We start from the raw sequence: 57,671 nt of genomic DNA on the forward strand, positions 1-57,671 counted from the left end.
TATCACTTACTACCGTTTTTGTTTTAAGTTCCCGCTAATCCGCGATGAACCAAAAGAAAGCCCCTGATATCCAATATCAGGGGCTTCATCTATTTAGAGTATGTATTACTCTGAATTCGCTAGCTTAAAGCTAACAATCTTGTTTATTTACACACGACCTTGCAAAGGAATGATCGTCACCGTTTCACCGGCTTTTACAGTGTCTACCGCTGGTGAAATTTCGATTAGACAGTTTGCTTCGCTCATTGAACGTAGAATACCTGAACCTTGCTTACCGGTTGTTTTTACTTCAAGCACGCCTGATTCGTTCATTGAGAACACGCCACGGCTGAACTCAGTACGACCTTGACGAGAACGTAATTGCTCAGTCGCTATCGCGTTCGCTTTCACTGGTGTCCAGTTAGTTTGACCTTGTAGCTTGCGGATTGCAGGTTCTACAAAGTTAATGAACGACACCATCACGGCTACTGGGTTGCCAGGTAAACCGAAGAAAGGTTTGTCTTCAATTTTGCCGTAAGCAAGAGGGCGACCTGGACGCATGTTGATACGCCAGAAGTTAATCTCACCCAACTTATCTAACGCGAGTTTGATGTAGTCAGCATCGCCAACAGACACGCCACCAGAAGTCAGAACCATATCGGTCTCTAACGACGCAGCATGAAGTACATCCATCATCTTTTGTTCGTCATCTTCGATAATGCCGTAATCAACGATGTCGCAACCTAGCTTTTGAAGCATGCCGATGATAGTGAAACGGTTCGAGTCGTAGATAGAGTTTGGCTTTTGCTCAACGCCTGGTGCCTGAACTTCATCACCCGTTGAGAACACACCCACCTTCACTTTACGCAGAACAGGGCAGGTACCGAAACCTAACGACGCCATCATACCCATTTCTGGTGCTTCGATGCGTGTGCCACGTGTAAAGACAGGTTGGCCAATTTCTAAATCTTCACCGGCCATACGGACATTTTGTCCAACTGAGATTTTCGCATCTGGGAAGCTAACTTTATCGCCATCTTGCACGGCTTGCTCACGCATCACAACAACATCAACGCCATCTGGCATTGGTGCACCCGTCATGATCTTAACAGCTTCACCTTGTTGAACGGTTTTGTCGTAGCTGTGACCAGCCATAACTTCAGCAACAATGTTGTAGCTATCCAATTCAAGATCTTCACTACGAATCGCGTAGCCATCCATTGCAGAATTAGTATTCTGTGGGACGTTGATTGGCGAGATCACATCTTCAGCCAACACACGACCGTAGCCTTGCAGTAATTCAACACTCTCTGTGAGATCAAGCGCGTCAATGCTATCAACAATCTTTTGTTGGCCCTGAGTTACGGTTAAACCTGCTGGAGAGAACGAATCACAACACACCGCGGGCGCTGCGTCTTTTGAAGATGAGCATGACGCTGCTTTGCCTTTTGTAAAGGAAAGGTCAAAGGACTGCGCGTAATCGATGATGAAATCACGAATCGCTTCTAAGTCGTTGATCTCCATTTGAGGTAAGTCAGATTCAACTTGGCTATCAGCAGCAATAGCAATGATGTTGTCATCGTTTTGGTACAACCAAGGTTTACCCACTTCATCACGGTGAAGCTCGATTTTAGGGAAAGCAATGTTCTTACAGCCTTCAACCAAAATCAGATCAAGTGTGTTGGTATCAAAGCGAGTCAACAGGTAATCAAAATCGGCTTCCGCTTCTGGAGTCTCAGTCATCATCACGTGACGGTTTCGAGAAGCTATCAGCATTTGATTTGCGCCCGCTTTGCGTAAACGGTAGCTGTCTTTACCCGGCTTATCGACATCGAAATCGTGGTGGGCGTGCTTAAGAACACCGACTTTTAAACCCGCATTAGTCAGCAGAGGCAGCAACGCTTCAAGTACGGTTGTTTTGCCTGTGCCACTGTAAGCAGCAAAGCCCAATAGAGGAAGGTTAGGGCGTTGTTTCGAATCTTTCATTATTGAAGCGTTCCAAATTGGGTGAGTTCTTCTGGCGTGTTGAGATTAACAAAGCAGTTAGGAGAATCGCTAAAATCGACATATTCCGTGACACACTCTTTGTACAGCAAGATAATTTTACGATCACCACGTTCCAAAAACGCTTCTAGCTTTGGCAGAACACGTTTGTGGAATAGGGTGAATACTGGTTGCTTAAATTCGCCATCATGCGCGACAAGAATGTCGCTGTCTTCTTTTACCGCAGAACAAAAACGTTCAACAAGGTCGTCACTGATCTGTGGGCTGTCGCAAGGGACAAAGCCGACCCAATCTGTGCTCGCGTTTTTAAGGCCAGCATGAATGCCGCCCAATGGACCTGGATAGTCAGGGAAAGAATCGGAAACAACCGGTGCAAATGCTTGGTAACTGTCTAAGTTACGGTTGGCATTGATGGTAATGCTGACATCTTGTTGTGACAGCTTGTTAATAACGTATTGAATAAGCGGAGAACCGTTGAGCTTAACGAGTCCTTTATCTTTTCCGCCCATGCGGCTGGCTTGTCCGCCAGCCAAAATAACCCAACTAGTTTGCGTTGGAAGCAGCATAAATATTCTCTTGTGCTTTGTTCTTTTGAATAACTTGCAGAAGCGGTGATTCAGTCAAAGTGTTGTCCTTGATCCACCACTGCTTCTTACATAAATCGGTTAACGCGTTAGTTTGGTGGCTAGTGATGACCAAACTCGCGCCTCTCTGAAGAAGATCTTCGGCCATAATCACCAATCTTTCAATAGATTCTTTGTCTAAAGAAGCACTTGGTTCATCCATAAGCAAGATTGAAGGCTTAAGAATCCAAGCACGGGCCATTGCTACGCGTTGGCGCTCACCACCAGACAACACAGAAATGTGCTCATCTGCCAAGGTTTCTAAACCTACCATTCTTAATGCATTAATTATTTGAGCTCGCTTATCTTTTTGACTCTCTTTATTAAAGCGAATGCCATAAGCGACATTTTGGTACACCGAGCCATCAAAAAGGTAAGGGGTTTGGTGGAGATAGATGATGTCTTTAAATTTTAACCGAGGAAACAGGCTGTGTTGCCAGCTTTGTGTCGGAGACTGAATACGGCCAGAGCTCGGCTTGATCAATCCTGATAAGATTTTAAGTAGGGTCGTTTTGCCAACACCGTTATCGCCTTTGAGATAAATAGCATCGTTAGGGCCGATCGACAATTCGGGGATGTGGAACAAAACACGCTCTTTGTAGCGCATTGAAATTTGCTGCGTTGTTATTTTTATACTCATGACAGCGTTCCTAAGTTCTCAAGTAGCCTTTTCCTCTCACACTGGAAAGGAAAAAGTTAAGGGCTAGTGCCAATGCTAATAAAACCATACCAAGTGCCACACCTTGAGCAAATGCGCCTTTGTGACTTTCCATAGCAATAGCCGTAGGGATATTTCGTGTCATTCCCATAATGTTGCCACCCACCATCATCGAACAACCGACTTCAGTCACGATACGTGAGAATGCAGCAATGGTGGCTGCCAACAGAGGGAATCGTGTTTCCCAAATTAAAGTACACGCTACTCGAGTGGTTGAGACTCCAAGGGTACGCGCTGTTTCTACTGCTCGGCGATCGCTGGCTTGCAGCGCGCCATGCATCATAGCGACCAGAATTGGGAAACAGATCAGCATCTGACCGAGAATCATCGCCTTTTGCGTGAACAGCAATTGCCAGTCACCCAAAGGGCCAGAACGAGAGAGCATCATGTACATCAACAAGCCAATTACCACGGTCGGTATCGCTTGTAAGGTGTTGATCACCGAAAGCAGCGCCCATTTACCGGGGAATTCGGTGTAAGCCAATAAGAAAGCCATGATGATTGCAGGAATAATCACCAATGAAATGGCGGACAATGAAACGCTGAAAGATACCGCGACGATTTTCCACAGTTCGTGGTCAAAACTCACCAGTAGATTCATTGCATCAAGCGTTGTTTGCCATAGGGTCATGAAGTATCTCGTTTGAATCGATAATAGGCTTTTATCGGTAGTGTCTGATGTTAATCATAGCTGACACAAACTATTTGAGCCTGTATTGGTCAGCTATTGTTTCTAAGCGTGAATGCCTTTAAAGCAAGACGGTTTTTAAACGTGATTATTTAGGTGGTCTCGTTGACTGTTTAGTTAAGCGTAGCGCTAGTTGGTTAGGGTTAAACCTTCAACGCTACGCTTTACTCACAACCCACGACTCATTTCTTACAACAAGCTATTCTGCGCTTGCAACCAACTATTCTGCGCTTGCAACAAATAGCTGTTTGCCGTGCAGTTTAAAGTCGTTGATCAGTTTCTGGCCTTTAGGGTTAACCAACCAATCACTGAATACTTTCGCTGCTTGGTAATTGATGCTTGGGTAGCGTTCTGGGTTAACAAGAATCACTTGGTAAGGGTTAAATAGGTTCTTGTCGCCTTGGAACAACACTTTAAGGTCAAGTTTGTTTTGGTAAGCTAACCAAGTACCACGGTCTGTCATGGTGTAGCCTTGCATTTCAGACGCCATGTTCAGAGTTGGGCCCATTCCTTGACCAACGCTACGATAGCCGCCAAAGTTTGGCTCCATCTTAGTTTGCGCCCAAATACCCATCTCTTTCTTATGAGTACCAGAGTCGTCGCCGCGAGAAACAAACGTCACGTTGTTGTTCGCGATTGCTTTGAACACATCAGCTACTGCTTTTTGAGATTTAATCTTCGCAGGGTCGCTTTGTGGGCCAACGATAACAAAATCGTTGTACATCAGCTTACGAGGTAAAACGCCGTAACCTTTTTCAACGAAGTTCGCTTCAGCTTTTGGTGCGTGAGTCATTACCAAATCAACATCACCGTTTTCACCCATGCGAAGTGATTTACCCGTACCCGCAGCGAGAACATCAACCTTAATACCAGAATCCTTTTCGAACTCAGGCAATAAGTAGTCCAGTAAGCCTGAGTGGTAGGTACTTGTGGTTGTCGCCAATTTGATATGAGTGGTGTCTTCCGCGCTGCTAGCCGTGTAACTGACGATAGATAGAGCTGCAATAGTTAGGGGAATTGCTTTCATTATTATTATGTCCATTCTGTTATAAATGAATGACATGCCTCTATTTTTAAAGGGCTCAAAGAAGGGCATGTGCATAAGACGCTAATTGTTGTAATTAGGAATCTACACCTAATAAGCAATCTTAATGCCAATAAATAGTGCATCAAATTTCATTAAATTGCTGTTATATCGAACAAAACTGCGTCATTTAGGCTAACAAAATGCATTAAAATATGAGCTAGGACAAAATGTCGCACATTGTCCCTGTCGCACAAAAGGTTAATTGGTACACTCTGTCCCAACTTTCCCCATCGGCTAATCATTATGTCTTTACCTAGTTCACCTGCATCGAACCTAAACCCAAACACATTGACTCAATATCAAGCGTTTTCCGTCTTGGTCGTGGACGATGAAGTCGGGATGCAGGCTATTCTAAAGAAGGCCCTGGGTAAGTTCTTTGGCAAGGTATCGAGTGCAGGGTCTGTTGAAGAAGCTGAAATACTGCGTTCGAGCGAACATTTTGATCTCATTGTTCTTGATATCAACCTGCCAGGACGCTCTGGCATTGAGTGGGAAGAAGCGTTTAACGACAACGACAAACGTGCCGATGTTATTTTCATGACTGGCTATGCTGATCTAGAGATGACCATATCCGCGCTTAAGCTTGGCGCTTCAGACTTCATTCTTAAACCTTTCAATTTGGAACAAATGATACAAGCTGTACTACGTTGTATGGATAAGCGCCTTGATCAAAGAATGCAATACGCATTGAAGCGCGATGTAAGCCGTCATATCAAGACCGAGTTAATCGGTAACTCAGATAAAACCAAACAGCTTAAATTGCTGATCAGTCAATTTGCACCCTCTCGAGCATCCGTTCTTATTGAAGGTGAGTCAGGTACTGGTAAAGAGCTAGTTGCACGTGGTGTACATGAAGCCAGTAAACGCACAGGCCCATTTGTGCCAATCAACTGTGGCGCAATTGCGCCTGAGCTTTTAGAAAGCGAACTGTTTGGCCACACCTCTGGCGCATTTACCGGCGCGAAGAAAAACCGTGAAGGTCTATTCAGAGTCGCAAGTGGCGGCACCTTGTTCCTTGATGAAATTGGTGAAATGCCACTACCAATGCAAGCAGCGCTGTTGCGTGTGTTAGAGCAGCGTACTATCCGTCCAGTCGGTAGCGAGAAAGAAATTGCCGTTGACGTACGAGTAGTGGCGGCGACTAACCGAAACCTTCAACAAGAGGTCGAAAAAGGGCACTTCCGTCGCGATCTATTCTACCGACTCAATGTCCTTAAAATTGATGTTGTGCCATTGAGAGAACGTCCATCCGATCTAATAGAGCTTGTTCCGTATTTCACTCGTCTTTTAGCAAGTGAACTTAGTGTACCGGTCCCAAACTGGGCGCATGAAGATATTTTGGCGATGAATGAATACGAATGGCCGGGAAATATTCGCGAACTCAAGAACCTAGTCGAAAGATGCATTCTTTTAGACAAGCCACCAGCGCACTATTGGCGCGAAATTAATGGCGATCCTGCGCCCACCAGCATTTCAGTGACGGTGTCACATGGAGCGGAAATACCAAACTTGAATAACGTAGACGCTGCAGAAGGTTACCCCAACACTTGGACACTCAAAGAAGTAGAAAAATCTCATATCGAGCAACTGGTGAGTTTTCATGATGGTAATAAATCCGCAGCTGCAAGAGACCTCGGCGTTGCACGGAAAACGCTAGAGCGTAAATATAAAGATTGGAACACAGAAGGCTCTGAATATGCCGATTAGACGTCATTGGTGGTCAAAGTGGACGTTCCGGTTCAAAACCATGGTGCGTTATCGTCTGTTATTTTTGACGTCAGCGCCGATCATCTTAACTTTATGTGCTCTTGTCGCGATCACTTTGTATTGGTCTGTTCATTATACGTGGCAGGGGGCTTTGATCGATGTTGACGAGCGTTTGGACGTTGCCGACAACAGTATCCATCTAATTCAAAATCAACAGGCCTATAACGTTCAAGCATTCGCTGAGTCTTATAATTTTCGAATTCAACTTACGAGTGATATTTCAAAGGAAGAGCTCACTCGTTGGGTTTCTGAAAACAAATCTCGCTATGAGCTCGACTTTTTGCGTTGGAGGAGTGTTGAGAGCATGGGGAAAAAGCGTGAATACCTCGACCTGACACGCAAAGAATCGTTCTTTAGTGTATTGAGCCAAAATGAACTCAACGATTTAGACCAAAACCTTGCAAGGCAAGCCGAAGTCCCAATGCTCAATAATCAAAACGTTGAAACTCGGGGTTTAGTTAGCCGCACCATTGTGTCAATTCGAGACAAGAATAATCACGTTATTGGTTTTCTTGATGGTGGGATCCTCCTTAATAACAGCACACAGTTAGTTGATCAGATCAGCAATTTGATCTATCCACAACGTGATGGTTTTAATCGCCGCATTGGCACGGTTACCGTATTCCTTGATGATCTGCGTGTCAGCACTAATGTGCCATTAAGCAGTGAAGACAGTGCAGGGCGCGCAATTGGTACTCGCGTTTCTCATGAGGTTCATTCAAAAGTATTGAATCAAGGGCAAAAGTGGTTAGACCGAGCATATGTTTACGACGCTTGGTACATCACCGCTTACCAACCAATCCACGACCAGTTTGATAACGTTATTGGCATGCTTTATACCGGCTATCTAATCTGGCCACTCGTAGAGACGTATCTGACTAACCTTGGTGAAATCAGCATCACCATCATATTACTGCTGTTAGCTTCAGGTTTGATCGTACACCGTGGTGCTCGCGATCTTTTCAACCCAATTGAACGCATCCATAAAGTTGTAAAGCTAGTCCAAATGGGCCAAGACAAGCGAATCGGTACGTTGGGTTTGGATGATCAACACGAACTTACGTTGCTTGCGAAACAGTTCGACAAAATGTTAGATCTGCTCCACGAGCGTAATCAAGAGATTCAACAAGCTGCGTCTGAACTCGAATGTAAGGTTCATTCTCGTACCGCCAGTTTGAAAGAGAAAACGGAAGAACTCGAACTGCACATCCAGCTTCTCAACCAAGCTAGAGATAAGCTGGTGGTCAACGAGAAATTAGCCGCATTAGGTGAGTTAACCGCAGGTATTGCCCATGAGATTAATAACCCAACGGCGGTGATTCTTGGCAATGTTGAACTAATGAAGTTTGAACTCGGCGATGAAGTGGGCCGTGTAGACGAAGAAGTCCACGCGATCATGGAGCAGATCGACCGAATCCGAAACATCACACGAAGCTTACTTCAATACAGCCGACACGGTGGTGTACAAGACGAAATTACTTGGCAACATATCAATCCAATTGTCGATGAAAGTATTACACTCGTAAAAACAGGCGCAAAAAAGAAAGGCATTGTGTATGTCTCGCAATTGAATGCTAAAACCTCAGTCGAAGTGAACCGAAACCAATTGCTGCAAATTCTAGTTAACCTGCAAATGAACGCGATTCACGCGATGGACGGACAGGGCACATTGACTATCTCGAGTGAAGATTGGGTTGAAAATGGAGTATCTCATGGGGCTATTGTTCATGTTGAAGATGAGGGCTGTGGTATTAAGGAAGAACAACTGAAACGTATTTTCTCTCCTTTCTATACCACCAAAAGAGACGGTACAGGCTTAGGTTTGTCCGTTTCTCAAAGTATTTTGAGCCAAACGGGCGGCGAAATACGAGTTGAATCCGAAGTAGGTAAAGGAAGTCGCTTTAGTATCTATCTTCAGCAAAAAGCCACACCGCAGTTATTAGTGTCTAACCTTTAGTCGTTCATAACGCGAATAGAAAAACACCTCCGCACTTAAGATAAGTTCGGAGGTGTTTTTATTTATGGCCCGTTATTTCAAACAATTACAAGCCATGTCGAACAATTACAAGCGTCTAAAATATGAAAAGCCTAATGCGCTGCCACTGAAATCTTCGGTGGGTTGATGTTGTGCTTCTTAAACTCTTTCATCACACGCAGGGTAATGTCGGTTTCAAACAATTTCTCATACGCGGTGTCCACCACATAAGCCTTACATGTCAACTGTATCGCAAGGTAGTTGTCGGTAATCGTCTGTTTAACCAGAACCGTTACAGGCTTTGGCAAGTGTATGTAACGACTTGAAGACGCGGCTTCTTGAATCAGGTCGCGGGCTAGGGTGATGTCTTCATTCATACCGACGTAAAATGGAATCACCACTTGCATGTCCAATGCGCCATAGTTACCACTGGTGGTCACTTCATTTAAGAACTTGTTGTTCGGAATGGTAATGATGTCATCGTTCAGGGTTCTCATTCGTACCGAACGTAAACCAATGGTGATGATGTCGCCGTAGTTGCCTTCGAACGTGACGCGGTCACCAACCTGAAAGGGTCTGTCAATCATCACAGTGATGCCGGCGATAAACGATGCTGCCAAGTCTTTAAGCGCAAAGCCGACCGACACGGCGAGCGTACCACCAATCAAAGCTAAGATTTGGTCGTTGATTCTAAAGCTCATCATGAACACGATAAGACCGGTGCTCACGTAGATAAAGAACTGAGTAAACGATTGCAGTTTTTGTAGCAGCATTCGATATTGCACGAACTGACTACCAAAGCTGGTCACCAACGAATTGATGAACTTGAGCAACAACCACATTGCGGCAATAACGATCATGGAGAAGAACACGCCGCTCCATCGCACCAAGCTCGCTATCTTAGAGATGTTTTCTACGTTAGCTAACTCTTCCGTCGCAAAGGTCGGGAAACTGACAGCACTTGCCAAGCCAACAAATAGTAGGATAAATAACTTCTTCATTTTACTTCACCAGTAGATGTTGACGATCAAGAACGTTAGTAATGTGGCGGAACCAGTGCTCGGAAATTCGAGCCTTTTCTTCATGCCAACCAATATAACCACGGCTTTCAAAGTAACGCAGAATCCCCGTTATCTCTGCCGTGCTCAGCTGTGTACATTCAGACAACACTTCTGGAGAAGCGATTTCCAGTTGTACAATAGAACGAAGTACAGCCAACATAGGTTTAGGCATATTCTCTAGTTCTTGCGCTTCAGGGACATGGAATAAACGTACTACCGCTTGATCTGTCTCTTTATTTCGGTTCAAAGAGAGTCGGAAGAAACGCAGCGCAACGGTAGGGTTGCCATCAGAGTAGTGCCACAAAATTCGATAGAAACCTTGGCGTGCACGTTCTTCTTCACTCATGTCATCTTGGTCCCATTGCTTAGGGACCACTAAGCCATCAAAAGACAACGGCTTCTCAAGAGCCGTATTGATACGGCTATTTAGAAGTTCACCCACTTGTTTCTCTGTCCAACGCGGAAGGAAGCACACCAAATCAAACAGCAGACGCTCACCACGCGCTCTATCCACAAATCGCCAACTTGATTTGGCGATCGATATCACGACACGGTGGTTCTTTTTAGAACGACGCAGAAGGTTGGTCAAACGAATCAAATCAGACAGGCCACCGACCATTGGTTTCACCAGTCGTTGAGCGTTATCAATCGCGATAAGGTAAGTGGTATTGCTCTTACGAAGGTGCGCTAATATTTGAATTTCAGTTGCTTCTTCTTCCAAGCCAATGCTCACGGCTAAGTGCGCTAAGAGCTCTTGGTAACCCGCGTAAGGGCAGCTTACATATACGGGCTCAGCGTTAGATACTTTGTGCAGCAAAGTATAAAGCAGCGTTGTCGCGCCCACACCACGCTCGCCTGAAACAATACAGATAGCCGGGCTGTCTGACATCAAGTAGCGAGACAGTTGCTTAACCTCGTCACCGGCATAGTCAATTAACGTGCTGTCTATATTACCCGGCAGAATGTATTCATACGTTTGATCGCCTTTGATTCGAACCAAGTTTTGCTGATTCTTATCAAGATCTGACTGCTTAGCCACTTCGATTCTAAACAGATACGCCAAAGCTTGGCTAAACAGCGTGTAATTAGATAGCAAGGCCATTATGCGGTGTTGGAAGTTGTAAACGCTCAGCCACACGATACCAATGGCTGTCGCCAATATATTAAGTAACAACGTATCCTTACGGTTTACCGCCGAATTAACCCATACCGGACGATCAGAGATGTGTTGAAGTGTATCGAAGACCTTCGCTCTCCATAACCTGAGCACTGAAACCGTAACCAATACAAACCAGAAAAACAGGGCGCTATATATCCAACTATAAATCGTGCCTTTGCCTAGCGTAATACTTGATGTTTGCAGAATCACCCCCGCCACAATGAAGCTCCACACGTAACGACGGATAGTCGATAGTCGCAGCGCGATCACTTCTTGATTGGATGTACGACCCAAACGGTAGGCAAATTCCAAAATAAAACTGATGGCAATCGAACCACCTAGAATCCACCACGTGAAGATCTCAAGGAAAATCAAATGTTGCAGACTAGGGATACTAGAAAGCACTCTCAATGACAATGTGATGGCAATTAGCCAAGCAATCGCACTTTCAGCGCGGCTGATGTACCAAATGACACGAACCAAGAAAGGAGGATTCGTCTTCGCTTCAAGAAAGTTAATTCGAAACAACTCAATTAAGCGAGTGCTGTTAGCAAGCCACCACACTAAACCGAAATAGATGAACAACACTTTTAACGACGCACCAATCACAGGCACGGGCGAAATAAAGATATCGTTAACTAACGCCTTGAAGCTTCGGATTTGGAAGTATGCAAGATACTCAATATTGAGCTTAGTTAATTCCCATTCTTGCTTAAACTGGGTAACACCATAAGGGCCAAAACCGGTTAAGCGCTCTTTGTTCGCAGAGTTCGTCTGTTCTAGAAGATGTTGTTTACTGACGTTTAAGCTATTCAAAGTGACGTAACTGGTTTGAACCTCAAACCATTGATCGACGTCGTTGTTATCTCTATAAGCTTTTATCTGTTGCTCGAAGATTTTGATTTCCTGCTTTTGAACTCGCAGAACTTCAGCTAACAAGATATTGACTTGGCGTCGGTCCGACGGCTCCATAAAGAGGGGATCGGGTAACGAATCAATTCGAGCATCGAGCTCAACAGCAGAATCGGATACCTGCGGCTGAGATTGTAAGTCATATTCCAAGTTGGCATGACTAGGCCATGAGAGAATGGCTAAAGTGAGGAGTAAGAAGCGCGATAGTGAACGCATAAAAGTCTCTTAGAATTATGAGGTTAGGATTACTATAGTTAGATAATCTTACTTTGTGAAATCCAACCCCGTATCGGGGGCGAGTACTTTATTCCTGTTTCGATCGATTTTGTCATGAAATTGTCAGGGATTAGGCTAGTCTTGGCTATGTCTGTGCCTGCTTTGATCGGGTTGGTTTTACTGTAACTGATCAGCATACGATATATTCAATGGTCGGCATGATTTGGGACGTTATATCTCTCCCATTTTAGGGCGCCGTTTGATATTTTGTTTTCCCTGAAAATCAGCGGCTTTTCGTCGATAAATAGAAAATCAAAAGTGTGAGTCAGCTCAAACTATGATTTGGTTGGGTTATCACTCACTTAATAGCGGGTAATTGCAATCAAGACTTGCAGTTAAAGCCCCGAACAAGTAACGTTGCGGCGTTTTTCACATTAAAAAGGTAACGGCATTGATCTCCACAGCAAATATCACCCAACAATTCGGCGCTAAGCCACTTTTCGAAAATATTTCAGTTAAGTTCGGCGAAGGCAACCGCTACGGTTTAATCGGCGCGAATGGCTGTGGTAAATCGACGTTCATGAAGATCCTATCTGGTGAACTTGAGCCAAGTGCTGGTAACGTAAGCTACGATCCAAACGAGCGCGTAGCTAAACTAAACCAAGACCAATTTGCTTACGAAGAATTCACGGTAATCGACACGGTTATCATGGGTCACAAAGAGCTTTGGGCTATTAAGCAAGAGCGTGACCGCATTTACTCTTTGCCTGAAATGAGCGAAGAAGACGGCATGAAGGTAGCTGATCTTGAAGTTCAGTTCGCTGAAATGGACGGTTACATGGCAGAAGCGAAAGCGGGTGAGCTTCTTCTTGCGGTAGGTATTGAAGAATCTATGCACTTCGGTCTAATGAGCGAAGTAGCACCAGGTTGGAAACTTCGTGTTCTATTGTCTCAAGTACTGTTTGCAGACCCGCATATCATGCTTCTTGACGAACCAACGAACAACCTGGACATGGACACCATCAAGTGGTTGGAAGATACGCTAAACCAACGTAACTGCACAATGATCATCATTTCGCACGACCGTCACTTCCTAAACTCTGTTTGTACACACATGGCTGACCTTGATTACGGCGAACTTCGTCTATTCCCAGGTAACTATGATGAGTACATGACAGCTGCGACTCAAGCTCGTGAGCGTCTACTGTCTGACAACGCGAAGAAGAAAGCACAAATTGCTGAACTTCAAACGTTCGTATCTCGTTTCTCTGCTAACGCATCTAAAGCGAAGCAAGCAACGTCTCGTGCTAAGCAGATCGATAAGATTCAACTAGACGAAGTTAAAGCGTCTAGCCGTCAAAACCCATTCATCCGTTTTGAACAGTCTAAAGAGCTATTCCGTAACGCACTTGTGGTTGAAAACCTATCTCAAGGTTTTGAAGAAGACCTATACAACAAGTTCGACGGTATTTTCGAAGTAGGTGAGCGTGTTGCTATCATCGGTGAGAACGGTGTGGGTAAAACAACGCTACTGAACACACTAGCTGGCGCTCTTGAGCCACGTACTGGTGAGTACAAGTGGTCTGAAAACTCAAACATCGGTTACTACGCTCAAGATCACGCACACGATTTCGAGACAGACATGAACTTGTTTGATTGGATGAGCCAATGGCGCCAAGAAGGCGAAGACGAGCAGGTTGTTCGTGGTTTCCTAGGTCGTATGTTGTTTGGTCAAGATGACATTAAGAAATCTGTAAAGGTTATCTCTGGTGGTGAACAAGGTCGTATGCTTCTTGGTAAGATCATGATGCACAAGCCAAACATCCTGCTTATGGATGAACCAACGAACCACATGGATATGGAATCTATCGAAGCGCTTAACTTGGCTCTTGAGAACTATAAAGGCACATTGTTCTTCGTATCTCACGACCGTGTATTCGTAGACTCGCTTGCAACTCGTATCCTTGAAATCAAAGATGGCAAGATCAACGATTTCCGCGGTACTTACGCTGAGTTCTTGAAAGCACGCGGCTAAGCTTTAAGTTAGCCTTAGTTTTCAACTCAATGCGTTGGAAATTCAGGCATAAGCTATAAACCGAAAATTAAAAATTAAAAATTAAAAACGCCGTCATACTGAAAAGCATGACGGCGTTTTTGTATCTTATATCTAGCTAAGTATCTATATATCTATCCTTGAAGGGTCACTAACTCTTTACATCAGAACTTTACAATTAGAAGCGGTTAGTGAATCTCCAATCGAACCTACGCTTTTTTCCGACTGCTGATTATTCACCTTTCACATCAAATTCAATCTTCTCTGCGCCAGTGAACACTTGGAAACGCAGGCCTTTAGCACGAGCGATGGTCGTGATACCAAATTGCTGAGCCAAATCTAAACCCATTTGCGTTACGCCTGAACGTGATAACAGAACAGGAATACCCATCTGCGCCACTTTGATGACCATTTCAGAAGTCAGGCGGCCAGTAGTGTAAAAAATCTTATCTTCACCAGACTCTTTGTTAAGCCACATCTCACCAGCCAACGTATCTACCGCATTGTGACGGCCAACATCTTCAACAAACGATAGAACCTTGTCGTCTTTGCAAACTGCACAACCATGTACTGCGCCAGCTTTCTTGTAGGTGTCGTTGTAATGAGTCAGCGCTTCTAGAGCGGTATAGATTTCAGATTGCTTAATCTTGGTTTGAGGCACTTGGTAATCTTCCAACTGCTTCATCACGTTACCAAACATAGTGCCCTGACCACAGCCAGAGGTCACCGTCTTCTTCTTAAGCGCTTGCTCAAGCTGGCTCGTATCTTCATTGGTAATGACCGCTGCAGAGCTGGTTTCCCAATCGATGATGATAGATTCAACCGCTTCAGGGTCAGAAAGGAAGCTTTGGTTCTTCAAATAACCCAAGACTAAAGATTCAGGGCGTGAGCCGAGCGTCATCAGGGTTACGATCTCTTTCCAGTTCAACATGACGGTAAGAGGGCGTTCGCAAGCGATCTGTTTGGTTAGCTTCTCACCATATTCATCAAACACTTCAACTTCGATTGTTTGAAGTGGGTTTTCACTAGTTTTTATTATGTTTGGTTTTACCACAGTCACGTCCTACTTAATGAGATAGCGATTTTAAGAGATAAGAAGTTAACAAGAGGGTCTAACGCCGATCTTGTTCATCGATTCTTTAACTCATACTTAAAGCAAATCTTATTCCAAAATAACGGGGATTGATGGAAACATGAAGCATTAGATTAAAATAGCGCAAAATATGAGAGTTCACCGAGTGGAGTTGTCTGAATTTACGTGTATCGACTACCGTTAAGTGACAACTTGATGACGAACATTGTAGATGCGCTATTGAAGTTAACGTGTATTGGCGTGTTTATTGCTTTATAGCGCTTATAGGATTGAGCTAAGTACAAAATGTCCTAAGCACATTCAGGCCAAAGAAAATCAATTGGGTGAAGTATGTCTGAGATAAAAGAATTCAAAGAACAATATGAAAAAACAGAAGCAGCTTGGCCAATAGGTGTCCAAAGAATAGAGAAAGAGATCAAAACAGGTATCTGGGTAACCACTCAATGGGAATTGACGGGGTTTGAACTATCACCAGAAGATGACGCCCCAGACGTTTGTTTACTTCAATTACATAAAGATGAACGTACAGACTATCGATTCAACCTAAGCTCTCAGCAACCTAAGCTTTTCTTAGTAATGGATAATGTCGATTCTGATGTTAAGCCCGTCATTCAGTTACTTACTGCCTCACAAACCGTTGCAGGGCAATACATGGACGGTGACAACCAAGTACTTTCCTACGACATTCCATTACCAGCACAAGCTTGGATGGAAGCGTTCATCGGTCGTCATGGCGAGTTATTAGAAACAAGACGTAAGAAACGCAAAGGCGCGGGAAGATCAAATGGCAACTAACTTCTTTAGCCGTTGGTCTCAACGAAAGCTTGATGAATCCACTGACGAACCTTTGGAAGTAGAGCAAACACTGGAAGCACCAGAACTTACTTCTTCTGATTCTTCACCTTCTGAGATTTCGCCTGAAATGGAAGCAGCAGCGCCTCAGTCTTTAGAGAGTGACGCTTTAGAAACCAATGAAAACGTTCATGTTGCTGACGTTCAAGATCCCGCACCAGAAGCCACTGAAGACTTGTCTGTTGCTCAATTATTGGTATCAGAAGCTTCAGAAAGCGTAAAAAAAGCCGCATTGCGTAAATTATTTCTATCCGAAGAGTTTAACGTTCGTGATGGTTTAGATGATTACGACGACGATTACAGCAATTTGAAGTCTCTTTCTGAAGGGGTTGCGGAAACCTTGCGAGATTGGGTTAAAGACAAAACTGAAGAAGAAACCACACCAGAAGAAGAGCAAGTCATTGATAATAAGACTGAAGGTGAAGTTTTAGAACATTCTGAAAGCGATCTTGAGGTATCTGATAATGAATTTGAAACGTCAAAAAGTGCCGAAATAACCGAACACGGAAAAGAACTGTATAAAAACACAGTATCAGATGATAACGCTACAATGTCAGACGAAGCTGACCTGAAAGAGATGGGACAAAATATACCACACAAAGAATAGGTACATTTTGACTAAATACTCAATGAACCGCTTGCGACAAAATGTCCCAAGCGGTTTTTTTATACGCACAATAAACGCTATAAAGAATTAAATTATTGATATATAAGGCTTATTAAATTGGCATAGCATTTGCTAAATAACGTTTATTATCAACTTTTTTGTAGATAGACGAGTTCATGGTCTAACGAATTGCACACTAGCTAAAGAGTTAGTTGTTAACGGATTACTCAGCAAGTTCTCTATCGCTTACTACAATGAAGGTTGAACAGATTATCCATGTCCATAGATGGAACTGAGCAATGCTTAAACAATTATTAGAACAAGCAACTTCAAATAACGCTAAAGCAAGACTGTATGCATTTGAAAATACAGTAGAGTTAACAAATCTGATTCCACCTACTGTTAGCTACGAAAGCGGCGGTAATACACTTGTTATTGGTCCAACTGCGATCATTGAAAGTGCTGCGGCGCAATTACCTCAATTAACGAGCTTAACCTTATTGTCAACAGACGGCGAAAAGGGCACAAACCCAGAACTGTACTTCGCGAATTCGGTTCAAGTATCGGGTTTCCTCGGCACGTTTGAAGTCGTGATTGAGAGTAAAGGCACATCAAGCAACCTAGCGAAAATCGCGATTAATCACGATTGTTTCGATGTTGTTCTAGACCTATGTCTGAACAGCTGCATGACAGAAGAAGTACCTGTTCCTGGTTATTACCCAGTAGGGCGAGGCTATCCAAAACTGGCTGAAGCGTTAGAAGAGATTCCAACGCTAATGGGCACGTTCGATAAGCCTAAGTTCTTCCGTTTAGACACCGACCTTTGTGCGCACAGTTCACGTGGCGTTAAAGGCTGTGAGCGTTGTGTTGATGCTTGTCCTGCTGGCGCACTATCAAGTGAAGGCTCAGAGAAGACAGGTCACAAGATCGAGATTAACCCTTACCTATGTCAGGGCGTTGGGACTTGTGCAACAAGCTGTCCTACAGAAGCGATTACCTATGCGCTTCCAAATCCTGACGATACGCAAAAGTTCATTGAACGTACGCTAGCTAACTATGAACATGCGGGCGGTCTGGATCCAATCGTACTTATCTGTAGCTCTCGTCATGAGACTTACAATGTAATGGCGCTAAAAGCACTACCAGATAACGTTATTCCAATCGTGGTTGAAGAACTGCCTTCTATTGGTATTGATACTTGGTTTGCAGCGCTAGTGAATGGCGCAACTCAGGTTCTGTTTGCTGCTTCTCGTTTTATGCCAGAGACGATCATTCGTGTTCTGAATAACGAAGTAGGGATTGCTCAAGAGCTACTAGACCAAATCGGTGTTCCAAAAGAAACCATCGATATCCTGTATTTAGAGTCTCTACGTGAAGGGCCTCCAACACTGTGCGTTGATTCTTTCGACCTTGCACTTGGCGATCTTCAAGGCAACAAACGTCAACGTCTATTCACTGCACTCGATGCTATGTCTTCATCTCGCATTCCTGTAGAGAATATCGTTGAACTTCCTTCGAATGCACCATACGGCACGGTTTCGTGTGAAAGCAAAGATTGTACGTTATGCATGAGTTGTGTTGCGGTTTGTCCTACACGTGCTCTTCATACCGACGGTGCTTCTCCATCACTTAAGTTTGTAGAACAAGACTGTATTCAATGTGGTCTGTGTGAAAAGGCATGCCCTGAGAATGTTCTCACTCTGACACCTCGTATGAATTGGGTGAAAGAAGAACGTCAACACGCAGTTGTGATTCATGAAGAGAAAGCAGCGGAATGTTTACGTTGCCATAAGCCATTCGCTCCACAGTCTATGATTGACATGTTACAGAACAAGTTACGCGGTCACTCTCATTTTTCAGATGAAACTGCGATTAATCGTATTGCGATGTGTGAAGACTGTCGTGTGGTGGACATGTTCGATTCAATGGCTCAAGACCCATTGAAACAATTGAAATACTAGGAGTTGGCCTTGGATACTAATTTGGATCAGGCACAAGAGCCTGAGCTCGTAAAAGAATTAAAGCAAGAACAGACACTAAGAACTGAAATCTATCTGGTTCTTTCTGCATTGTTTCGTAGCGCACCTTCTGAAGAGGTGATCAACTTTCTCAAGACGCTAGACATTGAAGCGTCTGAGAGTGCGATGCAAAAGGCTTGGATTGCGATTCAACAAGCCGCAACCGAATCAAACCGCGAAGCACTAGAAGATGAGTATCAGAATCTTTTCATTGGCATTGGCCGCGGAGAGATTGTTCCATTTGGCTCTTGGCATAGAACTGGCGCCATGATGGAAAAACCATTAGCAGAGATTCGTCATGACCTAGAACTTTTAGGCATTGAACGTGATGATCAAGTGAAAGAACCAGAAGATCATATCGCGGCTCTTTGTGAAGTAATGGCGATGCTAACCGATGAAGAAGACGCGCTACAACAAGCCGTTTTCAATAAACATATCGGGCCTTGGTTTAACTCTTTTACACGTCAGCTTGAAAGTGCAGAAAGTGCGAACTTCTACAAATCAGCAGCACAGCTATGTGAAGCATTCTTAACGTTGGAGCAGGTTCGTTTCAGCGTGAATACAAAAAGCAGTAAACACAAATTAAAGATTGATGTGAAAAACGTCACTGATTACGAGTAATCGAGCAGTACGCGATTATATCGATAGAGGGGCATGAAGCCTCCAAAAAGATCTACCGCAAGGTAAGGAAGCAATGATGAAAGATAACAAAGAAATAGATACAAGCCGTAGAGACTTACTCAAAGGTTTAACGACTGCAGCCGTTGCTGGTGCCGTTGTCGCTGGTACAACGAAAGTGGCAACTGCTTCAGAAACGGTTGAAATGCCGAAAGAAGACGTGAAGAAGACGGGCTATCGTGAAACGCAACATATTCGCGATTACTACGACACACTTTAGGAGATAACGGATGAAACTTGTCAAACGCTCCGATAGTGTGAGCAAAGAAACCAATCAACTGGGTGTGTCTCGACGTGCCTTCATGAAAAACACCTCATTAGCAGCTGGTGGCGCGGTAGTAGGCGCAAGTCTATTCGCTCCAGGCATGATGAAAAAGGCGCAAGCTAAGTCAGTCGATCCTGAAGCAAAAACAGAAGTGAAACGCACTATCTGTTCTCACTGTTCTGTGGGTTGTGGTATTTACGCTGAAGTTCAAAACGGTGTTTGGACGGGTCAAGAGCCTGCATTCGATCACCCATTCAACGCTGGTGGACACTGTGCTAAAGGTGCAGCTCTGCGTGAACACGGCCACGGTGAGCGTCGTCTTAAGTACCCAATGAAATTGGAAGGCGGTAAGTGGAAGAAGCTTTCTTGGGAACAAGCGATTGAAGAGATCGGTAACAAGGCACTAGAACTTCGTAAAGAGTCTGGCCCTGATTCGGTTTACTTCCTAGGTAGTGCAAAACACAGTAACGAGCAAGCTTACGCATTCCGTAAGATGGCGTCTTTGTGGGGAACAAACAACGTTGACCACCAAGCGCGTATTTGTCACTCAACCACAGTAGCCGGTGTTGCAAACACTTGGGGTTACGGTGCGATGACAAACTCGTTCAATGACATGCACAACTGTAAATCGATGCTGTTCATTGGTTCAAACCCTGCAGAAGCTCACCCAGTAGCAATGCAGCACATCCTAATCGCGAAAGAGAAGAACAACTGTAAGATCGTTGTGGCAGATCCTCGTCGTACGCGTACGGCTGCGAAATCTGATCACTATGTTTCTCTACGCCCGGGGTCAGACGTTGCGTTTATCTGGGGTGTGCTATGGCATGTCTTTGCTAATAAGTGGGAAGACAAAGAATTCATCCGCCAACGTGTATTTGGCATGGACGAGATCCGTGAAGAAGTCGCGAAGTGGAGCCCAGCAGAAGTTGAACGCGTAACAGGCGTAAGCGAAGAAGACGTTTACCACACAGCAAAACTGCTTTCTGAGAACCGTCCAGGTTGTATCGTTTGGTGTATGGGTGGTACTCAACACACGACGGGTAACAACAACACACGAGCTTACTGTGTACTTGAGCTTGCGCTAGGTAACATCGGTAAATCAGGCGGCGGTGCAAACATCTTCCGTGGTCACGATAATGTACAAGGCGCAACTGACCTTGGCGTACTGTCTGACACACTTCCAGGTTACTACGGCTTGTCTGAAGGTTCTTGGCGCCACTGGTCTAAAGTTTGGGACATCGATTTTGACTGGGTGAAAGGACGTTTCGACGACAACGCATACGGCGGTCAAAAACCAATGAACAGTGCAGGTATTCCTGTATCTCGTTGGGTTGATGGCGTACTTGAAGACAAAGACAAGATCCGTCAGCGCGAAAACATCCGTGCCATGTTCTACTGGGGTCACGCGGTGAACTCTCAGACTCGTGGTCCAGAGATGAAGAAGGCGATGCAGAAGCTGGATATGATGGTTATCGTTGACCCATATCCAACAGTTGCAGCAGTGATGAACGATCGCACAGATGGCGTTTACTTGCTTCCAGCAACCACTCAATTTGAAACCTACGGCAGCGTAACGGCATCAAACCGTTCTCTACAGTGGCGCGACAAGGTTGTTGATCCTCTGTTCGAATCTAAGCCTGATCACGAAATCATGTACCTTCTTTCTAAGAAGCTTGGTTTCTCTGATCAACTGTTCAAAAACATCCGTGTTGAGAACAACCAACCGTTGATTGAAGACATCACTCGTGAATTCAACAAAGGTATGTGGACGATCGGCTATACAGGTCAAAGCCCAGAACGTTTGAAAGAACACCAGCAAAACTGGCACACGTTCCACAAAACAACGCTTGCTGCAGAAGGCGGCCCAGCGAATGGCGAGACTTACGGTCTTCCTTGGCCATGCTGGGGCAACCCAGAGATGAAACACCCAGGTACGCATATCCTTTACGATACGTCTAAACCGGTTGCTGAGGGCGGCGGTAACTTCCGTACTCGTTTCGGTGTCGAATTTGAAGGTCAAAGTCTATTAGCTGAAGACAGCTACTCAAAAGGCAGCGAAATCAAAGACGGTTACCCAGAATTCAGTGACAAACTGCTGAAACAACTGGGTTGGTGGGACGATCTAACCGCAGAAGAGAAAGCTTCAGCGGAAGGTAAGAACTGGAAGACTGACGTTTCTGGTGGTATCCAGCGTGTGGCTATCAAACACGGTTGTATCCCGTTTGGTAATGCGAAAGCGCGTGCGATTGTTTGGACATTCCCAGACCGCGTACCACTGCACCGTGAACCACTTTACACGCCACGTCGTGATCTTGTTGCAGACTACCCAACATGGGATGACAAGGAAGCAATCTTCCGTGTTCCTACGTTGTACAAATCAATTCAAGACCAAGACAAGTCTGCTGAATACCCAATCATTCTGACTTCTGGTCGTCTGGTTGAGTACGAAGGTGGTGGTGAAGAAACACGTTCAAACCCATGGCTAGCGGAACTACAACAAGAGATGTTTGTTGAAGTGAACCCGAAAGACGCAAACGACATTGGCTTCAAAGATGGCGATGATGTTTGGGTTGAAGGTGCTGAGAAAGGCCGCATCAAGGTGAAAGCGATGGTTACTCGTCGTGTTAAACCGGGTTTAGCGTTCTTGCCGTTCCACTTCGGTGGTAAGTTTGAAGGTGAAGACTTACGTTCTAAATACCCAGAAGGCTCTGATCCTTACGTTATTGGCGAAGCTGCCAATACAGCAACCACATATGGTTACGACCCTGTCACGTTGATGCAGGAAACGAAAGTAACCCTTTGTAATATTCGTAAAGCGTAAGGAGTCTTAAAATGGCTAGAATGAAATTTCTTTGTGACACCAAACGTTGTATCGAATGTAACGGTTGTGTCACTGCATGTAAGAACGAAAATGATGATGCTCTGGAGTGGGGTATTCAACGCCGCCGCGTTGTGACACTGAACGATGGTGAACCGGGTGAAAACTCTATCTCAGTCGCATGTATGCACTGTACTGATGCCCCTTGTATGGCAGTTTGCCCAGCAGACTGTTTTGAACATACAGAAGACGGCATCGTACTTCACAATAAAGATCTATGTATCGGTTGTGGTTACTGCTTGTTTGCTTGTCCGTTTGGCGCACCTCAATTCCCTAAACAGGAAGCCTTTGGTGAGCGCGGTAAAATGGACAAATGTACCTTCTGTGCTGGCGGCCCTGAAACAGAACCTGGTTCTGTGGAAGAGCGTCAGAAGTACGGTGCGAACCGTATTGCTGAAGGTAAGCTACCAATGTGTGCTTCGCTTTGTTCAACAAAAGCGCTGCTTGCAGGTGATGCTGAGCAAGTCTCTGATATCTTCCGTCAGCGTGTTGTAGAACGCGGTGCGAAAGGTGCTGGTTGGACAGACGGCAACGACCTTTCTTACGATGCGATGAAGAGCTAGTTAGGAGAGACATATGCTTACAATGTTTAAGCGTCTCTTCCTTGTTGTGCTGCCGATGTTGGCAGCACTAACAATGCTGTCTCCTTTGAGTCATGCATCTGAGACGAACTCATCACAAACTCAATCGAGCTCTGCTGAAAGAGAAATCACACAACTTGCTGGCGCTGATTTTTGGCGACAAGTAAGAAACGGTGAGGAAGGTTACACCACATCTCAATCTGCTGAGCACGGTGTGTTAATCAGTACGCCCGGGCAAACGTGGTACATATTGAAAGAGAAGTGGATGTCGCCAGCCGGTGCCGTCGCTATCTTTGGCAGTATTGCTTTCGTTACTCTAATGTACGTTGTGATTGGCCCATTAATGCTGAGTGCGCCAAGAACTGGCCGTAAGATCAAGCGTTGGTCTCGACTGGATCGTGCGTTGCACTGGAGCATGGCGTTTACTTTCTTAACGCTCGCGTTCAGTGGTTTGATGTTGGTTTACGGCAAGCACTTTTTGAAGCCGTATATTCCAACTGACCTTTGGGGCTTTATCGTTCTATTGGCGAAGCAATACCACAACTACATCGGCCCGATTTTCTATGTGCTATTGATGGCTGTTCTTATCAAGTGGTGGCGCAAGTCGATCTTCAAAATGGTCGATATTCAGTGGTTCATCAAACTAGGCGGCATGGTAGGGAAACACAAAGGTTCTCATCCATCGGCAGAGTTTTCGAACGCGGGTGAAAAAGCGCTGTTCTGGCTATTGATTGTAATGGGTAGTGTCGCTGCGATCAGTGGCTTGGTTTTAGATTTCCCAATCTTTGGCCAAACACGACGTGATATGGAGCTTTCAAACCTAGTCCACATGCTTGCTGCTCTGATCCTTATCTGTGGTTTTGTGTTCCACATCTATATTGGTTTGTTCGGTATGGAAGGCGCACTAGAAGGTATGGTAACAGGCGAAGTCGATGAAACCTGGGCTAAAGAACACCATGACCTTTGGTACAAAGAAGTGATGGAACAAGAGAAAAACGGCGTTGAACAAAGCGCTAACGTAGCAACAGAGAAAATGGAAGGGGTGAATAAGAATGAACAAACCTCATAAGGGTATTTGGGTTGCTTACATCCTAAGCTGCTTTACACCATTTACTTGTCTTCTCTCTGGTGTGATTGCCATTATCTACGCGGGCTATCGTTTAGATAAAGGCGAAGACGGCGAAGTAGTGGATACCCATTACTACGGCTTGATTCGCTCGTTCTTCTTGAATCTGACGTTCTTTGTTGTGCTTATCGTCACGGTAGCAACCTCAAACGGCGTGTTAATTGGTGTGAACGATTACTGGTATCAAAACCATATTATCGATGACATCGCTTACTACATTCCATATGTGGGCATGTTGTTCGGTGGTGTGGCGATTGTGGTTTGGTTTATCCGCATGTCTCAGGGTATGCAGCGTTTAAGTCAAAACCTACCGCAAAACCCGTCGACAGGACCAAACCTGTAACGCTAACACGTTAACGACATCTCTAAAGAAGGCCCAGTGATTCAATTTCACTGGGCTTTTTGTTTTTAAGACTCTGGATCAGAATCTTCTTATTGACCGCTTCAATATGGTGCAACTCCCTTATTTGGTGCAATTGTCGTGGTTGTTTTTTCGATTTTTAATAACCATAAAAGTGCACGTAAATATTTAAACTCTAATAATCAATGGCTTAAAGTTGAAGCTTGTTGCACGAGAATTACTGCTCACACTTGGAACACATCTTGCGTTTACTGTTGAGTCTTTAATTAATTACAACATTGAATCGCACGATATCAGTGCAAATCAGATAAAGCGAAGGAGAATGCTTTAATGAGTGAAACGGTGACTCAAGTTCATAGTGCAGTACAAACCCTTACCCAAAGTTCAGATACTTTATTCCTACTACTTGGCGCAATCATGGTCTTCCTGATGCATGCAGGCTTTGCTTTTCTCGAAGTCGGTACCGTGCGAAAGAAGAACCAAGTCAACGCGCTGGTTAAAATCCTTTCCGACTTTGGTGTATCCGCCATCGCTTATTTCTTCATCGGTTACTGGGTTGCTTACGGCGCTCACTTTTTTGCTGACGCTGAAACCCTATCGCAAGGTAATGGATACGAGCTGGTTAAATTCTTCTTCCTAATGACTTTCGCAGCGGCAATTCCAGCGATTGTTTCCGGTGGTATCGCTGAGCGTGCTCGTTTCTATCCAGTACTCATCGCAACACTGTTCACCGTAGGCTTTGTTTACCCATTCTTTGAAGGGATCATCTGGAACGGTAATTTTGGCTTCCAAGACTGGTTAGAAGATCAGTTTGGCTATGGATTCCATGACTTCGCGGGTTCAGTCGTGGTTCACGGTGTCGGCGGTTGGATTGCATTAGTCGCGGTTTACTTCCTAGGCATGCGTAAAGGTCGCATCCGCGCGGGTAAACATACTAACTTCGCACCATCGAACATTCCTTTCCTAGCTCTCGGTTCTTGGATCTTATGTGTGGGTTGGTTTGGCTTTAACGTGATGTCTGCTCAAGCGATCAATGGCATCAGCGGCTTGGTGGCGATGAACTCACTAATGGCAATGGTTGGCGGTATCCTTGCGGCGCTTGTTGCTGGTAAGAATGACCCAGGCTTTATCCATAACGGCCCTTTGGCTGGTCTCGTCGCTATTTGTGCGGGTTCAGACTTAATGCACCCATTAGGTGCGTTAGTAACTGGCGGCGTGGCAGGCGCATTGTTTGTTTACCTGTTCACGTACATGCAAAACAAAACACAGATTGATGATGTATTGGGTGTATGGCCTCTACACGGCGTATGTGGCGCTTGGGGCGGCATTGCTGCGGGTATTTTCGGTTCGCAAACATTCTGGGGCTTAGGCGGTGTAAGCTTTGCTTCTCAAGTGGTTGGTACACTCGCAGGTATTGCAGTCGCACTGATTGGCGCTTTGATTGTTTACGGCGTACTGAGCAAGCTTACTGGCTTACGATTAAGTGAAGAAGACGAATTCAACGGTGCGGATCTTTCAATCCATAAGATCTCTTCTATCAACGAAGACTAATACTAGTTGCTGCGATGAGTTTTAAACTCATCGAGTACATAACAGTTAAACAGAACTAAGCGGCTTCGGTCGCTTTTTTGTTTCTATGAATAACAAAACACAGAGTTTGCGCAAGAACGGTCACAGCTATCAAGCGAGTTATGTCACAAATAGCCAATGAATTCAGTTGCCTAAGACTATGGTCTAATCCCTAAAACTATTGTTGGAATTTGAACAGTGCTAAGCTGTTACAAAGTGACATATCTAAAAGGACGTTGTATGCATTTCCCATATAGAAATATCGTAATTCTTACTGGCGCCGGCATCTCCGCGGAGTCGGGGATTCAAACATTCCGAGCACAAGACGGGCTATGGGAAAACCATAAAATCGAAGATGTCGCGACCCCTGAAGGGTTTGCAAAAGATCCCGACTTGGTTCAAGCCTTCTATAACAAGCGTCGCCACGGTTTACAAGGTGAGAGCATTCAACCCAATTCAGCCCACAAGGCGCTAGGTGAGCTTGAAGATAAACTTGATGGCAAAGTAACAATCATCACTCAGAATATCGACAATCTGCACGAGAGAGGCGGTAGCAAAAACATTATCCACATGCACGGTGAACTTTTAAAAGCACGTTGCAGTGAATCAAATCAAGTTATCGAACACAAAGATGACATCGAAACCGGTCAACTTTGTCACTGTTGTCAGATTCCCGCGCAAATGCGCCCTCATATTGTGTGGTTCGGGGAAATGCCGTTAAGAATGGGCGACATCTATTCAGCGTTAGAAGAAGCGGACTTGTTTATCTCTATCGGAACTTCAGGTGTTGTTTATCCTGCTGCAGGGTTTGTTCATGATGCGAAGATGCATGGTGCGCATACTATAGAGATAAACCTCGAACCCAGTGCGGTTGAAAGTGAGTTTGAAGAGAAACGCTACGGTAAAGCGAGTGTCGAAGTTCCTAAACTAGTTAGTGAGCTATTGTACTCAGAGAAGGGAGCTCTAACGGCCTGAAGCTTAAACCGGTTAATAAGTCTATTAACCGGTTTAAGAGTGGGATTTTAGAAATAGTTGCCAGCCAACCGTTATTTGCTATTAGTGGCAAACTGACATTCATTCAGATGAAGATCTAGTCGTCTGTTTGCCTTGGTGTCTCTAGGTTTGGACAGGACACGCACCAAGAGTTTTGAGCTGGGCGCTGGGCTTTTTTCATTTCGTACATCGCCTTATCGGATTCAATAAGTGCTTGTCTAAAATTATCTCGACTGGTCACTTCGATACCGTAAGAAAAATTGATGTTTTCTCCATGAAGTAGGTTGCTTACTTGGCTGACAAACTCACCTCCACGACCGAGTTGAGTGGTTGCGACAAACTCATCACCACCAACTCTAAACACCATTTCATCTTCCAGAGCCGTTTGCCTCAGGGCCTGCGAGAAGCGGACAATCATTAAGTCTCCGACTTTGTGACCTTTAAGGTCATTTGTCGCTTTTAGGCCGTCTAAGTCGAAGTAAATGAGCTCGAATTTTTCAAGTTTGATCGCGTCAAGCTTCTTACGGTTGTACAAGCCCGTAAGCTCATCCCGTTTACCTTGCTCTTTGATCTTGCCAGTCAATTCAGTAATTCCAAAAGCGATCAATAAAAATGCTATTTGTAACAACCCGTCTTCCAAGAAGGTATCAATAAGTTCATTCTGGTCGGCCCACTCATCAAGGTATTTAAGCTCGGTTGACACGTCATAAAACAGGTTGAAAATAAGTAATAACGCACCGTAGCGAAGGATTTTATGAGGGCGAATTGAATGACGCGCAACATAATAAATGTAAATTATGATCACGAGGGTATTTGTTTCGAAAAACAAATCATAGTTTGAATCAATATGAATAAATGAACTCAGGCCAAGCATCAAAAGTGACGCTAAAAGCATAAAAGTCACAACTAACAGAAGAGGGTTTGCCTGCATATATAATCGCACTCCGTATTGTTTGTTTTATCCTATATAAATTCTGGATAAAAATAAAGCGGCCTACGCCGCTTTATTTAACATCTTACCAACAACTTAGCTTTATTAACAAGTTAGTTGTCTACTTTAAGTTTCTGGAAGTATTCGTCATAAATAACGCTCGCTTCACCGACTTCATCTTGCCATACACCATTATCCATCACTGCTTGTGGTGGGAAAACGTTCTTGTCTTCAGCAAATTCTTTTGGAAGAAGAGGGTAAGCCGTTTTAACTGGCGTCGGGTAGCCGATCTCTAGAGCAATTTTCGCTGCGTTCTCTGGGCGAAGAAGGAAATCGATCATCTTATGAGCGGCTTCGATGTTCTTAGCACCTGAAGGAATTGCTAGGCTGTCCATCCAGAAGATAGCACCTTTCTCTGGCCAGATAATGTCAATCGTCGCGCCTTCTTGGCGAGCCATGTAAGCAGAGCCGTTCCAAAGCATACCAAGAGACACTTCACCGGCTAGGTAAGGGTTCGCTGGGAAATCAGAGTTAAATACCAATACGTTTGGCATCAGCTTACGAAGTTCTTCGTACGCTTCTTTGATTTCTTCTGGGTTGGTTGTGTTTGGAGAGTAACCCAGTTTAGATAAAGCGATATGGAAAACCTCACGAGAGTCATCCATCATCATCAGCTGACCTTCCCACTGTGTATCCCACAGGTCGCCCCAGTTTTTCACTGAAGATTTGTCTAGCATATCTGAGTTGATACCAATGCCCGTCGCACCCCAAATGTATGGGATTGAGTAGTTGTTACTTGGGTCAAAAGGCTTATCTAGGTAGTTTGGATCCAAATCTGCAAAGTGGCTTAGCTTAGTTTTATCAAGCTCTTGAAGCATGCCTTCTTTACGCATCTTAGAAACGAAGTAAGTAGAAGGAACCACTAAGTCGTAACCCGTACCTTGAGTTTTTAACTTAGCGTACATGCTTTCGTTAGACTCATAGGTTGAGTAATAAACTTTAATGCCCGTCTCTTCGGTGAAGTCTTCTAGTACTTCATTTGGAATATATTCAGACCAGTTGTAAAAATACAATTCTTGGTCAGCTGCGAAAGAGGGTGTAGAAAGTAAAGTAGCAGCACACAATGCGCCGGTATACAGTGTTTTTTTCATTACTGTTCCGTTCATTTGTTTGATTTGGAGCTGGGTAGTGAACCCAAAGTAAAATGATTTCTAAAAATCGCGCTAGATTATAGCAGTGATATAACAAAATAGGCAGCCTAAGCTGCCTATTGATTGATATTCTTATTTTTAACTTGTTGATTATCTGACTAGCCTTGTTTAGCAAGAGAATGACTTATTAGCGTCTATTCACCAGAGTACAAGATGACTAACTCGCTTACTGACCGGCTTTAAGCTTCATGAAGTAATCTTCGTACTTCACTGTCTTGTCGCCAACCGCAGCTTGCCATTCGACACGGTCAAGATCTTCTTGAGACGGGAACAGAGCTGGGCTGTCTTTGAACTTCTCGTTAGACGCTTTAACAGCCGTTAGGTAGCCAGTATCGCGAGAGATCTGCTCTGCGATTTCTGGGCGAAGTAAGAAGTCGATCATCTTGTGAGCCGCTTCTACGTTTGTTGCACCAGAGCTGATAGCAAAGTTATCAACCCAACCGATACCGCCTTCTTTAGGGAAAACTAATTTGATTGGTAGACCTTCGTTCTGCGCAGCGGCAGCAGAGCCGTTCCACAGCATACCAAGGCCAACTTCACCAGACATGTATGGCGCGCCAGGGTTATCTGAGTTAAATACTAGAACGTTAGGCATCAGCTTTTTCAGCTCTGCGTATGCTTCGTCGATCTCTTTCTCGTCTGTTGTGTTACCAGAGTAACCTAACTTACGTAGTGCGATATGGAACACCTCACGCGTGTCATCCATCATCATCAACTGACCTTCAAGCTCTGGCTTCCATAAGTCAGCCCAGCTTTGAAAATCTTCTGGGTCATACATGTCAGTGTTAACAGCAAGACCTGTGATCGCAACTACGTGTGGAATAGAGTAGTCGTTACTTGGATCGTACGGCTTATCTAGGTAATTAGTATCTAGATTTTTGAAGTTGTTCAGCTTCGTTTTGTCGATCTTTTGTAGCATACCTTCGTCACGCATCTTAGATACGAAGTAAGTCGACGGCACAACCAAGTCATAGCCTTTGTTGTGTGTTTTTAGCTTTGCATACAAGGTTTCGTTCGACTCGTAAGTCGAGTAAATCACTTTGATGCCAGTTTCATCGGTGAACTGTTCTAGGATCTCACTGTTGATGTAAGGTCCCCAGTTCATGAATACCAATTCTTTGTTATCTTTCGCAAAAGACGGTGCAGATAACATTGAAAGCGCACATGCACTACCAGCTAATAGAGTAGCCCATTTTTTCATTGACGTTAGCTCCAAACTAAACGTTGCCCTCAGGCAGTAGATAGAAAAACAGAATGGCAATTGACCATTCTGTTTATGATTAACACTTTTTTGAACTGAAGTATCTTAACTTCTTACCAAGCCTGTCTCTGTATAGAGTAGTAGACTTACTTGATTTTTTCTCTTGCTAATAACTGAGAAATGATCACCAGTATTAACGATACCACTAACATCACTGTTGCTAGGGCATTGACCTCCGGAGAGATACCCACTTTAACCATTGAGTAAATCTTCAGTGGTAAGATTTCATACGTTGGACCGGTTACGAAAGAACTGATGATCACATCGTCCAAAGACAGAGTGAAGCTCAATAACCAACCCGCAGCAACCGCAGGCTTAGCAAGAGGTAATATGATCTGTTTTAGGATCGTCCATTCGCTCGCGCCTAAGTCTTTTGCGGCTTCTAACATCTTCACATCAAAGCCATTCAAGCGACTGTAAACCGTTACCACAACGAACGGTAGACAGAAGGTAATGTGAGCAGCAAGTAGGGTAAAAAACCCAAGTTGAACACCCATTACCAAGAATAGCGCAAGAAGCGAAATTGCCATTACGATATCTGGTGACATCATTACGATGAACAGCATACCATTTACGATGCCTTTACCTTTAAATTGGTAACGGAATAGGGCTACTGCTGTAAGGCTCCCGACAATCGTGGCGGCTGTTGCTGAGAACACGGCTACGTTGATCGAGTGCCATGCAGCCTGCATTAGGCTGTCGTTGTTAATCAGCGCGTCATACCATTTCGTGGTGAAGCCACCCCATTTCATACCAAACTTATTGGCATTAAATGAGTTAGCAATCAATACTATTATAGGCAAGTATAGAAAGGCGTATACCAGCGCCATAAAGCTGAACTTAACTGTGCGACCCATTAGTCTAGCTCCACTTTCTTGTTCAAGAGCTTACCTGCTCGGTAGTAGGCATACAGCATCACAGCCATTGCCATGGTCAGTGCGATACTCGTTGCTGCACCAAACGGCCAGTCTCGAGCGTTGAGCACTTGGCTCTTAATCACGTTACCAATCAATAGATTCTTAGCTCCGCCTAATAGGTCAGAGATATAGAACATACCTAACGCAGGCAGTAGTACTAACAAACAACCGCCGATAATGCCGGGCATTGTTAGTGGCAGTACAACTTTCAATAGCGTTTGCAGTTTGTTCGCACCTAAATCTTTAGCCGCTTCTAAATACGTATCATCCAGTTTTTCAATCGCTGAATACAGCGGCAGAATCATAAACGGAAGTAGGATGTAGACTAAACCGATCATTACTGCGGTTTCTGAGTACATGATACGTAACGGTTTATCAATAATATCTAGCGCTAACAAGCTTTTGTTCAAGACACCCTGCGTGCCCAGTACAATTTTCAATCCGTAAGTACGAATCAAAGAGTTAGTCCAAAATGGGACAATCACTAGGAACAACATGATAGGACGCCACTTCGCCGGCATTTTTGCCACGATGTAAGCGAACGGGTAACCAATAATTAAACAAAGTAGGGTCGCGACAATTGCCATATAGAAAGAGTGCATCAACACTTTAAAATACAGCGGGTCAGCCAAACGCACATAGTTATCGAGAGTAAAGGTCATCTCAATCAAGTTAGCTTCATCACGAGTTAAGAAGCTAGTACCGATGATCATGATGTTTGGAATCATCACGAACAGCACTAACCAACCTGTGATTAAAGCAACAATTGCGTTTTGTAAATTAAACTTCTTGCTCATCTTCTAATACCACTTCCCAGCTCTCAACCCAAGTTACTGCAACTTTTTGGCCCAGTGAGTGATCAACATCAGGGTCATCTTCGTTGAAGAATTCGCTAACCATGACACGCATACCCGACTCAAGTTCTACGACTGAATCTAATGTCATGCCTTTATAGGTTCGCTCGACAATGTAACCAACAATACCGCGTTGCTCAGATTCTTTGATTTCTTCGATACGAAGATCTTCAGGGCGAAGCAATACTTGCAGTTTTTGACCCGGTGTTACGTCTTTATCGTGATAGATAATGGACTCTTCACCTTCGATTGTCGCAACAATGCGCTTTTCATCTTGACGAGATTTAGCTGTCGCCTCGAATACGTTAATTTCACCAATGAAACGCGCTACGAATAGGTTCTTAGGCTCTTCGTAGATCTCTCTTGGTGTTCCGTCTTGTTCAATCACGCCATCACGCATAACAATAATGCGGTCGGACATAGAGAGTGCTTCTTCTTGGTCATGCGTTACAAAAATGAACGTGATACCAAGTTGGCGTTGCAGTTGTTTCAGCTCAATTTGCATCTGTTTACGTAGTTTGTAATCCAGAGCAGATAGAGATTCATCCAACAAGAGAACTTTAGGCTTATTAACGACAGCACGAGCGATTGCGATACGTTGCTGTTGGCCGCCAGATAGCTGGTGTGGCTTTCGTTGTGCCATTTGCTCTAAGCGCACCATCTTCAAAGCATCCATTACACGAGGTTCAATCTCGCTGCTTGGAACTTTCTGCATGCGTAAGCCAAATGCCACATTATCGAAAACGGTCATATGCGGGAATAGGGCATAGCTTTGGAAAACAGTGTTTACATGCCTTTGTTCAGCAGGAACTTGGGTTACGTTCTGTCCAGCTAATAGTATTTCACCACTATCCGCCGTTTCAAAACCCGCAATCATTCTTAGCACGGTTGTTTTACCACAACCTGATGGGCCTAAAATCGTGAGAAACTCACCATGATTTACGTTTAAATCCAGATTGCCGATGACTTCCTTACCATCGAAACTTTTACTGATGCCAGTTAGCTGTACTACTGGCTTCCCTACTGATTTTTTAGCGTTCAACGTCTGTTTTTCTCCACCTTGGTTCTATTTGAGACCTGTTGCTATACACCTCTAAGGCGCGCATCATAATCACCAAAAACGTGAATTCAAAGCATTTTTTATCTTTCGAAGACAAAAAAATTCGCAGGTAAAAGTAAACATCCTTTACCATACTGTTATTTGTTGGGTTCACACCCTAACAAGTGTCTAATTATTAACCATTAAGACGTAAAAGCAAGCCTTGTTACAGATTCATATTTTAGTTTGCATCCGACATATGGGTATAATGAAGGTAATTTTTTATCAATAAGTTAGGTGCCTTCGTTTAGTTGGCGCACCTAGGTATCAATATGAACAACGACATCGAAAAAGATTTTAATTTGGGCGGTAGTATCGACCGTGCACTTTCCGGCGATTATGAGCTCAAAGCAACGGCTGTATTCCAAGAGGCTTGGAAACATACGATAAGTCACTTTCTTTCGTTTTCCCCTGCGATTGTTGCGCTGATGTTCGTACAATTGGCTATCTTTTATATCGCACTAAAGCTGCAACTTGGTGACCCAGCAGTGATCTTAGATACGGTAATCGACCCTGAGGCCTTTACACCCCAGATCGTTGAATCGATTTTCATTGCGAATTTTAGCTATGAAGTCGTCAGTGCACCCATCTATGCCGGCATCTGTTTAATGGCAATGAGCCACGCTGCAGGTCTTCAAACTAAAGTGCGCCACATAGGCAAAGGTTTGCAGTTTACGATCCCCGTTATTCTAGTGACTTTGTTCAGCCTAATGCTTCAAGGCATCGCTGGTATGATTCTGCCATTTCTGTCTATCTACTTCTCACTTGCGTTCAGCAACTCAATTCTGCTGATTTGTGATAAAAAAGTTCCACCGATGCAATCGCTGTTACTTTCTCTAAGAGCAGTAAATAAGAAGATCTTCGTAGTCGCGTCTATATACCTAATGGTTATGCTGATGTTCATCGTTGCTGCGATGATATACGGCATTGGCTTGATCTTCGTTCTTCCATTCTTCTTCCACGTGAAAGGTATCGTTTACCGTGAAATGTTTGGCATCAAGCTGAAGATAATTGCATCAGACCGCCCAATGAGCGATGACGATGGCGATGGCGATGGCGATGGCGGTAACAATAACGGCAATAACGGCAACAACAGTAGCCATGGTAACAAGAACAAAAACCCGCAGGTCTTCGATGCGTAATAACGACAAAGGCAGCGCGAGTAAATCTCTTGCGCTCAAAGTAACAACACTAGCAATCGTGGGTTCTATTTCACTGATTGGCCCTTACCTTTACCAAGAAGAAGAACGGCGACGTACGACAGAACAAAGCTCTAATTCAGCAGACCAATTTGATGACTTAACTGTTGCTTCAAGCGCACCAAATTTTGCTGCTATTAAGGATGTAAACGAGAAAAAAGACGCGTTTTTCTCGTTCCTACGCCCAAGCATCAAGATTGAAAACAAACGTATCACCAAAGAGCGTGCGTTTTTAACCAAGATCTCTGAATCAGGTATTACGAATATTGATTCAGAAGACATGTCGTATGCGAAAAGGCTAGGGAAGTTATACAGCTTGCCAGTGCCATCTTCAGGATTAGATCAAGCTTGGCTTACGGAAATGCTTAGTCGCGTAAACGTACTGCCAGAGGCGCTTGTATTAACACAGGCTGCCAATGAATCGGCTTGGGGGACATCACGTTTCGCCACCAAAGCAAACAACTATTTCGGACATTGGTGTTACAGCAAAGGTTGTGGCCTTGTTCCGCTACAACGTAACGAAGGCAGCTCGCATGAAGTAGCAACATTTTCTTCAAGCCAAGAATCCGTACACCGTTACTTCATGAACCTTAATCGTAACCGTGCCTATGCAGATTTAAGAGCCATTCGTGCGCAACTGGCAGCAAATGGTAATGATCTGTTAACCAAAGAAACGGCGACCGAATTGACCAATGGCTTGTTAAAATATTCTGAGCGAGGTTCAGACTATGTGACTGATTTACAAGCTATGATCCGTCACAACAAGGTATACTGGGAAAAGTAACTCATTTGGATATCCGTTTGATTGACTTCTTTAGTCAATTTGACACCAAGCAATATCGCAAAAGAGCAGCTCATTGGCTGCTCTTTCTATTTATAAACGCTCAACTTCAACAAGATTATAATAATGAAAAAGACAGCTATCGCTTTATTAGCCACTTTAAGTTTTGGGGTTTCTCTTCCAGCTTCGGCGCAAGAATACATGTTCACGTATTCTAAACTCTATACTCAGCTGAAAAACAACACCAAAGAAGGGCACGATGATGTCAAAGTTGCGGTGTTCTTTGTTGACCAACAAGCACAGAAAACCTGTCACATCAGCAAAGCTTGGATGGAGAAAGAAGAGCACTACGAAGAGCTAAAAGTATCTCCTGCGAATGAGCTGCTTCTACCTGTAGATCAAAACCTGCGCTCAGCAAATCCTCTTATCTTTGTACAAACCCAAGAGCAAGAGTGTGCATATTCGCTCGTTGTAATGACTCAAGAGCCTTTAGCTGGCGATGTTGAAGTTGCACAGCTAGAAAGCCTGTTACCACAGATGCAGGCAATGCTAGAAGACGTCAGCGGCATGTTCTCTAGCTGGTTCACACCTGATATCCAAGGGTTAACGTTGGAGTTCAATGACAAGCTTGAAGGCAACATTGCTCTATCTAACGGTAAACAGATCCCAATTAAAGAAGGCCGTGTTAAATTCACCTTAGAAGAGCTCAATGGAAGTGACAGCATCACTTTACCAGAGCCAACGGTTCGCGTATTACCGTACATTCCCGCGCAATAAGTCTAGCTAAAAGCACTCCCTACGCTTTGAGGAAGTAGTTCTTAAGCAGCCTGGTCTTTTAGAGAAGGCTGCTTTTCTTTGTCTACTATACAAACCTCGAATTTGTTAAGACGCGTTTATCTAACCGTTTAGAGAGCTTAAAGCTCAAAAGAAGCGGAATCTTTCCAATACTCAGCTTGTTAATCCTGCCGTTACTATTTCAACATCAAATAAAAATCCGTATAATCCACGCCCTAAAACAGTCCCACTAGCAATCTACAGTCGGTAATACGACGGTGTGAGAGTCGCAATGAACCAAAACGAAAATAAAAAAGAAACACTTGAATTCAACAAGCTTCAGAAACGTCTGAGACGAAATGTTGGAAATGCCATCGTTGACTACAACATGATCGAAGAGAATGACGTAGTAATGGCATGCATTAGTGGCGGTAAAGATTCATTTGCGATGCTAGATATTTTGCTACGTTTACGTGAAGCTGCACCTATCAAATTCGATGTTGTTGCCGTAAACCTAGACCAAAAACAACCTGGCTTTCCTGAGCATATTCTTCCTGAGTACTTCGAAACTCTGAACATTCCTTACTACATCGTAGATAAAGATACGTACTCCGTAGTTAAAGAGAAAGTGCCAGAGGGTAAAACAACTTGTGGTCTATGTTCTCGTCTTCGTCGTGGTACTTTGTACTCGTTTGCAGAGAAAATTGGGGCGACTAAGATTGCTCTTGGCCACCACCTAGACGATATTGTTGAGACGATGTTCCTGAACATGTTCCACGGTGCACGCTTGAAAGCAATGCCGCCAAAATTGCGTTCTGATGATGGCCGTAACGTTGTTATTCGTCCACTGACTTATTGTCGTGAAACGGACTTAATCCAATACGCAGAGCACCTAGATTTCCCAATCATTCCTTGTAACCTGTGTGGCTCTCAAGAGAACCTACAGCGCCAGAACATTAAAGCAATGTTGATTGATTGGGATAAGAAAACGCCAGGTCGTGTTGAGAAGATCTTCAAGTCAATTCAGAACGTAAGTCCAAGCCAACTGGCTGACCGAGAACTGTTTGATTTCGTAAACCTTCCACTAGACCGTAGTGAAGATCGCAAGGCCTACGAATTCGAAGAAGCTGAAATTTCCTCATCAAATATCGATGAGTCAATGTTCATCGACGTGACTAACGTATAATACCAATCGTAGTAAATAATTGTTCATCCTAGCTGGTTAAAACACTCGATAACATCGTTAGAAATTTTGATTGTAGAATAACTACTTATCGAAAATTTCTGCCTTGTTCTCAAGCATTTTTCCTGCGCTATTTATTATCACTTACTTACTGTGATTGGTATAACGAGATATTCGCGATTCTGTATTTGGAATGGCGGAAGCTCTAGATAAATAAAAACGCCTCAAGCAGTGCTTGAGGCGTTTTTTTATGATTTTAAATCAGCTATAAGGTATTAACCTATAGACAAATTGGGATCAAGTGGACTGACGTAACCCGACGGTTTAAGAGCAAGTACGTCACAGTTAATCTTGTCGATTACATGTTCCGCAGTATTACCAATAAACACGGCAGATAATCCAGTACGGCCGGTTGTACCTAGAATCACCATAGCAGCGTTGTTTTCAGACGCGACACGAGGAATAACATCTTCTGGCAAGCCTTGCTCAACAACAGTTTGCTCTTCCCTCATACCGTGTTTCTGGCGCAACGCTTTCATCGCTGTTAAGTGATGACCACGAACCGCGTCAGTATAAGAGGTTGGGTCAAACTCTGGCAGCTCGATTGTGATATTAGCAGGTGTCACTGGGTAGGCGTTTACCAATAGCGGCTCAGCATCTAAACGACCTGTGATTTCAAGTAACCTGTCGACCATCGTATCATTGAGCTCTAAGTGAGCTTCGGTTTCAGAGCCTACATGAACTGAAGCGTAAATCTTCGCGTGTTCTGGCCAGAAATCATTTTTAACCAATAGCACTGGGCTAGGGCATTTTCTCAATAAGTGCCAGTCGGTAGGAGTAAAGATGACAGATTCTAAGGTATCGTGCTTACGCGTACCTTTGATTAGAATGTCATGCTCGCCACTGTAAACCTCTGCAATGATCGCTTCATACGGGCGGTTATGCCAAACCACTTGCACGTTAAATTCAATAGAATCATCAAGGTAAGGAGCCGCCACTTTATTCATCCAAATTTCACGTTGATGAATTACGCCTTTACGCATTGCGTCTCTTTCATCGACAGAGAGCATAGATGTCATGTCATACGAGAAATCGTAGATCGATAAAAAGAAAGTGATGTGGCTTGTTGATGTGCTTTTCTTGGCAAGTTGGATAGCACGAACTAGAGCAGGTTGCTCATCGTGATTAATGTCTGCGACAACTAAAATTTTGTTATAGATACTCATAACTAAGCCTACTTTTCAGACCGAACATATAAATAATGTAGCGTAGTTATGGAGAGAATAAGAGAAATATAAGAGGTTTTAAGAGAGAAACATGATGTAGCTCATTATTGAACTACATCATTGATATCTAGACTATTCTTTTGAAACGCCAGCAAGTTCCATCAACGCATCGTGATCTTCGATAGTGATATATTTGCCTTTAACGCTCAAGATGTCTGCTTTTTGGAAGCGACCTAAAAGACGGCTAATTGTTTCAACAGTCAAACCAAGGTAGTTACCAATATCGCCACGAGTCATCGTTAGGCGGAACTCACGTGGGCTGAAGCCACGTTGAGAGAAACGAGTAGAAAGGTTGTAAAGGAATGCAGCAAGACGCTCTTCCGCGTTCTTCTTAGAAAGAAGCAGAATCATTTCTTGGTCACCTTTAATCTCATTACTCATCAGACGCATAATTTGCTGACGCAATTTAGGCATTTTGCCTGATAGGTCGTCTAGAATTTCGTATGGAATTTCACAGACCATAGAAGTTTCTAACGCTTGTGCGAAACTAGGGTGCATGTCACCAGTAATCGCATCGAAGCCAACAAGATCGCCCGCTAGGTGGAATGCAGTAATCTGCTCATCACCTTGCTCGGTAATCGTGTAGCTCTTGATCGTTCCAGAGCGAATAGCGTATAGAGATTTAAGCTCGTCACCGGCTTTAAATAACTCTTGGCCTTTTTGAATAGGCTTTTTTCTCTCAATGATCTGATCAAGTTGATCGAGTTCAGATTCATTCAAAGTAAACGGAATACAGAGCTGGCTAATACTACAATCCTGGCAATGGATCGCACAGCCACCAGACTGAACACGTTTCGTCACAGGCTTTTCAGAAATCATAACAATCTTTCACTATTTGATATACGTCAATATTTTAGCATTCCTTAATCCTAAAGGGTAGTAAAAAAACCGGATTAAAGACGCCGCTATACGGTATAAATGATAAGCTGTAGCGCCATATAACCGGTATAGAAGCCGTAAATGAGGATTAAAATTGCACCAAACTGACGAAATAAGTCAGCTTGTTGCAGTTTTTTGAGGAAATTTGCCCCCATTCCAACCGTGAGCATCGCAGGGAGGGTTCCTAAACCGAAAGCAAGCATGATACCCGCTCCGTTATACCAACTTCCTGATACGGCCGCCCATGTAAGCATAGAATAAACAAGGCCACATGGTAACCACCCCCAAATGAAACCAAATGGTAGAGCGTGACTAGGATGCTTCAATGGTAGAAATGATTTACCGACAGGAGAGATATAGCGCCATAGTTTTTGTCCGACTTTTTCAAAAAACAACAAGCCGAACCACCATTTGCCAATATACAAACCTAAGACGATCATAAAGCCAGCAGCAAATAATCGCAGCCAACCTAGCAGAGCGTTAAAATCGCTTAGCTGACCTATAGAAGAAATTGCACCGCCAATCACACCGCCAATCACGGCATAGCTTAGCAAGCGTCCTAGGTTATAAAGCAGGGGAATGACAGGGGAAGGTTTACTGTTTCCAATTGAAAGAAGCGACGCAATGCCACCACACATTCCCATGCAGTGACCTGCGCCGATCAACCCAACAACAAAGGCTCCGATCCAATCAGGCGTCATCGTTCTTTTTGTCTAAGTTAGTTTGGCTTTCTACGTTAGCTTTCTCGTTCTTAACAGGTTTACTATCAGAATGGTGAAGAGCATTAGTGTCTTCATCAAACAGAATGTTGTGGCCTTGACGCTCAAGGTCTTCAAACTGCTCACTCTTAACTGCCCACAGAAATATACCGACAGCGATGCACACAAGTACGATCGCAATTGGAATAAGTATGTATAAACTTTCCATTATTTACCTTGCTCTTTTAAAAGCCTTAACGAGTTAGACACAACAATAATAGAGCTAGCAGACATGCCAACAACGGCAATGTATGGAGCAACCAAACCAGCAACAGCCAATGGAAGAATAAGTAAGTTATACCCCAACGACCACGCTAAGTTTTCACGGATTATCTTACGCGTTTTAAGCGCTAATGTTCGTGATTTAAGTAATCTATCGAGTTTGTCACCCAATAACACCATATCCGCTGAGGCTTTCGCCACGTCGGTACCGCCGCCCATTGCGACAGAAAGGTGAGCACCCGCCAGAATAGGCGCATCGTTAATACCGTCACCAACCATCATGGTGATGTCACTAGCGTCTCTAGAGTTTAAATAAGCCAGTTTATCTTCCGGCTTCGCGTTAGCAACAATGTCAGTAATGCCGATCTCTTCAGCAACAGGTTTCGCGTTAATCAAAGAATCGCCAGTCAGCAGCGTGGTTTTGATTCCCGCTTCTTTGAATTGCTTAATGAACTCAATACTTTCTTTACGAATCGGGTCTTCATAAGTGAATGTTGCGGTATGTCGACCAGACATCGACAAGTAAATACCATTGCTTTCCGATGTTTGTGCATCACCAAGAATGAATTCACTGCTGCCGATAGCGACTTCTTGTCCATTCCACTCACCAGTGATACCAGAGCCAATTACGTTATTGACAGACTCTACTTCGATATCATCAGAAAGATGAGTCTTGAACGCTTTCGCGATAGGGTGGTTAGCATGTTGCTCTAGGCTCGCCGCTACTTTCAAACAGGTGTCTTTATCAAGTTCTGCGAAGGTTTCAACTTGGCTGATACGAATATCACCCTCGGTCAACGTGCCTGTTTTATCTATGATCAAGTGATTCACTTTGCACAAAGTTTCAAACACATGGCCTTTGCGCAGCAAGATACCGAAATTACCCATACGAGAAGTTGAGCAGGTGATGGCTGTCGGTGTTGCAAGCGATAGAGCACAAGGACATGTCGCAACAAGTACCGAGAGCATAATCCAGAAAGCATCTTCTGGACGTGTTTGGTGCCAGTAAAACCAAGTGCCGAACGAGATAACCAGAATCACAGCAACAAAGTATCGAGCAACCACATCGGCAATCTCTGCGATGCGAGGCTTAGACAGTTGCGCTTCATCCTGAAGGCGAACGATATTGGAAATCACGGAATCCGCTTTAGACGTCATCACTTCCAATTCAAACGATTCATCACCATTCAATGTACCAGCAAAGACGGTATCGCCTTCATTCTTAACCACATGAATCGATTCGCCAGTCAGCATCGATTCATCAATATGAACTCTACCAGACAGTACTTTACCATCCGCAGGGATATGCTCACCGGGTAGAACCCGAATCTGATCGCCAACCTTCAAGGTTTTTACCGGAACTTGCTCACCGTCTAAAGTTGTCGCCATCGCAGGAACCAACTTAAGCAGGTTACCACTCGCGGCTGCTGCTTTACGACGCGCGCGCATCTCAAGGAAACGACCAAGCAACAAGAAGAAGGTGAACATCGAGATAGATTCAAAGAACACTTCGCCTTGCTCTGTCACCGTTGCCACTAAACTCGCAACATAGGCAAACAATAGAGCGATCGACACAGGAACATCCATGCCCAAGGTTAGGCCTTTAATACTACGCCAAGCGTTAATATAGAACGGTAATGCAGAGTAGAGCAGTACAGGCGTTGCGAAGATCAAACTCACCCAACGAAAGTAGCTTTTGAATTGCGGCTCAAGGCTGCCAAAAACTTCGAGATAAAGCGCCACGGCTAGCATCATAACTTGCATGGTCGCTAAACCCGCGACACCAAGACGATAAAGGTAGTTTTTCATCGAACGATGATAAGCAGCTTCTTGTTGGTCAGCCTCGAATGGTGCGGCTTTGTAGCCCAACCTATGAATCGCGGATAGCAACTCGCTCAGTTTGGCCTGAGTGTTGTCCCAGCTAAGCAGGGCACGGTTAGTCGTGGTATTAACACGAATACTCACAACGCCAAGCTTTGAAGAAACTTGCTTCTCAATAAGCCAAGCACAAGCCGCACAAGAGACACCATCTAGTGACAATGTCACCTCAGAGATGTTTTCGGAGTTACGGACGAACTCCAATTGAACATCTTCATTGTCATAGTGACTGAGAGCCAGAAGTTGCTCTGGCACCAGATCGGCTTTTTCAGCCGGAGCAGTACGGTATTGGTAATAAGAGACCAAACCGCTATCTATGATTGTCTGGGCTACGGTTTCGCAACCCGGACAACACATCGGACGAACCGATCCTAAAATTTCTACTTTAAAATCCGTTTCCGCTGGTACATCTTCACCGCAGTGATAACAGGATTCACACATAAGCTTTAATTCGTTAGTTGAGTAGGAGTATCAATAGGGAAGTTCATGCGACCTTGCACTAACCATTCAGAATCATGCGGAGAAAGCTCAATAAACCATGGTCCTTGCATTTCGTGATCCAAAGTCATGGTGTAGTTGCCTTTCGCATCCGCTGTCAGTAGTTGAGTAAAATCGCGGTCAGGCAGTGTTCTGTGAACAAACATTGCGTTAATCGCAGGGAAGTGATCGAGTTTACCTTTCTCAAGAGTAATGATAACTGAGTTACCTTTCTCGTTAACTGAAGCTGAAAGGCCGAGTTCCTTTGCAATATTTACTTTTGAAATGTCGACATTAATGCCTTTTCCTTTTTTATAGTAATCCTCAGTCACTAGGTCTACAGAGTTCTGTGTGAACACAATAACCGTCATGATGGTCCAAATAACTACTGTCGCTGGCAACGCGATTAAGAACCACGGCCAAAACTGTTTATACCAAGGCTTTACCATAAAAAAGATCTCAAAAAAGAATAAAAAGAAGGGGTTATAAAATAAAGGAAAGACAGCCTCTTAGAAAGAGGCTGTTATTGAAATGTTACTTATTATCCGAGTTGCTTAAGCTCCACACGTATGATGAAATCAGTTGTACTTTATCCTCGCCTAGAATGTCTTTCCAAGCAGGCATAACGCCAGAGCGTCCGTACATTACTGTTTCCGTCACAGCAGCGCGAGAGTCGCCAAACAACCAGTCGCGGTCGGTCAGGTCAGGTGCACCTACAGCAGGGTTACCCTTACCATCTGTACCGTGACATGCAGCACATACAACAAAGCGTGCTTTACCAGCTTCAGCTTCACGAGCATTCACACTACGTCCAGAAAGGCTAAGCGTGTAGCTAACCACTTCTTTAACGCCTTGCTCACCAAGTGCATCTTTCCAGCCAGGCATTTGGCCAACACGACCATGCATGATTGTTGTCACGATAGCTTGTGGTTCACCACCATATAGCCATGCGTCATCAGTTAGGTTAGGAAAACCTTTTTGACCACGAGCATCAGAGCCGTGACACTGAGAACAGTTTTGCAAGAATAAACGTTGGCCCACTTTAATTGCGTCAGCATCTGATGCAATGTCAGGGACAGAACGTAAACCATTTTCGTCGTGAGCTAGCTTTTTGAATGCTTCACCAAAATAGGTGTTGGCGTCATCAAGCTCTTTCGCGTACTCGTCTAACTGCTTGTTCGCTTGAGCCGCAGCAATCGAAGAGCGAGACTCTTCAATACTACGAACTTCTTGGTTTGAACTTGTCCACCCTAGTAGACCTTTAAAATTGCCAAGGCCAGGGTAAAGAGCAAGGTAAACCGCTGCAAACACAATCGTACTGATGAAAAGGTATGTCCACCATTTTGGTAGTGGGTTATTAAGCTCACGAATACCATCGTATTCATGGCCCATATCATGACCTTCTTCTACGCCAGTTCGATCTTTAAAACACCAACGAAGCAAGACAGCACAACCAATTAGGGTACCAATCGTAATCGCACTAACCCAGATACTCCAGAATGTACTCATTACTTTGTCACTCCTTGATTTTTAGAACTTGTTGCCGGCTCGTCGTCTGCAAACACTAGGTTCGCATCTTCGTCGAAACGTGATTTACGATTCTTGCCGTATGCCCACCAAACGATGCCGATGAAGCAAGCAAAAACAGTAACAGTCCAAACACTTTGAAATGTAATAATGTCCATAATTATTCCTTATTTCATTGCGTGGCCAAGCGATTGAAGGTAAGCGATGATTGCATCCATCTCTGTTTTTCCTTCAACATCTTGTTTAGCGTTAGCAATTTGTTCGTCTGTGTAAGGAACACCAAATTGATTACGGAAGAGTTCAAGCTTCTGTTGAGTCAATTTGCCATCAAGTACATTATCAGCAAGCCATGGGAAACCAGGCATGTTTGATTCAGGAACAAGTTCACGAGGGTCGATAAGATGAACACGGTGCCACTCATCAGAGTAACGATCACCAACACGCGCTAGATCTGGACCAGTACGCTTAGAACCCCATAGGAATGGGTGTTCCCAAACGCTTTCGCCCGCTACAGAGTAGTGACCGTAACGTTCAGTTTCAGAGCGGAAAGGACGAATCATTTGGCTGTGACATACGTTACAACCTTCGCGGATATAAATATCACGACCTTCCATTTCCAGAGCAGAGTAGACGCGTAGGTTTTCTACAGGTTCAGTCGTCTGCTTTTGGAAAATAAGAGGGGTAATTTCTACTAAAGCACCAAAACTGATAGCAATAACGATCAAGATCGCCAGTAGGCCAACGTTCTTCTCTACCAACTCATGGCGATTATTTGAATTTGAGCTCATTCTAAATCTCCTTAAGCCGGTTGAGGGATAGCTTTAAGGCTATCTTTAGGTGCAGAAACAGTTTTGTACGTGTTGTATGCCATTAAGAACATACCAGATAGGAAGATGAAGCCCCCTAAGAAGCGTACAAAGTAGAACGGGTAAGATGCTTCTACAGATTCAACGAAGCTGTAAGTTAATGTACCGTCAGAGTTAACTGCACGCCACATAAGACCTTGCATCACACCAGAGATCCACATTGCAACAATGTAGAAAACCGTACCAATCGTTGCTAACCAGAAGTGAACATTGATTAGAGATACAGAGTACATACGCTCTTGACCAAATAGTTTAGGAACTAAGTGGTAAACCGAACCGATAGAAACCATCGCTACCCAACCTAGCGCACCAGAGTGAACGTGACCGATAGTCCAGTCCGTGTAGTGAGATAGTGCGTTAACCGTTTTGATTGCCATCATTGGGCCTTCGAAAGTCGACATGCCGTAGAATGATAGAGAAACGATTAGGAAACGTAGGATAGGGTCGTAGCGTAGCTTATGCCACGCACCAGATAGAGTCATAATACCGTTGATCATGCCACCCCAAGATGGAGCAAACAGAACCAAAGACATAACCATACCTAGAGACTGAGTCCAGTCTGGAAGTGCTGTGTAGTGTAGGTGGTGAGGACCAGCCCAAATATACAGAGACACAAGAGCCCAGAAGTGAACAATCGACAAACGGTAAGAGTAAACAGGGCGACCAGCTTGTTTAGGAACGAAGTAATACATCATACCTAGGAAACCAGCTGTCAATAGGAAGCCTACCGCATTGTGTCCGTACCACCATTGCACCATTGCATCGATCGCTCCGGAATAAATCGAGTACGATTTAAACGCAGATACAGGAACAGCCAGGCTGTTAACGATGTGCAACACGGCAACCGTGATGATGAAGGCTCCGAAGAACCAGTTAGCTACATAAATGTGCGATGTCTTACGTTTAATCATGGTTCCGAAGAACACGACCGCATAAGCTACCCACACAAGCGTAATAGCAATATCGATTGGCCATTCAAGTTCTGCGTATTCTTTACCAGAGGTTAAACCTAACGGTAAAGTAATTGCAGCGGACAGGATAATCGCTTGCCAACCCCAAAAGGTAAAGGCTACGAGAGGGCCACCAAAGAGACGCGTCTGACAGGTACGTTGCACAACATAATATGATGTTGCAAACAGCGCACTTGTACCGAACGCAAAAATAACCGCATTAGTATGCAGGGGACGTAAACGACTGTACGTCAGCCACGGCGTATCAAAGTTTAGCTGTGGCCAAACTAATTGAGCGGCAATCAAAACACCAACGCCCATACCGACAATACCCCACAAAATTGTAACGAGGGTAAATTGACGGACGACCGTATAGTTGTAGTTTTGTTCAAGCTGCTTTTCTTGGCTCATTTGCATGCTTCCAATTTCTTATTTACTACACTTTACTTCCAACACGACTCACGTCGTAATGCCACCCAAATTAGAAAAGGAAATTCAGCCTATTCAGAGCTTTATTTCCACTTGCTGATTTTAAAAAAAAGTGGCATTTTCAACGTGACACTATACTTGAATTAACAAATCAATGACAGAGTAGTAACCTTACGCTTGGTCTGGAATTGGATTTTTATTTAAAAACTTTGAACTTTGTAACAAGGAGTAAAGATTATAATGGCGGCACAAAAGCTAACAAAAGGCAGGCTTGTTCAAATTATCGTCATGTTGGTTATTTTAATAGCTGCATTTACTTGGAGAACAGTGACATACGACAATAACGAAACAGTAAACTGTATAATTTCTAAACCTTGCCAAATTACTATTGATAAACATAATGTTTTAATTTCAGGTGATAACCTAGGGTATTCGATCGAAACATCTAAAACTGGTAAATTTATCATTAACTATAATGAGAGCGGAACTCTAGAAGAAAAAGGGGCATCAATTTGGCTGTTACGAACGAACGCTCAGAACTCCTCAATAACGGTTACATTTCCACAACAGATAGCTACACTTTCTGTAAACCTTTCTAAGGAATAACACAGTAACAAGTTAGTCTCGCCTCAATTCTTTTGATAGAAATATGTACTAAGTCAGTGAAATAGATTGTATAAAAGTGTTATAAAGAGAGCATTAATAAAATCTTCCGAGATCTATGAAATTTCTATCAAAAGTCTCTTATTCCCTAGACGATAAAATCGCAGTAGATGAGCTGCTCAGTGGGGTGGCAAACCCTGACGATATTGCCTGTCTTATCTGCTACTGCACCGAAGAGTACTCCACACTTGCTGTGCAGAGATATTTGGTAGATGCGCTCCCGAATACACCAATACATGGCTGCACCACTTGTCACGGTATTATGACCGAAACAGGGTTCCATTCAGGCCCTGTGATTGGGATACTCATCATCTATGATTCCGGGATCAATGCCTACGGTACCGGCATCAGTCACTTTGGCGATTCCATAGACCGTAGTACATTCAGCGCCATCGATAAAGCATTAAAGAACGCCAACCGAGAAGGTGAAATACCCGATCTTATCTTGCTCCATTCCACCCCAGGAAATGAAGAGAAGGTGATGGCGGCCATCGATAACAAATTTGGCACAGAGGTGCCGATTATTGGTGGAAGCGCAGCAGACAATCAAGTGTCTGGAAATTGGAGTATCTTTACCGAAGAAGCTCTTGCTATTAATGGCGTCTCTTTAACGGTGTTTTTTGCGTCACAATCCATCTATTCATCTTTTAGCGCCGGTCATACACCCACTCAGTATTCAGGCACCGTCACCAAAGTAAGAAATCGAATATTGTTAGAGATCGACCATAGGCCTGCGACCACCGTTTATAATGAATGGACTAATTTTCATTTAGGTGGCAGTGATGATGGGTATATTTTTGAAAAGTCGACAGTTTATCCATTAGGTCGAAAGGTCGGTTCTTCTTACGACTACCCATATTTCAAGTTGTCGCATTCGATCAGAGAAACTGAGTGTAACGGTATCGAGTTGTTCACTGATATCAATGAAGGTGACACCATCTATTTGATGCAAGGCTCTAAGCAACAACTTATCAGCCGTGCCGCTAACATCATTCATTCGTCTTACTATAATGATATGGATCTTGAAGAAAAATTAGGGGCGATCAACATATTCTGTGCAGGACCAATGCTGCACCTAAAACAAGATATGGATGAGGTTTGTGACCAAATCAATCACGCACTTGGTGGGCTTCCATACATATGTCCATTTACGTTTGGTGAGCAAGGCAGACTCTCTGGTGGTGAGAATGCGCACGGAAATTTGATGGTATCGTCTGCAACGTTTTATAGGCTGAAAAAGTAATGGATACTGAAGACCAGGAAGCGCTGCAAGAAGCTCGTATTGAACTCCAAAAACTAAAGGTCCGTGAACGTAAATTAGCTGAAGAGAATAGGGTGATCCTATCGACTATCTCTGCGATCAGTAAGGCGAGTAACATATCTGAAATATTTTCTAGTCTCGAATTCGCACTCAAAAAATACATAAAGTTTGATGATTTTATTGTGGTATCAAGAGTAGGGAATGAAGGTAGTTTCAAAACCCTGTTAACCAATAACAAAGTATTCGAACAAATGAATTGGACAGATTGTGGCAAGCTATCGCGAGTCATTAATGGAGAATGTGCCATTCTTTTTGAACCCAAATCTCTGGGTGAATTCAGCACTTTGCATCCCATTATCCTAGACCAAATTAACTCCGTACTGATTACTGGTATTGATAGCGGGCTAACACAATCCGTTATCATCTTTATCCATTCCAATACCAAACACTTTAGTATTGAAACCAAAGCCACTCTAAACCGATTTCGACCGCTGATTGAGCGTGCTGTTTTCGATATTGAAAACAAAGAAAAACTTGAAGCGACAGTCCGAGAACGTACAGCAGAACTCGTAGCAGCAAGAAAAGACGCAGAAAGAGCCAACAAAGCCAAATCTGAATTCTTAGCAATGATGAGTCATGAGTTAAGAACGCCGCTAAACGCAACCATAGGCTTAATCGACACGCTAAAGTCCACACCGCTGAATGATGAACAACAGTCTATATTGTTAAATATGAGTACATCATCTGAACTCCTATTGGCGATCATCAGTGATGTATTGGACTTTTCAAAGATTGAATCTGGATGCTTCTCGTTGGCTCCTCAATGGAGCAATGCAAGAGACACTGTAACTTTTGTTTTATCTGAACAAAAGAAGATAGCAGACGATAAAGGGTTGTCGTTAACCCTAACTAGCGACATTCCAGAAGGTGAACTACATTACATCGACCCAAGTCGCTTAGCACAGATCCTTTTTAATCTCATTGGTAACGCAATAAAGTTCACTGAACACGGGCATGTACATGTTTCTATTACATACCAGCACAGTTCATTCCGTATTAGCGTAGAAGACACCGGAATTGGCATCAGCTCACAGCAACTTTCGTCATTATTCAGTCCGTTCGTGCAAGCCGATAGCACAATCACACGTAGATTTGGTGGCACCGGCTTAGGTTTAGCAATAACAAAACGACTAGTAGAACTGATGCGCGGGCGTATATCGGTCGAGAGTGAGCCAGGAAAAGGCTCGAAATTTGAAGTGCGGTTACCAGTTCTAACGAGAGTTACGAACAATCAAGATCATGCTGCAGAAGATAAATACTCGCAAGTTCCCAGAACCCGTTATTCAGTGTTAGTTGTTGAAGACAACCCAACCAATCAGATGGTGATTCAATTGATCCTTACGCGGCAAGGCCATGAAGTTTTCATCGCAAGCAACGGTGAAGAAGCCATTGGCTTTGTAGAAAGAGGTAATGACCCGATAGACATTATCTTGATGGATGTGTCGATGCCAGTTATGGACGGAATAACCACAACCAAATACATGAGAGACGCAAACATCAAAACACCAATCGTCGCGCTAACGGCACACACATCAGTAGAAGATAAATTTTCTTGTTTAGATGTCGGTATGAATGATTTCATTACCAAACCTGTAAGAACCAAAGAGATCATTGAAGCAATTGATAGGTTAATGCTTGAAGTCTAATAAACGTATTCTTAATCGAAGATTAGGAAATATGTTTATTAGGTATTTTATGGTAAATAGACTTACTGTTAAATGGAACGTCAGTTTGGTAGTCAAACAAGAGGCAGGGCATCACATAAAGGTACCTGCCTTATAAATATCAAACCTAATTTACCATAATACACATAATACGCAGTGATTGTACGTGAAATCTGAGGAGTTTCAGTGCTTTAGCCCTTACGGATTTTGCACACAACGTCGAATTAAGTCCTTAATGTTGTTGGTTTTATGGATTTTGGCTGCACGTTTATGCACGTTTATGCACGTTGCGTTCAATATTGTTGGCTATACTTGGTTTTCGTGTCTCTGTTTTTTGCGCTGACGTGCCGCCGTTTCCAGAGACTTTCTACTACAAACACACCTTATGAGGAGGAAAAAAACTTTGCGCCCTTGCCTTAATTTTTGAAGGAGATCACATGCTCACGCCACACTTTGCGGATCTCGTGCATCATCACTTTGATGATATCCACGACGCCGCAGCCTTTTTTCATGTTCAACCGATCACGGTCCAGCGTTGGCTCTCAGGTGAAGTCCATGTGAACCCGATGGCCGAAAAATTGATGAACATCCACGCTCGCGGTTATTTGCCTTTAGACCATCGTTGGAATGGATTTAAGGTGCACTATGATCGTGCCACCTTGATCACGCCTGAACGACGCGAGTTTAATCCGAAAGAATTGCTCAGTTTTGCGTATTGGCGCGACGAACATCGTCAGCTCGTCGAACGCCACGGTCGAATTGATTCCCCAAAGTTTTACCCACCTAAAGAACATCCATTACCGTTTCGTGGCGCTCGCCGTATGCCCGCGAAACCTTGGGTGCCTACCAAATCAAATAAAACTAGGTACAACTCTTGTAAACATTAACTTTGCTTGCTCTCCACATCAATCAGCGTACTTGCAAAACAAATAGGTTTTTATTTGTCTTCTTTATAGTCTTGCTTAAGAAATTTATCATCTTTCGTAAAACTGGCTCTGACGTAGTCGCAAACTGAAAAGTCCAAGTCTAACCCAATCAATTTGTCGCTGTTTAAGGTCAATATGTATTGAGTATCGGAAACAACACTTAGTAGAGAGTCATAGACAAAATTCAAAGTTTTTTCCAAAGTATCGTTGTCGTTATCAAAGATATTATCATGAATAAGAAACCCTGGATGATTGGAGTAAGCTTTATCGTGTGTTAACAATGAAAAGTCATAAATAAAAACCTTAGCTCTTTCATTACTATGACCACCGTCTTCTTTTATTCTCAAATCGAAATCTACAATCTCTTTTCGGTTATTAACATTGATTTTAAATGAAGAAGAATAGTCATCAAATATAGCATGATGAGCTTTCAAAACTTTACTTTCAAAAGAGTTAAGAATAGATTCACTTTCGCTAATCAAAAGTTCAATATCGAGTTTTTCGCTATCTAGATCGATTTTTTTACTTTTTATTCTAGTATCTAATGCATCAATCTTTTTTAAGTAAGCGTTTAGTCCGCTCACCAATTCATCTTTTATAGCTAACTTACTTATCGCTTCTTTAAAGTCATATTCAAAATTGCCATCATGAGAACCATAGTCAAACTTATCTCTTTCAGAAATTAAAAAGTCTCTTCTTTCTTTTAACTTTCTAACATCTTGGTTTATAGATTTGACCTTTTTAACTACAACATTGTTAGTGTATTTGTTGATTTTATTTTTAAATTTTAGAACTTCTTCTACACTTCTATGAATTTCGTCCCCTAGCCCGCTTCTTACTTTTTCATAGATAACTCTAACGCTTTCAGCATCAACACTATCTTCCGTTACGATTTGTTTGGCTTGCAAAACTTGAACTCTAAACGAAGATAGCTTGATTCGAATTTCTCGAAGTTCAGCCTCGATACTTTGATATTCATCATCCAATAGATCAAAGGCTGTGCAGTCGCCTTTATCAACAATTTTCTTTAATATGTCTCGTTCTTCTTTTAACTTGTTATATTCAGACCGTGACTCTTTAATGCTTTTACCTAGAAGAGCTTCTACTTGGTTGGTGACCTTTCTTTTCTGGCTGTCTTCAGAATTAATATCCCCCTTAATCTGCATCGCATTGTTTAACGACTCGTTATCCAAACCTAAGTATAAAAAATGTGGCGTATAATCAAGAGGGACTTTTATATTTGTATCAAAAAAACCAGGAATTGATTTAAATTCACATCGTTCGTCTCTAGTTATCGGATTTATTAGACTCCTAAACGAGTTATATATATTATTGTTAATATTTAGCTTGCTTAATAAGTATTCTTTTGCTTCATCAACGTTTAGAGGAAAGCAATAAACTCCATCATATATAACCACTTCCCCTGGGTTCTTTAAATCTCTGCGAATTTTTAGGATTTTTCCTTCAAGTTCTAGTTCTAAGAAAATCGGTGCACTATTTGAAATGACAGATTTAGGAAGATATTTTAATCGTGATTTTTCAACATCCTTGAGTAAACAAAAATTTATGAACTCTATAGAAATAGACTTACCTACACCGTTTCTTTTTTCGGATCCGTCACTTCGCTCACCCAGAATTATATTGAATCCATTCTCGAACTCTATAGGTTCGAAAAACCCATCATTAGATGAATACAATTTAGTAATTATCATTTCACAACCTCAATGTAAGGTTCTTTAAATTCAATTACAGATATTGTGTAAAGAAATACAAGAGATTGATTTATTCTATTACCTCCAAACTTTGGATGTAACTTATTAACTATTTCAAGTAATTTTAATATACTCATTTTGCCATCATTATCAATCAATATAGATAGCACACTAGCACCAATTATAGGTAAAGAGAACTCTATAGCTTCAGAGGTTTCAATTAATTTATACACTTACTTCTTCACCCCTTAACAAAGGAAAAACGTTACATTCTGTCAAGTGCTTTAAAACAAAATATTTTATTGCTGTGACATTATAGTCAACACCATGACTCTTGAACAAGTTTTCGACATAAACAACGAGTTCTTCCAAGGCTTTCATAGCATCAAATTTACTTTTTATTAAAATTTCTGTGCTTTTATCTTTCAAATATAATGCTACTTTAGAGTTTTTAACTCCATCGTAATAGTCACTTCCTTCTACCTCCGCTAATATCGGAGCGTACTCACAACATAGATGGAAGTATTGATTATCAATGATGATAGCATCATCTCTAAATCTCTTAGAAATTTTTTCCTCTGGGTCAATCTCAGTTTTTGTGTCAAAAGTTGAATTTGCCACTTTATCGCTAATAATTGTAACTAAGTTAATAATGGTTCCTACCTCGTTAGAAGCAACCACTGAGTCGTTGGGTAGTTCTATAGCAGACTTAAGAAGTTCCAAAACTTCTTTTTGTTTTGGAAGTTTTAGGCTTTGCACCCTTGTTATAATTGTATTCCTGTCGATGATATGAATGCTTTTATCAAAGCTAAAATCGCCTTTTACTACATTATCTAGCTTGTAAGCTTTTTGCTTAGTCGTCAATATATACACATAAAGTTCGTGGTATTCTTTATCAAATTCTTTTTCTATAAACTTCTCTAGACATCCACGAACTTTTGGTAACTTACGATTTGAGGTCACTTGAACAGAAACTTGATTTTTATGGTCATATAAATCTATAACCTCTGCATTCTTCTTCAATAAATTAGAGTTATCAAGTTCGAAGCCATAAACAAGGTTCATTAACCTAGCACACAAATTTTCACTTACGACTGAACCATCATGTAGATTTATAGACGAAAGTGTTTCAATATATTGAGACAAGCTTCCCAAATACATAGCAATAGATTTAATATATTTTTCTTCAACTAACATCGGATTCAATATTTTATTTTAATAAAGTTTAACATACGACTCATTATCAAACAGACTAAAGTCATATGGTTACTAAATGTCGAGATTCATTAAAAATAACATCAACTCATTTATCAAGGAAATTTACTAAGTCGAATTTTTCATCAAAATACTCTTTACATACAAATATTTTCGAATCAATAATACCCAATTCATATTTAAATTTGTCTGCTATTTTTTCGGGGAAAGGGTCTAGTATCTTCAACTTTGGCATTGTGTCTCTAGCCATAAAAGCATCTATAAATAATTTGTTACTACGTAAATCAGTCCGAGGAAATGAATAGCCAATAATCACAATTTCGTCAGCTTCAATTAGAGCTTGAAGAGCATCGCCCCAAAGCATATGAAATAAATCACCATATGCATCATATTTTTTTTCTTTGACTGGAGGAACTATAAGTGGAATCGAAACCAAACCTTTTTTCCCTGACAAGCCTTCAGGCATCCAAGGGGATTTTGGCGTCACTTTCGCTAATACGTACCCGTCAGGAGGCGAAATTCCATCACCATCTAAATTTACTGGATAGTAACCGTAAGAAAAGTCAGTGTAGCCTTCCATATACCGTCCAGCGTGACACTCATATGGATCTATTGTGGACTCATAGATCCATACATCATCAGGTGAGGAAGTATGTGTGAAAACTACATCGTCACCATGAAATACTTGCTGTGATGTTAACCAGTTCGTAGACCCATGCAGTTTTATTAATCTCGGAGCCCTAACATTGACTTCCATTTCAGGTTTCACCCACTGGTTTCTATAAATTTTATGAGCTTCGAACCCATAACCATTATCAGTAGACCAGTTTTGTTCTTGCCTCAATGCGCGATCCATTAATGTGTCCCAGTTAAACGTAATAACAACATCGTCAGGGTTAAGTAACTTAGCTAGTGCAGTATGAGGTTTCGATACAGGACCGTTTTGAATTTCGTTTATAACAGAAGCAAAAATATATATGAGTTGATTGAAAGCTTTATGGTTCAAAAATTTCAGATATTCATCTGGACCTTTTCCCGCTTTTTCAATTGACTCTTTGAGCTTATCTTCAATATCAGAATGGAAATCTTCGATATCTATTCCTGAACGCAGATATTGATATGGCTCTTTATCATACACACGTTGTATGAACCCAAGAACTCCATCCTGTAGTGCCCATGGATTTTCTGATATTTTAAGTTTGTCAAAAGTATCAAAAAAGTCACATGCAATGGGCATTCTTACGCCAGTAGGGGAATCCGAATATGCCTTAGAAGCTCCGGCTCCTAGCAAAATAACTCTCATACGCCCTCTTTACTTTATCAAAGCTAAACACACTACCATCGTAAACAAAAATAATAGTATCCAACGTCAAACTAACCGAATATACATTCGAGAATGGTCTTCAAGAGCCCAATCGTTTAGTACTCTTTCTCAGCGCCAACGTAAAGGTTTTTATCATGTGAAACCTTATCAAACCTCTGAATATTTTGGAGAATTTTTATAACAGAGTAGCTCGTCTTTTCGCTGTTGGTCACAATTGCATTCATAAAGTACGCAATGCGAACCCAAGACTTGAAGTGGTCATTTTCCAAGTCTGACGAAACAGGAATAAGGTTATTAAAGATTTCTCGTTCTTTTAAGCAGTATGACTGAACTGAAAGAACTACTTCTTCATCCAATCCGTCTCTCTCAATATTTTCAATTAGGTTATTAAGAGCTTTTTGGTTTTGTTCATGGTCGCTACCATAAAACCTACCGGGTTGGCATGAAGGCGGGAAGGTAGAAAACGAATGCTTTAGAAAAAAAATCAAAAACTCTCGTAAACGGCGCTCAACTTTAATTTTTTTCTGTTGTTCGTCCGCCTTTTGCCACACATCAAATACAAACAATATTATGAGTAATTCAATGCACACCCCCATCAATTCAGGAACTAAACTTGAAACAAAAAAGCCGTTGCTATCGGACAACCAAGCAACCAGAGATAGTGCGCAGAATGCAAAAAACACAATTGCAGCGAATAAGTATCGATTTAACATACAAGTCATAAATATTTGAAAGAAGGCAATTTTATTTATTTTCTACAAATGTGCAACTAGAAACACAGCATCCTATTGCGTTTTGAGCTACGCGTGTTGTTTTGGCGCTCACTATGCCCCCGTTTTGAATGTGTAACTTTTCTAAGTTGGTCGTTTTGCTTTTAACATTTGCACTTATAACCTTTCTTAACCATTGGGATCCTCCAATTTTCGTATCCGTTGCTCTTGGTCTTGCTGCACTCGCTTTATCCAGTTGATGTCAGTTTTCAAAGCCGCAATCGTACCAAGGCTTGAGACTCCACCTGTAATAAGAGCGATGATTAACGCATCGAGGTACGCCATTACTGCGTTTTCCATCGAGATGCGTAGTATTCAAGTAGGTATCGCACCATGGCGCGCATCCCAATCGTATCGACAACGACAGCACCTACCACAAACCAATAAGGGTTAGGGATGCTTGCAGTGCATTGAACCCTTGTTCGACATATGGCGCGTAATTGGGAATGAAAGACAAGATGAGTGGTACAAAGACGACTAACAGGATGAATTCATCCTTAAATCCCCTATCTCGAATGCTGATGTCATCAAGGTTATTGGCCTGCTCTTCGCCATTTTGTAATCGACGTACCCTCGCCTGATGCTTCTCATTTTCGAGTTCATCTTTACGCTTTAACTCCTCAGCTTTGTTTTGATTAAGCAGTTTCCCTACCCGCCACCTTGTTGTGTTTGGCTAAGGGCATACTGATTGTGTAAATATAAAGCGATACGGCTAAAATCAAATCATGTTGCTTCGTATTGATGTTTATATCGATAATAAGTTCATAAAATCAGATGGTTACACAAAACCATTATTAGTTTAAAAGCTCTACATTTGGTAAGGTATTCAAGGAATCAATAACTTATTATATAAAAGGCTTAATATGAAAATCGGTATGGTTGCCCTATCACTATTCACCGCTTTTGGCATGAGTTCATACGCGCTTGCTAATGAAAATGACACAGCAGCTAAAGAGCTTGGTCATTTTTATGCAGGTGTAGATATCGGGTTTTATAATGAAACCGAATTAGAATACCGCGGTAGCAAAATTGAAGATTCTTCTGATCTAGCTGACTTGAGTTATAACTTAGTTGGCGGTTATGAGTTCAATACACACGATGTAGTAAAGCTGGGAGTAGAAGCGGAGTACCGAAAAATTGGCAAAGTTAACTTTGCTCAAATGATGGATATGGAAGGCCAAGCCTTCTTCGTGAATGTTAAACCCAAATTCATCGTTAAAGGCGACGTCTTGGATTTGTATGTCTCCCTGTTAGCAGGCGTTGGATCTATTGATACGGAAATCAAAGCCTTTGGGCTCTCAGCTTCTGAATCTGAGGCCGCTTACCAAATC

The 57,671-nt window shown here is 43.0% G+C and carries 53 protein-coding genes and 1 pseudogene (1 of these 54 running past the window's edge); 23 read left to right on the forward strand and 31 right to left on the reverse strand.

The window, feature by feature from the left end; translation table 11 throughout:
* Positions 1–147: 147 nt before the first annotated feature.
* The 5 genes from ACED42_RS04765 to ACED42_RS04785 all read right to left on the reverse strand — a co-directional run bounded on the left by ACED42_RS04765 (position 148) and on the right by ACED42_RS04785 (position 5,039).
* Positions 148–1,965: a bifunctional molybdopterin-guanine dinucleotide biosynthesis adaptor protein MobB/molybdopterin molybdotransferase MoeA gene (locus tag ACED42_RS04765; RefSeq protein ID WP_371701645.1), complete on the reverse strand. Its 1,818-nt coding sequence runs from the start codon at positions 1,963–1,965 to the stop codon at positions 148–150.
* Positions 1,965–2,549 (reverse strand): molybdenum cofactor guanylyltransferase MobA, encoded by a 585-nt coding sequence (mobA, locus tag ACED42_RS04770; RefSeq protein WP_371701647.1) that lies wholly within the window; start codon positions 2,547–2,549, stop codon positions 1,965–1,967. Before mobA ends, ACED42_RS04765 begins: the two co-directional genes overlap by 1 nt.
* Positions 2,527–3,246 (reverse strand): energy-coupling factor ABC transporter ATP-binding protein, encoded by a 720-nt coding sequence (locus tag ACED42_RS04775; RefSeq protein ID WP_371701648.1) that lies wholly within the window; start codon positions 3,244–3,246, stop codon positions 2,527–2,529. Before ACED42_RS04775 ends, mobA begins: the two co-directional genes overlap by 23 nt.
* A 10-nt stretch (positions 3,247–3,256) precedes the next feature.
* Positions 3,257–3,955, reverse strand: a complete 699-nt coding sequence (locus ACED42_RS04780) for an ABC transporter permease (protein WP_371701650.1) — start codon at positions 3,953–3,955, stop codon at positions 3,257–3,259.
* A gap of 277 nt (positions 3,956–4,232) precedes the next feature.
* Positions 4,233–5,039: a substrate-binding domain-containing protein gene (locus tag ACED42_RS04785; protein WP_371701652.1), complete on the reverse strand. Its 807-nt coding sequence runs from the start codon at positions 5,037–5,039 to the stop codon at positions 4,233–4,235.
* Between the two features lie 303 nt (positions 5,040–5,342).
* On the opposite strand from ACED42_RS04785, the gene ACED42_RS04790 reads away from it, so the two are divergent.
* Together ACED42_RS04790 and ACED42_RS04795 are read left to right on the forward strand one after the other, a co-directional pair.
* Positions 5,343–6,806, forward strand: coding sequence for a sigma-54 dependent transcriptional regulator (locus ACED42_RS04790; RefSeq protein ID WP_009846740.1), 1,464 nt, complete (start codon positions 5,343–5,345; stop codon positions 6,804–6,806).
* On the forward strand, positions 6,796–8,823 hold the full coding sequence (locus ACED42_RS04795) for a cache domain-containing protein (protein ID WP_371701654.1): 2,028 nt from the start codon (positions 6,796–6,798) through the stop codon (positions 8,821–8,823). The genes ACED42_RS04790 and ACED42_RS04795 overlap by 11 nt, the downstream gene beginning before the upstream one ends.
* A 131-nt stretch (positions 8,824–8,954) precedes the next feature.
* Here ACED42_RS04795 and ACED42_RS04800 read toward each other — a convergent pair whose 3' ends face one another.
* Positions 8,955–9,842: a mechanosensitive ion channel family protein gene (locus tag ACED42_RS04800; RefSeq protein ID WP_009846738.1), complete on the reverse strand. Its 888-nt coding sequence runs from the start codon at positions 9,840–9,842 to the stop codon at positions 8,955–8,957.
* Between the two features lies 1 nt (position 9,843).
* Positions 9,844–12,189, reverse strand: a complete 2,346-nt coding sequence (locus ACED42_RS04805; protein ID WP_371701655.1) for an ATP-binding protein — start codon at positions 12,187–12,189, stop codon at positions 9,844–9,846.
* A 451-nt stretch (positions 12,190–12,640) separates the two neighbouring features.
* On the opposite strand from ACED42_RS04805, the gene ACED42_RS04810 reads away from it, so the two are divergent.
* Complete coding sequence (locus ACED42_RS04810; RefSeq protein WP_009846736.1) at positions 12,641–14,224, forward strand: ABC-F family ATPase; 1,584 nt, start codon at positions 12,641–12,643, stop codon at positions 14,222–14,224.
* 250 nt (positions 14,225–14,474) lie between these two features.
* Here the strand turns inward: ACED42_RS04810 and fdhD are convergent, their stop codons facing one another.
* Positions 14,475–15,296 carry a formate dehydrogenase accessory sulfurtransferase FdhD gene (gene fdhD / locus ACED42_RS04815; RefSeq protein WP_009846735.1) on the reverse strand — a complete coding sequence of 274 codons (822 nt, stop codon included), beginning with the start codon at positions 15,294–15,296 and terminating at the stop codon, positions 14,475–14,477.
* 369 nt (positions 15,297–15,665) lie between these two features.
* Here fdhD and ACED42_RS04820 point away from each other — a divergent pair, with 369 nt between their 5' ends.
* The 11 genes from ACED42_RS04820 to cobB all read left to right on the forward strand — a co-directional run bounded on the left by ACED42_RS04820 (position 15,666) and on the right by cobB (position 27,245).
* Positions 15,666–16,130 (forward strand): DUF3305 domain-containing protein, encoded by a 465-nt coding sequence (locus ACED42_RS04820; protein WP_371701657.1) that lies wholly within the window; start codon positions 15,666–15,668, stop codon positions 16,128–16,130.
* Positions 16,120–16,794, forward strand: a complete 675-nt coding sequence (locus ACED42_RS04825; protein WP_371701658.1) for a DUF3306 domain-containing protein — start codon at positions 16,120–16,122, stop codon at positions 16,792–16,794. The genes ACED42_RS04820 and ACED42_RS04825 overlap by 11 nt, the downstream gene beginning before the upstream one ends.
* 299 nt (positions 16,795–17,093) lie before the next feature.
* Positions 17,094–18,755 carry a 4Fe-4S dicluster domain-containing protein gene (locus ACED42_RS04830; RefSeq protein WP_371701660.1) on the forward strand — a complete coding sequence of 554 codons (1,662 nt, stop codon included), beginning with the start codon at positions 17,094–17,096 and terminating at the stop codon, positions 18,753–18,755.
* A gap of 9 nt (positions 18,756–18,764) precedes the next feature.
* Positions 18,765–19,433, forward strand: a complete 669-nt coding sequence (locus ACED42_RS04835) for a molecular chaperone (RefSeq protein WP_371701662.1) — start codon at positions 18,765–18,767, stop codon at positions 19,431–19,433.
* Between the two features lie 76 nt (positions 19,434–19,509).
* A complete protein-coding gene (locus tag ACED42_RS04840; RefSeq protein WP_029222953.1) occupies positions 19,510–19,710 on the forward strand; it encodes a twin-arginine translocation signal domain-containing protein in 201 nt (66 codons plus the stop codon).
* 10 nt (positions 19,711–19,720) lie between these two features.
* Positions 19,721–22,576: a formate dehydrogenase subunit alpha gene (locus ACED42_RS04845; protein WP_009846730.1), complete on the forward strand. Its 2,856-nt coding sequence runs from the start codon at positions 19,721–19,723 to the stop codon at positions 22,574–22,576.
* Between the two features lie 11 nt (positions 22,577–22,587).
* Positions 22,588–23,196: a formate dehydrogenase FDH3 subunit beta gene (gene fdh3B, locus ACED42_RS04850; protein WP_010440854.1), complete on the forward strand. Its 609-nt coding sequence runs from the start codon at positions 22,588–22,590 to the stop codon at positions 23,194–23,196.
* Between the two features lie 13 nt (positions 23,197–23,209).
* Complete coding sequence (locus ACED42_RS04855) at positions 23,210–24,283, forward strand: formate dehydrogenase subunit gamma (protein ID WP_135382572.1); 1,074 nt, start codon at positions 23,210–23,212, stop codon at positions 24,281–24,283.
* Positions 24,267–24,683, forward strand: coding sequence for a hypothetical protein (locus ACED42_RS04860; RefSeq protein WP_371701664.1), 417 nt, complete (start codon positions 24,267–24,269; stop codon positions 24,681–24,683). The genes ACED42_RS04855 and ACED42_RS04860 overlap by 17 nt, the downstream gene beginning before the upstream one ends.
* A 348-nt stretch (positions 24,684–25,031) precedes the next feature.
* Positions 25,032–26,252 carry an ammonium transporter gene (locus tag ACED42_RS04865; protein WP_371701666.1) on the forward strand — a complete coding sequence of 407 codons (1,221 nt, stop codon included), beginning with the start codon at positions 25,032–25,034 and terminating at the stop codon, positions 26,250–26,252.
* A gap of 258 nt (positions 26,253–26,510) precedes the next feature.
* Complete coding sequence (gene cobB, locus ACED42_RS04870) at positions 26,511–27,245, forward strand: Sir2 family NAD+-dependent deacetylase (RefSeq protein ID WP_371701668.1); 735 nt, start codon at positions 26,511–26,513, stop codon at positions 27,243–27,245.
* A 115-nt stretch (positions 27,246–27,360) separates the two neighbouring features.
* Here the strand turns inward: cobB and ACED42_RS04875 are convergent, their stop codons facing one another.
* The 6 genes from ACED42_RS04875 to potA form a co-directional block, all read right to left on the reverse strand.
* Positions 27,361–28,206, reverse strand: a complete 846-nt coding sequence (locus ACED42_RS04875; RefSeq protein ID WP_371701670.1) for a GGDEF domain-containing protein — start codon at positions 28,204–28,206, stop codon at positions 27,361–27,363.
* A 101-nt stretch (positions 28,207–28,307) separates the two neighbouring features.
* A complete protein-coding gene (locus ACED42_RS04880) occupies positions 28,308–29,345 on the reverse strand; it encodes an extracellular solute-binding protein (RefSeq protein ID WP_371701672.1) in 1,038 nt (345 codons plus the stop codon).
* A gap of 226 nt (positions 29,346–29,571) precedes the next feature.
* The gene (locus ACED42_RS04885) at positions 29,572–30,606 is read right to left on the reverse strand and encodes an extracellular solute-binding protein (RefSeq protein WP_371701674.1); all 1,035 of its coding nucleotides are present in this window, start codon (positions 30,604–30,606) and stop codon (positions 29,572–29,574) included.
* Between the two features lie 146 nt (positions 30,607–30,752).
* Positions 30,753–31,523, reverse strand: coding sequence for a spermidine/putrescine ABC transporter permease PotC (gene potC / locus ACED42_RS04890; RefSeq protein WP_004733706.1), 771 nt, complete (start codon positions 31,521–31,523; stop codon positions 30,753–30,755).
* Entirely contained in the window at positions 31,523–32,380 is an 858-nt protein-coding gene (gene potB / locus ACED42_RS04895; RefSeq protein ID WP_017059630.1) for a spermidine/putrescine ABC transporter permease PotB, read from the reverse strand. Before potB ends, potC begins: the two co-directional genes overlap by 1 nt.
* A complete protein-coding gene (potA, locus tag ACED42_RS04900) occupies positions 32,364–33,479 on the reverse strand; it encodes a spermidine/putrescine ABC transporter ATP-binding protein PotA (protein WP_017097861.1) in 1,116 nt (371 codons plus the stop codon). The genes potB and potA overlap by 17 nt, the downstream gene beginning before the upstream one ends.
* 329 nt (positions 33,480–33,808) lie before the next feature.
* Here potA and ACED42_RS04905 point away from each other — a divergent pair, with 329 nt between their 5' ends.
* From ACED42_RS04905 to ttcA, 4 genes are all read left to right on the forward strand, one after another.
* The gene (locus tag ACED42_RS04905; protein ID WP_371701677.1) at positions 33,809–34,678 is read left to right on the forward strand and encodes a hypothetical protein; all 870 of its coding nucleotides are present in this window, start codon (positions 33,809–33,811) and stop codon (positions 34,676–34,678) included.
* Positions 34,671–35,519, forward strand: a complete 849-nt coding sequence (locus ACED42_RS04910) for a glucosaminidase domain-containing protein (protein ID WP_371701679.1) — start codon at positions 34,671–34,673, stop codon at positions 35,517–35,519. Before ACED42_RS04905 ends, ACED42_RS04910 begins: the two co-directional genes overlap by 8 nt.
* A gap of 123 nt (positions 35,520–35,642) precedes the next feature.
* Positions 35,643–36,293 (forward strand): DUF2987 domain-containing protein, encoded by a 651-nt coding sequence (locus tag ACED42_RS04915; RefSeq protein ID WP_017103169.1) that lies wholly within the window; start codon positions 35,643–35,645, stop codon positions 36,291–36,293.
* A 289-nt stretch (positions 36,294–36,582) separates the two neighbouring features.
* The gene (gene ttcA, locus ACED42_RS04920) at positions 36,583–37,476 is read left to right on the forward strand and encodes a tRNA 2-thiocytidine(32) synthetase TtcA (protein WP_009846716.1); all 894 of its coding nucleotides are present in this window, start codon (positions 36,583–36,585) and stop codon (positions 37,474–37,476) included.
* Positions 37,477–37,748: 272 nt separating this feature from the next.
* Here the strand turns inward: ttcA and uspE are convergent, their stop codons facing one another.
* The 10 genes from uspE to ccoN all read right to left on the reverse strand — a co-directional run bounded on the left by uspE (position 37,749) and on the right by ccoN (position 46,733).
* On the reverse strand, positions 37,749–38,699 hold the full coding sequence (uspE, locus tag ACED42_RS04925; protein WP_371701681.1) for a universal stress protein UspE: 951 nt from the start codon (positions 38,697–38,699) through the stop codon (positions 37,749–37,751).
* A 132-nt stretch (positions 38,700–38,831) separates the two neighbouring features.
* On the reverse strand, positions 38,832–39,578 hold the full coding sequence (locus ACED42_RS04930; RefSeq protein WP_009846714.1) for an FNR family transcription factor: 747 nt from the start codon (positions 39,576–39,578) through the stop codon (positions 38,832–38,834).
* A gap of 86 nt (positions 39,579–39,664) precedes the next feature.
* Positions 39,665–40,339, reverse strand: a complete 675-nt coding sequence (locus tag ACED42_RS04935; RefSeq protein WP_009846713.1) for a sulfite exporter TauE/SafE family protein — start codon at positions 40,337–40,339, stop codon at positions 39,665–39,667.
* Positions 40,329–40,565: a cbb3-type cytochrome oxidase assembly protein CcoS gene (gene ccoS / locus ACED42_RS04940; RefSeq protein ID WP_009846712.1), complete on the reverse strand. Its 237-nt coding sequence runs from the start codon at positions 40,563–40,565 to the stop codon at positions 40,329–40,331. The genes ACED42_RS04935 and ccoS overlap by 11 nt, the downstream gene beginning before the upstream one ends.
* Positions 40,565–42,937 (reverse strand): heavy metal translocating P-type ATPase, encoded by a 2,373-nt coding sequence (locus ACED42_RS04945; protein ID WP_371701683.1) that lies wholly within the window; start codon positions 42,935–42,937, stop codon positions 40,565–40,567. The genes ccoS and ACED42_RS04945 overlap by 1 nt, the downstream gene beginning before the upstream one ends.
* Before the next feature lie 5 nt (positions 42,938–42,942).
* A complete protein-coding gene (locus tag ACED42_RS04950) occupies positions 42,943–43,422 on the reverse strand; it encodes a FixH family protein (RefSeq protein WP_009846710.1) in 480 nt (159 codons plus the stop codon).
* 85 nt (positions 43,423–43,507) lie between these two features.
* A complete protein-coding gene (ccoP, locus tag ACED42_RS04955; protein WP_009846709.1) occupies positions 43,508–44,482 on the reverse strand; it encodes a cytochrome-c oxidase, cbb3-type subunit III in 975 nt (324 codons plus the stop codon).
* Positions 44,482–44,658 carry a CcoQ/FixQ family Cbb3-type cytochrome c oxidase assembly chaperone gene (locus ACED42_RS04960; RefSeq protein ID WP_009846708.1) on the reverse strand — a complete coding sequence of 59 codons (177 nt, stop codon included), beginning with the start codon at positions 44,656–44,658 and terminating at the stop codon, positions 44,482–44,484. The genes ccoP and ACED42_RS04960 overlap by 1 nt, the downstream gene beginning before the upstream one ends.
* Before the next feature lie 9 nt (positions 44,659–44,667).
* Positions 44,668–45,288 carry a cytochrome-c oxidase, cbb3-type subunit II gene (ccoO, locus tag ACED42_RS04965; protein ID WP_371701685.1) on the reverse strand — a complete coding sequence of 207 codons (621 nt, stop codon included), beginning with the start codon at positions 45,286–45,288 and terminating at the stop codon, positions 44,668–44,670.
* Between the two features lie 11 nt (positions 45,289–45,299).
* Complete coding sequence (gene ccoN / locus ACED42_RS04970; protein WP_009846707.1) at positions 45,300–46,733, reverse strand: cytochrome-c oxidase, cbb3-type subunit I; 1,434 nt, start codon at positions 46,731–46,733, stop codon at positions 45,300–45,302.
* Between the two features lie 252 nt (positions 46,734–46,985).
* Here ccoN and ACED42_RS04975 point away from each other — a divergent pair, with 252 nt between their 5' ends.
* The 4 genes from ACED42_RS04975 to ACED42_RS04990 all read left to right on the forward strand — a co-directional run bounded on the left by ACED42_RS04975 (position 46,986) and on the right by ACED42_RS04990 (position 51,280).
* Positions 46,986–47,351, forward strand: a complete 366-nt coding sequence (locus ACED42_RS04975; RefSeq protein ID WP_371701686.1) for a hypothetical protein — start codon at positions 46,986–46,988, stop codon at positions 47,349–47,351.
* 115 nt (positions 47,352–47,466) lie between these two features.
* On the forward strand, positions 47,467–48,651 hold the full coding sequence (locus tag ACED42_RS04980; protein ID WP_009846705.1) for an FIST signal transduction protein: 1,185 nt from the start codon (positions 47,467–47,469) through the stop codon (positions 48,649–48,651).
* Positions 48,651–50,375, forward strand: a complete 1,725-nt coding sequence (locus tag ACED42_RS04985) for an ATP-binding protein (RefSeq protein WP_269336198.1) — start codon at positions 48,651–48,653, stop codon at positions 50,373–50,375. The genes ACED42_RS04980 and ACED42_RS04985 overlap by 1 nt, the downstream gene beginning before the upstream one ends.
* 455 nt (positions 50,376–50,830) lie before the next feature.
* Positions 50,831–51,280, forward strand: coding sequence for a phage protein (locus ACED42_RS04990; protein WP_371701689.1), 450 nt, complete (start codon positions 50,831–50,833; stop codon positions 51,278–51,280).
* Positions 51,281–51,330: 50 nt separating this feature from the next.
* On the opposite strand, the gene ACED42_RS04995 is transcribed toward ACED42_RS04990, so the two are convergent.
* The 7 genes and pseudogenes from ACED42_RS04995 to ACED42_RS05025 all read right to left on the reverse strand — a co-directional run bounded on the left by ACED42_RS04995 (position 51,331) and on the right by ACED42_RS05025 (position 56,983).
* Positions 51,331–53,031 carry a DUF2326 domain-containing protein gene (locus tag ACED42_RS04995; protein WP_371701691.1) on the reverse strand — a complete coding sequence of 567 codons (1,701 nt, stop codon included), beginning with the start codon at positions 53,029–53,031 and terminating at the stop codon, positions 51,331–51,333.
* Entirely contained in the window at positions 53,028–53,264 is a 237-nt protein-coding gene (locus ACED42_RS05000; protein ID WP_371701693.1) for a hypothetical protein, read from the reverse strand. Before ACED42_RS05000 ends, ACED42_RS04995 begins: the two co-directional genes overlap by 4 nt.
* Positions 53,257–54,228, reverse strand: coding sequence for an SMEK domain-containing protein (locus ACED42_RS05005; RefSeq protein ID WP_048668547.1), 972 nt, complete (start codon positions 54,226–54,228; stop codon positions 53,257–53,259). The genes ACED42_RS05000 and ACED42_RS05005 overlap by 8 nt, the downstream gene beginning before the upstream one ends.
* Positions 54,229–54,334: 106 nt before the next feature.
* Complete coding sequence (locus tag ACED42_RS05010; protein WP_371701695.1) at positions 54,335–55,549, reverse strand: hypothetical protein; 1,215 nt, start codon at positions 55,547–55,549, stop codon at positions 54,335–54,337.
* A gap of 116 nt (positions 55,550–55,665) precedes the next feature.
* Positions 55,666–56,283, reverse strand: a complete 618-nt coding sequence (locus ACED42_RS05015; protein WP_207909964.1) for a hypothetical protein — start codon at positions 56,281–56,283, stop codon at positions 55,666–55,668.
* Between the two features lie 186 nt (positions 56,284–56,469).
* Positions 56,470–56,640, reverse strand: coding sequence for a hypothetical protein (locus ACED42_RS05020; RefSeq protein ID WP_371701729.1), 171 nt, complete (start codon positions 56,638–56,640; stop codon positions 56,470–56,472).
* Positions 56,625–56,983: pseudogene (locus ACED42_RS05025) on the reverse strand (hypothetical protein). The gene ACED42_RS05020 and the pseudogene ACED42_RS05025 overlap by 16 nt, the downstream one beginning before the upstream one ends.
* A gap of 220 nt (positions 56,984–57,203) precedes the next feature.
* On the opposite strand from ACED42_RS05025, the gene ACED42_RS05030 reads away from it, so the two are divergent.
* Positions 57,204–57,671, forward strand: the 5' portion of a protein-coding gene (locus ACED42_RS05030; protein ID WP_371701698.1) for an outer membrane beta-barrel protein. The gene runs 132 nt beyond the window's last position; only the first 468 of its 600 coding nucleotides appear in the window; the start codon lies at positions 57,204–57,206; its stop codon lies off the right edge, out of view.

This window comes from Vibrio sp. FF145, assembly GCF_041439075.1.
GTDB lineage: Bacteria > Pseudomonadota > Gammaproteobacteria > Enterobacterales > Vibrionaceae > Vibrio > Vibrio tasmaniensis_A.

What these genes read in the sequence shown, in the direction of transcription:
- ACED42_RS04935 (WP_009846713.1), bottom strand. Translation starts at nt 40,339, where the DNA reads ATGACGCCTGATTGGATCGGAGCCTTTGTTGTTGGGTTGATCGGCGCA.
- potC (WP_004733706.1), bottom strand. Translation starts at nt 31,523, where the DNA reads ATGGGTCGCACAGTTAAGTTCAGCTTTATGGCGCTGGTATACGCCTTT.
- ACED42_RS04945 (WP_371701683.1), bottom strand. Translation starts at nt 42,937, where the DNA reads ATGTGTGAATCCTGTTATCACTGCGGTGAAGATGTACCAGCGGAAACG.
- mobA (WP_371701647.1), bottom strand. Translation starts at nt 2,549, where the DNA reads ATGCTGCTTCCAACGCAAACTAGTTGGGTTATTTTGGCTGGCGGACAA.
- ACED42_RS04960 (WP_009846708.1), bottom strand. Translation starts at nt 44,658, where the DNA reads ATGGACATTATTACATTTCAAAGTGTTTGGACTGTTACTGTTTTTGCT.
- ACED42_RS04990 (WP_371701689.1), top strand. Translation starts at nt 50,831, where the DNA reads ATGCTCACGCCACACTTTGCGGATCTCGTGCATCATCACTTTGATGAT.
- ACED42_RS04790 (WP_009846740.1), top strand. Translation starts at nt 5,343, where the DNA reads ATGTCTTTACCTAGTTCACCTGCATCGAACCTAAACCCAAACACATTG.
- cobB (WP_371701668.1), top strand. Translation starts at nt 26,511, where the DNA reads ATGCATTTCCCATATAGAAATATCGTAATTCTTACTGGCGCCGGCATC.
- ACED42_RS04930 (WP_009846714.1), bottom strand. Translation starts at nt 39,578, where the DNA reads ATGATTTCTGAAAAGCCTGTGACGAAACGTGTTCAGTCTGGTGGCTGT.
- ccoP (WP_009846709.1), bottom strand. Translation starts at nt 44,482, where the DNA reads ATGAGTACATTCTGGAGTATCTGGGTTAGTGCGATTACGATTGGTACC.
- ACED42_RS04795 (WP_371701654.1), top strand. Translation starts at nt 6,796, where the DNA reads ATGCCGATTAGACGTCATTGGTGGTCAAAGTGGACGTTCCGGTTCAAA.
- ccoO (WP_371701685.1), bottom strand. Translation starts at nt 45,288, where the DNA reads ATGAGCTCAAATTCAAATAATCGCCATGAGTTGGTAGAGAAGAACGTT.
- ACED42_RS04825 (WP_371701658.1), top strand. Translation starts at nt 16,120, where the DNA reads ATGGCAACTAACTTCTTTAGCCGTTGGTCTCAACGAAAGCTTGATGAA.
- ACED42_RS04950 (WP_009846710.1), bottom strand. Translation starts at nt 43,422, where the DNA reads ATGGTAAAGCCTTGGTATAAACAGTTTTGGCCGTGGTTCTTAATCGCG.
- ACED42_RS04855 (WP_135382572.1), top strand. Translation starts at nt 23,210, where the DNA reads ATGCTTACAATGTTTAAGCGTCTCTTCCTTGTTGTGCTGCCGATGTTG.
- ACED42_RS04775 (WP_371701648.1), bottom strand. Translation starts at nt 3,246, where the DNA reads ATGAGTATAAAAATAACAACGCAGCAAATTTCAATGCGCTACAAAGAG.
- ACED42_RS04905 (WP_371701677.1), top strand. Translation starts at nt 33,809, where the DNA reads ATGAACAACGACATCGAAAAAGATTTTAATTTGGGCGGTAGTATCGAC.
- ACED42_RS04915 (WP_017103169.1), top strand. Translation starts at nt 35,643, where the DNA reads ATGAAAAAGACAGCTATCGCTTTATTAGCCACTTTAAGTTTTGGGGTT.
- ACED42_RS04820 (WP_371701657.1), top strand. Translation starts at nt 15,666, where the DNA reads ATGTCTGAGATAAAAGAATTCAAAGAACAATATGAAAAAACAGAAGCA.
- ACED42_RS04980 (WP_009846705.1), top strand. Translation starts at nt 47,467, where the DNA reads ATGAAATTTCTATCAAAAGTCTCTTATTCCCTAGACGATAAAATCGCA.
- ACED42_RS04845 (WP_009846730.1), top strand. Translation starts at nt 19,721, where the DNA reads ATGAAACTTGTCAAACGCTCCGATAGTGTGAGCAAAGAAACCAATCAA.
- ccoS (WP_009846712.1), bottom strand. Translation starts at nt 40,565, where the DNA reads ATGGAAAGTTTATACATACTTATTCCAATTGCGATCGTACTTGTGTGC.
- ACED42_RS04780 (WP_371701650.1), bottom strand. Translation starts at nt 3,955, where the DNA reads ATGACCCTATGGCAAACAACGCTTGATGCAATGAATCTACTGGTGAGT.
- ACED42_RS04885 (WP_371701674.1), bottom strand. Translation starts at nt 30,606, where the DNA reads ATGAAAAAATGGGCTACTCTATTAGCTGGTAGTGCATGTGCGCTTTCA.
- ACED42_RS04765 (WP_371701645.1), bottom strand. Translation starts at nt 1,965, where the DNA reads ATGAAAGATTCGAAACAACGCCCTAACCTTCCTCTATTGGGCTTTGCT.
- fdh3B (WP_010440854.1), top strand. Translation starts at nt 22,588, where the DNA reads ATGGCTAGAATGAAATTTCTTTGTGACACCAAACGTTGTATCGAATGT.
- ccoN (WP_009846707.1), bottom strand. Translation starts at nt 46,733, where the DNA reads ATGCAAATGAGCCAAGAAAAGCAGCTTGAACAAAACTACAACTATACG.
- potB (WP_017059630.1), bottom strand. Translation starts at nt 32,380, where the DNA reads ATGAGCAAGAAGTTTAATTTACAAAACGCAATTGTTGCTTTAATCACA.
- ACED42_RS04800 (WP_009846738.1), bottom strand. Translation starts at nt 9,842, where the DNA reads ATGAAGAAGTTATTTATCCTACTATTTGTTGGCTTGGCAAGTGCTGTC.
- ACED42_RS04860 (WP_371701664.1), top strand. Translation starts at nt 24,267, where the DNA reads ATGAACAAACCTCATAAGGGTATTTGGGTTGCTTACATCCTAAGCTGC.
- ACED42_RS05010 (WP_371701695.1), bottom strand. Translation starts at nt 55,549, where the DNA reads ATGAGAGTTATTTTGCTAGGAGCCGGAGCTTCTAAGGCATATTCGGAT.
- ACED42_RS04880 (WP_371701672.1), bottom strand. Translation starts at nt 29,345, where the DNA reads ATGAAAAAAACACTGTATACCGGCGCATTGTGTGCTGCTACTTTACTT.
- ACED42_RS04830 (WP_371701660.1), top strand. Translation starts at nt 17,094, where the DNA reads ATGCTTAAACAATTATTAGAACAAGCAACTTCAAATAACGCTAAAGCA.
- ACED42_RS04785 (WP_371701652.1), bottom strand. Translation starts at nt 5,039, where the DNA reads ATGAAAGCAATTCCCCTAACTATTGCAGCTCTATCTATCGTCAGTTAC.
- ACED42_RS04985 (WP_269336198.1), top strand. Translation starts at nt 48,651, where the DNA reads ATGGATACTGAAGACCAGGAAGCGCTGCAAGAAGCTCGTATTGAACTC.
- ACED42_RS04805 (WP_371701655.1), bottom strand. Translation starts at nt 12,189, where the DNA reads ATGCGTTCACTATCGCGCTTCTTACTCCTCACTTTAGCCATTCTCTCA.
- ttcA (WP_009846716.1), top strand. Translation starts at nt 36,583, where the DNA reads ATGAACCAAAACGAAAATAAAAAAGAAACACTTGAATTCAACAAGCTT.
- ACED42_RS04975 (WP_371701686.1), top strand. Translation starts at nt 46,986, where the DNA reads ATGGCGGCACAAAAGCTAACAAAAGGCAGGCTTGTTCAAATTATCGTC.
- ACED42_RS05020 (WP_371701729.1), bottom strand. Translation starts at nt 56,640, where the DNA reads ATGGAAAACGCAGTAATGGCGTACCTCGATGCGTTAATCATCGCTCTT.
- ACED42_RS04840 (WP_029222953.1), top strand. Translation starts at nt 19,510, where the DNA reads ATGAAAGATAACAAAGAAATAGATACAAGCCGTAGAGACTTACTCAAA.
- ACED42_RS04865 (WP_371701666.1), top strand. Translation starts at nt 25,032, where the DNA reads ATGAGTGAAACGGTGACTCAAGTTCATAGTGCAGTACAAACCCTTACC.
- ACED42_RS04910 (WP_371701679.1), top strand. Translation starts at nt 34,671, where the DNA reads ATGCGTAATAACGACAAAGGCAGCGCGAGTAAATCTCTTGCGCTCAAA.
- ACED42_RS05015 (WP_207909964.1), bottom strand. Translation starts at nt 56,283, where the DNA reads ATGTTAAATCGATACTTATTCGCTGCAATTGTGTTTTTTGCATTCTGC.
- ACED42_RS04995 (WP_371701691.1), bottom strand. Translation starts at nt 53,031, where the DNA reads ATGATAATTACTAAATTGTATTCATCTAATGATGGGTTTTTCGAACCT.
- ACED42_RS05005 (WP_048668547.1), bottom strand. Translation starts at nt 54,228, where the DNA reads ATGTTAGTTGAAGAAAAATATATTAAATCTATTGCTATGTATTTGGGA.
- uspE (WP_371701681.1), bottom strand. Translation starts at nt 38,699, where the DNA reads ATGAGTATCTATAACAAAATTTTAGTTGTCGCAGACATTAATCACGAT.